This window comes from Pseudomonas sp. efr-133-TYG-23 (assembly GCF_030209215.1).
GTDB lineage: Bacteria > Pseudomonadota > Gammaproteobacteria > Pseudomonadales > Pseudomonadaceae > Aquipseudomonas > Aquipseudomonas rhodesiae.
The window spans coordinates 343,559-397,290 of record NZ_JARVSL010000027.1; the positions used below are offsets into that span (position 1 = coordinate 343,559).

Sequence of the window (53,732 nt, forward strand, 5' to 3'; positions counted from 1 at the left end):
GTTTGCCGCACGGCTGATGGCAGAATTTGGCGCCGATGTGATCAAGATCGAATCCATGGGGCAGGGCGATCCGCTTCGCAAATGGCGAAAGCTGCACGAGGGCACTTCGCTGTGGTGGTACCTGCAATCGCGCAACAAGAAGTCTCTGGCCCTGGACCTCAAGTCCAGTGAAGGCCTGGACCTGATCATGCAACTGCTCGGCGATGCCGACGTCCTGATCGAAAACCTGCGCCCCGGCGGCCTGGAAAAACTCGGCCTGGGCTGGGAGGTGCTGCACGCGCTGAACCCTAAGCTGACCCTGGTGCGCATCTCCGGCTACGGCCAGACCGGGCCGTACCGTGATCGTCCGGGCTTTGGTGCCATCGGCGAGGCCATGGGCGGCATTCGCTACACCACCGGCAACCCGGAATCGCCTCCGGCGCGGGTCGGGGTAAGCCTCGGCGATTCCCTGGCCTCGTTGCATGGAGTGATTGGCGCGTTGATGTCGTTGCTGCGGGTCAAGACCGGCCAGGGCGAGGGGCAGATCGTCGATGTGTCCCTGGCTGAAAGCGTGTTCAACGTGATGGAAAGCCTGGTGCCGGAATACGACATGCTCGGCCATGTGCGCGAGCGCAGCGGCGGTGCGTTGCCTGGCATCGCGCCATCTAATACCTACCCGACCGCCGACGGTGCCTACGTGGTGATCGCCGGCAACAGCGACCCGATCTACAGGCGTCTGATGCACGCCATCGGCCGCGCCGACCTGGCCGACGCGCCCGAACTTGCTCACAACGACGGCCGCGCCGCCCAAAGCGCCGTGCTGGACGCGGCCATCACCCACTGGACCAGCAGCCAGCCCATCGACCGCGTGCTCAGCGCCCTGGAGGCTGCCGAAGTGCCGGCCGGTCGCATTTATTCAGTGGCGGATATCGTCAGTGACCCGCACTACCAGGCCCGCGACATGCTGCTCGATGCCCAGTTGCCCGGCGGTGTGTCGGTGAAGATGCCAGGCATCGTGCCCAAGCTCTCGCAAACCCCCGGCGGCGTGAATTGGCAGGGGCCCGCGCTGGGTCAGCACACCGACGAAATCCTCGGCAACCTGGGCTTGGGTGGTCCTGATATCCAACGCTTGAGAGCTTCGGGGGTGGTGCAATGATCCAGCGTTATGACGACCCGTTGATCGTGCAGGAGGTGTCGCCGCGCGATGGCCTGCAGATCGAGCCGACTTGGGTCGAGACCGCCGATAAGATTGCCTTGATCGATCAGTTGTCCCTCGCCGGTTTTTCCCGCATCGAAGCCGGCTCGTTCGTGTCGCCCAAGGCCATCCCGGCGCTGCGCGACGGCGAGCAGGTGTTCCAGGGCATCGAACGTCGGCCGGGGGTGATCTACGTGGCGCTGATCCCCAACCTCAAGGGGGCTCAGCGTGCTATCGAATCCCGCGCCGATGAATTGAACCTGGTGATGTCCGCCAGCCAAACCCACAACCTGGCCAATATGCGCATGCGCTGCGAAGCGTCCTTGGCAGCGTTCGCCGATGTCGCGCGGTTCGCCGCCGAGCATCCGGTACGTCTAAACGGCAGCATCGCCACCACCTTTGGATGCCCGTTCGAAGGCAAGATCGACGAAGACCGGGTGCTGCAGATTGTCGAGGCGTACCAGGCGCTGGGTATCCAGGGCATCAGCCTGGCCGACACCACCGGCATGGCCAACCCGCGTCAGGTGACGCGCCTGGTCAAACGCGTGTTGCAGCGGGTTTCTGCGCGGGATCTGACCCTGCATTTTCATAACACCCGCGGCCTGGGCCTGTGCAATGTGCTGGCGGCCTATGACGCTGGCGCGCGTCGCTTCGATGCGGCGCTCGGCGGCTTGGGCGGCTGCCCGTTTGCGCCGGGGGCGTCGGGCAATATCTGCACTGAAGATTTGGTCAACCTGTGTGATGAAGTGGGCATTCACACCGGTATCGACCTGCCGCACCTGTTGCAGTTGTCCCGGCGCTTGCCGGCGCTGCTGGGTCACGAATTGCCCGGCCAGGTGGTCAAGGCTGGGCGTAATTGCGACCTGCATCCACCACCGGCGTACACCGCCGCGTTGTAACGCAACACCAGACAACAAAAACAATCGGACGCCGTAGAGCGATCCGCTGGGAGAAAACAATGAGCACCAATACAGTAGAGACCGGCGCGCGCCCGGTCGGTGATGTCGATCCGGTCAAAGCGGTGGTTCACAAGGTTGCGTGGCGCCTGATGCCGCTGATCATGGTGTGCTACCTGTTCGCCTTTTTCGATCGCATCAATATCAGCTTCGCCAAGTTCCAGCTGCAGGCCGACCTGGGCCTGAGTAACACCGCCTACGGTCTGGGCGCGGGGCTGTTCGTGATCGGCTACGTGATCTTCGAGGTGCCGAGCAACATGATGCTGTACCGGGTCGGCGCGCGCCGCTGGATCGCGCGGATCATGGTGTCCTGGGGCCTGGCCACGGCGGCCATGGTGTTCGTCACGGCCGAGTGGCAGTTCTACGCCCTGCGCTTTCTGATCGGGGCGATGGAGGCCGGGTTTGCCCCTGGCGTGCTGTATTACCTGACCTTGTGGTTTCCCCAGGACTTCCGTGGGCGTATCACCTCGATGCTGTTTCTCGCCTCGGCGTTTTCCGGGCTGGTAGGCGCGCCGTTCTCCGGCCTGGTGCTGGAGCATATGGACGGCGTGCTGCAAATGCGCGGCTGGCACTGGCTGTTCCTGCTCGGCGGTCTGCCGTGCGTGGGGCTGGCGTGGATGGTACTCACCCAATTCAAGGACCGCATTGAGGATGCGCCCTGGCTCAGCGCCGAAGAGAAAACCCTGCTGGCCAGCCGCATCGCGGTGCACGAAGTGCACAAGAAAGGCTCGCTGCTGCAAGCCTTGCGGATTCCCGGGTTCCTGATGTTGGGACTGATCTACTTCCTGATCCAGGTGGCGTCCTACGGCCTCAACTTCTGGGCGCCGCAATTGATCCGCAGCGCGGGTATCGAAAGCGCTGTGGTGATCGGTCTGCTGACCGCCATTCCGTATATCTGCGGGGCTATCACCATGGTGGTGGTGGGGCGTTGGTCGGATGCCACCGGCGAGCGGCGCAAGTTCGTTAGCGGCTTGGTGGTCATGGGCGCGGTCGGGTTTTTCTGCGCGGGCATCTTCGATGATCAGCAGGTGTTTCTGATTATTGCGTTGGGCCTTTTGGGCGCCGGCATCATTGCCTCGATCCCGACGTTCTGGACCTTACCGCCCAAATTGTTGGCCGGTGCCGGGGCGGGCGCGGCGGGCGGGATTGCGCTGATCAACACGCTGGGGCAACTGGGTGGGATCGTCAGCCCGGTGATGGTGGGACGCATCAAGGACATCACCGGCAGCACCACGCCGGCGCTGTATGTGATCGGCGTGTGTGCGTTGATCGCCGCTGCGTTGCTGATGTGGGGCCTGCCGCAGAAAATGCGCACGTCCGACAAGCGCTGACGCGGGTTCACGCGGACGCCAGCGCTTTGGCTGGCGCGCCGCCGAACTGAATCAACGCCACACCCCCCATCAGCAACAACGCCCCGACCACCCGGGGCGTTGTCAGCTGACGCTCTGCCAGACCGAACAGGCCGAAGTGGTCGAGCATCAGCGAGGCCAGCATCTGCCCGGCCAACGCCAGCGCGACAAACCCCGACGCGCCCAATTTGGGCAGCAGCATCAGCGCCAGGGAAATAAAACACACGCCAAAGGCACCACCGGCCCACATCCACAGGGGCGCCTGGGTGATAAAGGCCAGGCTGGGCAACGGTAGGCGCAGCGCCAATATCACCGGCAGCAGCACCCCAATGCTCACCAGCAGCGAGGCCAGCGTGGCCCACAGCGGGTGGCCGAGGCCGCGCCCGAGGTTGGCGTTGATCGCGCTCTGAAATGGCACCACCGCGCCGGCGATCACGGCCAGCACTATCAGCCCAAGCCAATGCAAAGGGGTCATCTCGAATCTCCTGAATGGTTTCGCTGGACTCTAGGCTATTCGTCACGCAAATTTAAATTCCAAGTTCTTATGATGAGCATGCAGCTGATGAATGATCTGCGTCGCATCGACCTCAATCTGCTGGTGATCCTCGACGCGTTGCTCACTGAGCAGCACGTCACCCGCGCCGCCGAGCGCCTGCACCTGAGCCAGCCGGCGGTCAGCCATGCGCTGGCGCGTTTGCGCGATGTACTGGATGACCCGTTGCTGGTGCGCCAAGGCGGCACACTGGTGCCCACGGCCCGGGCCCTTGAGCTGGCTACGCCGCTGGCCGAAGCCTTGGCACAGGTGCAGGCGCTGCTGGCACCGAATCAATTTGACCCAGCATCGGCCAAGCGCCGGTTTCGCGTGGCGATGTCGGACTACAGCGCGGCGATTTTCCTACCGAGCCTGGTGCGTACTTTGCGCCGCGAAGCGCCCGGTATCGACCTGCAAATCGTGCAAACCAGCCGCGAAGGCATGGTCGACGGCATACTCAACGGCGACCTCGACCTGGCTGCCGGTGTGTTCCCCGACATCCCTGGCGAACTGCGCACCACGGCGCTGTTCGATGAGCACTACACCTGCCTGATCGATCGCGACAGCCTGTCGGATAACGCCACGCTCGACCTGCCCACTTACCTGGCACGCCCCCACGTGCTGCTGGAAATGCGCGGCAGCGGCACCCCGGAAATCGAGCGGGCGCTGAGGGCGATCCGCCAGCGCCGACATGTGGCGATCAGCCTGCCGCACTGGGGCGTGGCGCCCCAGTTGATCCTGGGCACGGACCTGATCCTGACGGTGTCCGCCCGTGGCGTGCAGAACGTTGATCATCGGCAATTGCTCACTCTGCCACCGCCGTTCGCTATTCCATCGTTTGCCTTCGAACTGGCCTGGCATGCGCGGCGGGGTGGGGATACGGGGCTGCAATGGCTGATTGGGCGTATACAAGCGGTGGTGGGTCGAGATCCGCTCGTTTCATAATCTGCGCTCGCACTGTTGGATCTTGCTCAAGCTATTGCGCCGAGGAAATATCATGCTTTCTGGCTTCAACCACCTGACTCTGGCCGTCACCGACGTGCCGCGCAGCGTCAATTTCTACCATGATGTGCTGGGGCTTGAGCTTGACGCCACGTGGGATAATGGCGCGTATTTATCATTGCCGGGGTTGTGGTTGTGCCTGTCCCTCGACAGCTCATGCGGGTCGGAGCCGGCTGCGGACTACACGCATTACGCGTTCTCGGCTGAGCCTCAGGGGTTCACCACGCTGGTTGAACGTCTGCGTACCGCCGGTGTGCAGGAATGGCGCGATAACCGCAGCGAGGGCGCCTCGTTCTATTTTCTCGACCCTGACGGCCATAAGCTCGAAGTCCACGTCGGCGATCTGGCGTCGCGCCTGCGAGCCTGTCGCACGCGGCCTTATACCGGCATGACGTTTTACCCGTAAGGCCGGAACGTGCAAAATCCTTGCACCCTTCACTGATCAGAGTCGCGCCATGACCCCTTCCTTGCTGCTCGCTGTGCTTGCTTCGGGTTTTATCTACGGGATTACCCCTGGCCCCGGTGTACTGGCCGTGTTCGGCATCGGTGCCGCCCGTGGTCGGCGGGCCGGGGCGGGGTTTTTGTGCGGGCATTTGCTGGGTGACGTGGTGTGGTGCAGCACTGCGTTGATTGCCATCGTCGGTGCGCGGGAGGTGGGCAGCAGCGCCTTCGATGTGCTGGGCGTGCTCAGCGGTGCGTATCTGTTCTGGCTGGGCTGGCGCGCGATTCGCACCCAGCGTCGCAGCAGCGATGCTCCCGAGGGCGCGGCGCGGCATCCGTTCTGGCACGGCATTCTGTTCGGCTTGACCAACCCCAAGGCCTACCCGGTGGCGGTGGCCACCTTTACTGCGTTGTTGTCCAGCCGTGCCGAGCTGCTGACCTGGTCGATGCTGCCGTGGTTGATCGTGTTGAGTTTTATCGGCGGGTTGCTGGCTTATGGGATTCTGGTCGGCGTGGTCGGCGCTCACGGGGTGCGCACCCTGTACCAACGCCATGAAATCCTTATCACCCGTCTCTGTGGCGTGATGTTTATCGGCTTTGCCATTAATGCACTGGCCCATGCCTTGCCCGGCTTGTTTGGCAGCAAAACGGCCTGACGAGCCGATGACCGTTCGTCGCACTGGTAAGTTTTTTCTAAACCTTTACTCCTGTGAAAATTCGAATTCAGGGCAGGGCCTGTGCCCCGCCCTAATTTTTGCTCTGGAGGAACCCATCATGAGCCGCATGGCTATCCGGTTACGCACCGCCAGTTTCGCGATGCTGCTGGGCCTCGGCGCCAGCAGTGCTTTCGCCCAGTCGCCTGCCGAATTCATCGAGAAGGCGTCGGCCAAGGGCATGGCCGATATCGAAACCAGTCGCATGGCCCACGCCAAAACCTCGTCCCAGGAAATCAAGGACTACACCATCGAAGTCATCAACGAGCGCACCCTGGCCAATCAGCACCTGGCGGCGATTGCCAAGAAGCTCGATCTGCCTGTGGCCCCGCGTGAACAGATCGTGGATAAAGCCGAGACCTTGATGCCCGAACTCAAGGACGGCGACTCTTTCGATGCCGCCTACACGGCCCAGCAGGTCAAGGAGAACGAAGAGGCCATCGCGCTGTTCAAGCAAGAAGGTGCCGCCTCGGATGTACCGGAAATAAAAGCGCTGGTGGATGAAACGTTGCCACGCTTGGAAGAGCGTCTGCAAAAGGCCCGCGCGCTGGCCTCGACCTATGGCAAAGGTCATCAAGGCGATGGTTGAAATATAAGCCTGAACCGAAAAACGGCGGCTGGATCACATCCGGCCGCCGTTTTTTTACGCCTGATTCAGGTCGGTTTTACTCGGCGCCGCATCATCTGCGGCGTGCCCGCAGCTGCTGTTGAGATTCATCGAGGCCGTTTTGCCGATGCTGCGGTATTCCTGGCGCAGTTTTTCCAGCTCTTTGCGGTCAAGGCCGTCCAGGCTCAGTACGGCATTCTGTGCATCCTTGGTCACCCGCAGCAGTTCGTCGATCTTGATGTGCAGGATGTCGTTATCGCGGTTTTGCGTGTTCTGAATCAGGAACACCATCAGGAACGTGATGATGGTGGTCGATGTGTTGATGATCAGTTGCCAGGTGTCGTTGTAATGAAAATACGGCCCGCTCAGGCTCCATAGGCCGATCAACGCGACCGCCGCGTAGAACGTGCGCGCGCTGCCCGCCCAGCGAGACAGAGATTGGGAGACTGCAGAGAATTTCATGACCGGTTTCCTTAAAAAATACAGATGATGAAATTCAGACCGCAGCTGCGCTCTAAAATTTATTTTTACAATTTTGCGATTGAATGCAGCGGAATACTTGTCCGACACGTTTTCGGAGTGGGCCTACGGTTCCCCGCTGCCAGGCACTCAAGACTGGGCTTTTCCACCGGATATGTCCCATGCACCTCGATGCCCCTTGTGACCTGCACACACTCTATCGCCGCACCGAAGATTATTTTTTTGCGCTGTTATGCCTGCTGCATCGGCGCTTCAGTGCCGATACCTGCGCCTATTTCACCGCGCAAAAATCAAGCCCGTTTAACGTCATGTTTATCCGTGTCGGTAGCCACACGCCGGATGACGCAATGGAGGCCGTCCTGGACCTGATGCGCCATACCTCGCTGGAAATCCGTGCGGTGCTTCACGAGCAAAAGGTTGCGGCTCTTTACGAGGTGCTTACGAGCCTGGGTTTTCATGCGGCTGAAACGACGACCGCGATGGTTTTGCGACTGTCGGACTTTGTATCGTTGCCAAGTGAGCGCGCAGAGCAAGTGGGGCTGACCCGGGATTTGAATGAATGGATCGTTCCGGTGGGCAATGCGTTTTCGCTGGCGCCCGAGGTGGCGGCGCATTATCAGGCGCGGCATCAGCAAGCTCTGGATACGGAGCAAGCCCTTTATCACTTCAGCTTGTCCACCGAAGGGCAGATCCGCTGTTCGTTGACGTTATCCATGTGCGAAGGCGAGGCTCGGCTTAGCGATGTGGCCACCCTGGCGGATGTTCGGGGAAAAGGGTATGGCACTCGATTGATTCAGGCGGCCCTGCTTCACGCCGCGAGTCTGGGGGCTCAACGATGCTTTCTGGAGGCTACAGCGAGTGGCATTTCGGTCTATCGAAAGCTGGGGTTCAAACCGTTATACAACTGCCAGGCCTTTGTCCGAGGGCCCATCTTGCCCGCTTGATCAGAAGCTCATTGTTGTCTGGCCGCGATCCTCAAGGGCCAACAGATACTGCTTGGCCTCCAGCCCGCCGGCAAACCCGGTCAAACCGCCTGACGCACCGATGACGCGATGGCAGGGGGCGATGATCGAAATGGGGTTTCGGCCGTTGGCCGCGCCCACTGCGCGTACCGCGCTTGGGTTGCCGATTTGCTGGGCGATCTGGCTGTAGCTGCGGGTTTCGCCGAAAGGGATGGTCAACAGCGCCCGCCACACCTGCTTCTGGAAGTCGGTGCCGGTGAACTCCAGTTCCAGCTCGAACCTATCGCGCTGGCCCGCGAAGTATTCCGTCAACTGGCGCTCGGTTTCCAACAGCACCGGGTTGTCGTCAGCAGCGCGTAACTCGCCGAGTCGAACCCGATTGGCGCGTTCGGTTTCCCACAAAATGGCACTGAGCTTGTCGTGGCGGGCCACCAGGGTGAGCTGGCCGACGGGGGAGGGCATGAACATGTAGTCGTAGGACATAGGCGAACTCCTGGGAGGGCGACAGTTTAACGGCGCATCCCAACAGTAGCGCCAGCAGACTAAGCAGGCACTACGTTTCTTGCGCTCGAATTTGCGCCACTCTAGAAATTCCAATACACCCAGTTGGAGTAATAGGGGGCTACGTACCACCAGGCGATCAGAAACGGCACCTTCACTATCGTCGGTTGCCCTACGGCAAACAGCGAGAGGGTATTAAGCACAGTGACGACCAGCGCAAACAGGCTGACGCGCCGGCTGGCGTGGCGTCTGGCAAATCCTACGCCGTACATCGACCCCGCAAGGGAGGCCAACACCAGTAGCAGCCCAAATGGCACCGGCAACCTCAGGAACGATACCAGCAAGGGCAGCACCACCACCCAGCCCACCACCTGATGCAGGATGGGCCTGGGCGTGGTTTGTGGGTATTCAGGCATGGCGGTCATCTTGCTTCCGGGGGCATGGGTCGCATCATCCTTACCGGAATCTTTCAGCGCATCCAGATTTTTCCGAATGTGAGTGACCGCTGCTAGAAGGTCGCCTCCAGGGAAAACGGCACGCGCAACGCTTCGATGGGCCCATCGCGTACCCCGCACATTTCGTCATGGGCGCACTGTTGCACCAGCACGCAGGGGAAGGGTGCCACGCCTTGCAGCAGGTCGCGCAAGTGTGTGGTGGAGCGGATACGCAAAGGCTGGCCGTCCTCGCCCAACAACGTCATTTCGCCGTGAACCAACCTGATGCGTGCCACATAGAAACCGCCCTCCAGCGACAGCAATTCCAGTTCGCGGACTTCGCCTTTTGCAGCCACATCCGCCAGCATTTGCATATTCATCATTCATCCCCACGCCTGTCAGGCAGGCTGAAAAACCCGTTTATTGGCGACGGAAAAACAGCGTGACCTGGCCCCATTCCACCCCGAACTTGGACATGCTGGAGCGGTTGATCAGGGTGTCTTCGTCCATCAGGTACATCCAGTCGTCGAAGCTGACTTCATACACCGAACCGTCCACCGACAAGTTGAGCCGATAGCGCCAGCGCAACGCGTTGCCCGCCACCTCACCGATCGCCTCGCCGACCACATCGCCGGCGCGCCCACGCCAGCGCCCGGGGCCGTCCGGGGTAAGTGTCCATACGCGACGCTGGCGGGTGCCATCGCTGTACACGAAGCGCTCATCGAGAATCAGCTGGTTGCCCTCGCGCCGGCTGTCGATCTGCACTTCAAAGCGCTTGGCTACTTCGCCGGAACGTTTCTCGAAAATGCCCCAGGCCTTGACCGGCTTGCTGAAAAAACGCTCCAGATCCAGCTTGGGTTGCTGATCGGCATAGTGATCCACCCCCACGCCCGTGCAACTGCACAGACTTGCGACCAGCAATAGAGAAACCAGTAGACGCACCATGGCGGGGCTCCGTGATCGTGCGAGGCGAAGTGCCCCTATCGCCATTGATACTTGTACAAAATAATTGATTTGTACAGGTTTGCGCTGCGTCGTGATGCGCAAAGGTCGCAAGATCGGGTGGTATCACTGAATTTCGCCCATAAAAAAACCGGCCACCAAGGGCCGGTTTTCTTATGCACCCCCGTCAGCAACGGCGTGACGGGGAGCGAATCTGAGTGGAGCGGGTGAAGGGAATCGAACCCTCGTTATCAGCTTGGGAAGCTGGAGTAATGCCATTATACGACACCCGCTCAGAGCGGCTGACTTTGTACCAGATGTGCGCTGGGATTTGAAGTTTTTCTTTGGAAAATGTGCAGGTTGCGTGCATCTGTCGAGGTGACGAACGGGCTTCTTGCCGGCTTACCATGGCGAACACGTGCGGTCGCCATGGTAAGCCGGCAAGGCTTCTGCGGTTCAGAGTGCGAACGCATGTTGCGTTTGGCCTCGGTCGTAACGCGGCCGGTTGATGCGCTGCTCCGGTTTCAAGAAACCCACCACGGCGTCACGGCTGTCCCGACACGCGGCTTTGTGTTCCATGTCCAGAAAGTGACCGGTGGCCTGGATGCTGCTGAAGCTGCTGTTCTTCACGTATTGACCGAACAGCCTGGCATCGTCGGCGCTGGTGTATTCGTCCCATTCGCCGTTGACGAACAGCACCGGAATGTCGATCTGCTTGGCCGCCTTGAGGTAGCACAACCGGTCGCTGTCGAGCACTTGGCTGATGTGGAAATGCATCTGCCCGTATTCATGCTCGGCCAGGCTGCTCACATGCTTGTGGTTGAACCGTTTGAACAGCGAGGGCAGGTGTTTGCCGATGGTGCTATTGACCAAGTGGCCGACGCGGTCGCGGTCGAGGTTGCTCAGGTAATCGACGCCGCGTTCCAGGTAGTCGCGCATGGGCGCATTGATCACCGGTGAGAATGAGCTGATCACGGCTTTTTCCACCCGGCGCGGGCGCTGGGAGAGGGCGACCAGGGTGGCGGCGCCGCCCCAGGAAAACGACAACACATGTTCGGCGGCGAAGTGCTCGATCAGCTCCAGCAGAATCTGGCCTTCGACGTCCTTTGTGAGCATATGCTCATGGCGGTTATGGAGTTTGGAACGGCCGGCGTAGGGTTGGTCGTATAACACCACATTGAATTGCGGGTGCAGGCTTTTCACGGTTTGGGCGAAGGATGCCGTGGTGGCCATCGAGCCGTTGACCAGAATGATGGTCTTTGCAGCGGCATCCGCGCGATAGAACTCCGTGTAAACCCGATACTGACCCTGTATATCCAACACAGCGATTTCTGGCCTCATGTCGTAAGACTCCTGGCAAGCGGGTAGGGCGCGCAGAACACTCTGCACGAGCTTTGTGACAGGTAGGCATACGCCTGGAAAAGTAAGGCCCATGTCGGTCCGATAACGGCTGGCCGGCGGCTGTTGTTATGGCGGGCAGTTTGCCTGGAGGGCCCGTGGATCAAGCGCGGGCAGGGCAAGGTGGGTCTTGGAGGTTATAGGCGACTCGTCAGTCATATTGCGGCTGACGGTTTGATTCAAGCAGCAGACTTCGAATGCCGCAAGGCACGCAAATAGGTTTTTGCAGTCGCCGGCTGAATGGTCGTCAGACCTGTCTGATTTCTGCGTCGGTCAATGCCCGGTACTCGCCCGGCGCAAGGGTCGCGTCCAGTACCAGCGGGCCCATGCGCTCACGATGCAGGTCGATCACTTTATTGTCGAAATGCCCGAACATGCGTTTGATCTGGTGGTAGCGGCCCTCGACGATGCTCAACCGCGCGGTCCTCGGCCCCAGCAGCGTCAGTTCGGCGGGTTGGGTGGTGAGGTCTTCGAAGGCAAAGTACAAGCCTGCGGCGAACGTAGGCGCGTACTCGGGGCCGATGTCCTGTTGCGTCTCGACCCGGTACACCTTGGGCAACTTGGTCTGCGGTTGGGTCAGCCGGCGCGACCATTGGCCGTCATTGGTGATCACCAGCAAGCCCGTGGTGTTGAAGTCCAGCCGCCCGGCAATATGCAGCTCGCCCTTATCCGGCTCATCGAGCCAATCGAGTACGGTCGGGTGTTCAGGATCCGACGTCGCGCTCACACAGCCCCTGGGTTTGTGGAGCATGAAATAACGCGCCGGTTTGCCCGCCTGCAGCACCTCATCGTCCAGGCATACCCGGCTGAATTCGCGCACTTCATGGTGAGGATCGCTGACGGCAACGCCATCGACCCGGATCCGCCGCTCCACCAGTAACAGGCGTACCTGTTTTCGATTGAAGCGCGGCAGGTTGCTGAGGAAACGATCGACACGCATCAGGATCGCTCGGCGTCGCGCAACTGTTGGTCGACCTGGGCACAGCGCGGGCACAGGCAGGCTTGGTTACGCAGGGCGTCCGGCAGGGCTTGCAGCACCGCCGGATCGATGGTGACGCTGTAGCACCAGCAGGCTTGGTCGACGCGGCGAGGGTCGGCCAGGGCGCAGTCGTTGCGAGCGCCGCAGGCGGGGCAGAGGGTGGGCGTGGTCATCGGTCGGTTCGGGCGGTATCGGGCAAGGAGCCGGTCCATTCCGGCGTGCCTTGCACGATACAGGGCCGACCTTGCCTCGGCTACTCAGAGCTGGAACTTGCTGACCAGCACATTGAACGAGGTAGCCAGGCGCGACAGGTCCTGGCTGGAGGCGTTGGTCTGGTGCGCACCGGCGGCTGTCTGAGTGGACAGGTCCTGAATGTTAAGCAGGTTGCGATCCACTTCACGGGCCACCTGGGCCTGTTCTTCCGATGCGGACGCGATGACCAGGTTGCGTTCGTTGATCTTGGCCACGCTGGCGGTAATGCGTTGCAGCGCTTCACCGGCACTTTGCGCCAGGGTCTGGGTATTGTTGGCCCAGGTCAGGCTCTTGTTCATTGCCGCCACCGCGCCGTCGGCGCCCACCTGCACTTCGCCGATCATTTTTTCGATGTCGACCGTGGAGGTCTGGGTGCGATGGGCCAATGCCCGCACCTCATCGGCAACCACCGCAAAACCGCGACCCTGCTCACCGGCCCGCGCCGCCTCGATGGCAGCATTGAGTGCCAGCAGGTTGGTCTGGTCGGCGATGCTGCGGATCACATCGATCACCTTGCCGATCTCGCGCACCTGGTTGGCCAGGTCAACGACCGATTGCGTCGAGTCGTTGATCTCCACCACCATCGACGACATGCCGGATACCGCCTGCTCCACCTGCTGGCGGCCGTCTTCGGCTTCGGCGGTGGCCTGGCGCGAGGCTTCGGAGGTGGACACGGCATTGCCGGCCACTTCGTCCACCGCGGCGGTCATCTGGTTGACGGCGGTGGCGGCCTGTTGGATCTCGTCATTCTGACGGGTCAGGCCACGGGTGCTTTCATCAGTGACCGCACTCAGTTCTTCGGCGGCCGAGGCCAGTTGATCCGAAGCATTGGCAATTTCCATCAGGGTGCTTTTCAGGCCGCCCTGCATGTCCGACAGTGCCATCAACAGTTGCCCGGCTTCGTCGGTACGTTCGGTGAGGATGGCGCGGGTCAGGTCACCGCTGGCAATGCGTTGGGCGCTCTGCACCGCTTGTGCAATGGGGCGGGTGATCAGACGGGTGATCAGCACGCCCACGGTGATGGCGATGATGAACGCCAGTACGATGCCGCTGATCATCCACGTCAAGGCGCTGTTGCGCAGCTCGTCGGCGGCGATGGCGCCTTCTTTGATCTGGCGGTTGTTGGACTCGATGATCACGCGGATCAACTCGCGGGCCTGGCGGAACAGTTCGTTGTTGGTGGTGTTGAGTTCAGCCCGAGCCTGATCGATCTTGCCGCTGTCGAGCATCGCTGTAATGCGTTCGGCACTGCTGATATAGCTCGGCAGCACTTTATCCAGTTTGTCACCCGCTGCCCGTTCGTCATCTGCCAGTGGCGTTGCGCGGTAGGTGGCGTAGGCATCCTGGCTGCGCTTGAGTTCGTTGGCGATGTCTTGGCGTACGCGGTCGCGGTCTTGCTGGGACACATCGCCCTGGCTGGCGTCCATCAGGCGGTACAAGCCTCGGTTGTGCGCGACGATCCCATTGAGGGTGGCGGCCGTGGTGCTCACAGATACAAGGTTGTTGGAAAACGTGAGTTCCAATGCCGTGGAGAGCCTGACCACGCCCTTGATACCCAGCAAGCCAACCCCGAGGGTGACCAGCGCACACAGTAAAAACGAAAGCAGCAGCTTGGTTGAAATTTTCATGGTTCGAATCCGAGGATGTTAGCGAAGGATGCACGCTAGAGCCTCCCTGGCTGTGCGCGACATCATAGTGACATCATGGTAAAGCGAAGAGTTTCAACATCCAAAAATTAACTGAAACGTTAAAGCTCAACATTGGATTCGAGCTGCGGAAGGGCAGCGTCCATAGGCAGTTAACAGAGGCGGCCTAGGTGTATCAAGTTGTTACAGGAACGCACCAGATTCCGTTTTTGATGTCAGATATTTCGTCATTCAGTGAAAGCTGAATGCCGCCCTTCAGCGTCGCTGAAGGTGCTCTTTCGCGGTCCAGGAGGCCGCCATGTATCGACGAATGCTGCTCAGCGCTTTACTCGGTCTGACCCTTTCCGCTTGCGTGCCCTATTACGAGGGAGGCCAGAGCTACTACCGTTCCGAGGTCTATACCTCACCCGCGCCGACGTACTACTACGGGGGTGGCTCGGTGTATCAATACCGGCGTGATTACTACCCTGCGCCCCGTTACTACACACCGGTACCGCGTTATTACTCTGCACCGCGCTACTACCAGCCGGCACCGCGCTATTACTCGGCGCCGCGTTACTACCCGTCTGGGCCGCGCGCCGGCTACCGGCCTTATCCCAATCAGGGCTGGGGGGATCGCGGTGGGCATGACCGTCGAGGCGACCGTGGCGATCGTGGTGGCGGACGCGGCGGTCATTGGTAAGTTTCCCACTATCGAGCGGCGCATATAGCGCCGCTTTTTTTCGCCTGCCGTTTGTCGGAACTGTCATATTTGACAGGTATCCTCCGCGCTCCAGATGTATTTCACTCACAGGGATCAGAGTGCCGGTCAGGCATGGAGCGTCCAGTGATTAAGCGATCGATCTGCCTGCTTGTGGTGATGACCTGCGGCGTTATGCACGCGAACGCGAAGCAGGGGTGTCCGTACGCGTCCTCCGTTCAATTAAAAGAGGGGCGTTTCCAGGTGCGCGATGGGCAGCTCCTGTGGCAAAGCCCGAAAGTTAAACAACTGGATTTCGTCAGCGGATTCGTCGGCGCATTGTTCATCCCTGCCCAGGGACAGGCGCGGGAAAACGGCTACGTTGAAAAGTGCATCTACCGAACCAACGGCGATCAAGTAATTGCACTGCGTTATGGCGGCTCGGAGGAGGTCGACAGCGTGTCGCTGACCAGCAGTCTGCATTGGCGCCTGGCCAAGGATCCCTTCGGCCAGGACGTGTATATCTGCGATGACAGCCAGCCCGATAACTGCTCCTTCACCATCGACCGCTCCAAGCGCTGAGCTGTCAAAAATCGGAAAGGTCTGCCAGAGGATGCCTACCTTCCCACGCCTTGTTGAAGTGCGCCTGCACCACGGCGTCCGGGATCGCATTGATATCCGGCCAGTGCCAATGAGGCGTCTGGTCCTTGTCAATCAACCGCGCACGCACGCCTTCGGCGAATTCCGGGTGACGGCAGCAATTGAGGCTGAGGGTGTATTCCATCTGGAACACCTGGGCCAGGGACAAATGCCGCGCGCGCTGGATCTGCTCCCACACCAGGTGCGCCGTCAGCGGGCAACCTTCACTCAATGTTTTGCCCGCGCGGTGGAACAGCGGGTCGGCATGCTCGCGCAATGCACTGAGGGCCCGCCACGCACAGCGCACATCGCCCACGTCCAGCCAAGCGTCGATCTGCGCGCGCCGCGGCAGCCATTGTGCGTCGGGTTGCTGGTCGTGCGCCTCCTGGGCCAGGGCCTTGAGCAGGCTGTTGAGCTGCATCGCGGTCTGTTCCTGCCAATTCAATTGCAATAGGCCCTGGAGCAACTGATCTTGCTGGTCGTCCCGTAGGAAACGGTCGGCCAAACCCAGGTCCAGCGCATCACGCCCATTGATATGCGCTCCGGTCAGGCCCAGAAACAAACCGAGTTTGCCCGGCAGGCGCGACAGGAACCAACTGGCCCCCACGTCGGGGTACAGGCCGATGCTGATTTCCGGCATGGCCAGCCGGCTGCTGGGCGTGACGATGCGCACCGTCGCGCTTTGCAGCAGGCCCATGCCGCCGCCCAGCACATAACCGTGACCCCAGCAGATCAGCGGTTTGGGGTAGGTGTGCAGGCGATAGTCGAGGCGATATTCGGCGGCAAAAAACTGCGCGCCCAGGGCGGGTACTTCGCCCGGGTGTTCAAGACACGCCTGGGCCAGGCTGCGTACCTCGCCACCGGCGCAGAACGCCTTGGCGCCGTTGCCGCGCAGCAGCACGCAGACGATTTGCGGGTCTTTGGCCCAGGCCTCCAGGCGGTCGCCGAGGGCCAGGATCATCGGCAGGGAGAGGGCGTTGAGCGACTTTTCAGCGTCCAGGCTGGCGATGCCGATACGGGCACCGCCGCTGCCGGTGAGTTCTTCGAAGTGCAGATTCATCGTGACCTCAATCGAGAAAGTGAAGGATCAGTATGATCCTTTGGTGGGAAAGTGCCGGTGGTGTGTCAGATCAATTGACAAGCGGGGGCGGCTTTCCTAGGGTTCGCCTCATTCTTTTTTTACAAGACACTTCAACGATGACCGACGGCGACCGCATCAAACTCGAACCCAGCTGGAAACATGCCCTGCGCGATGAGTTCGACAAGCCCTACATGGCCCAGCTGCGCGAATTTCTGCGTCAGGAGCATGCCGCCGGTAAAGAGATCTACCCGCCTGGCCCGCTGATTTTCAACGCCCTCAACTCCACGCCGCTGGACAAAGTGAAGGTGGTAATTCTCGGCCAAGACCCTTACCACGGCCCCGGCCAGGCCCACGGCCTGTGCTTCTCGGTGCAGCCGGGGGTGCCGGCGCCGCCGTCGCTGGTCAATATCTATAAAGAACTCAAGCGCGACCTGAACATCGACATTCCCAACCACGGCTACCTGCAGAGCTGGGCCGAGCAGGGCGTGCTGATGCTCAACACCACCATGACGGTGGAGCGTGCCAACGCCAACGCCCATGCCGGCAAGGGTTGGCAGTTCTTTACCGATCGGATTATCGAAGTGGTCAGCGAGCACCAGCCGCACTTGGTGTTTCTGCTGTGGGGCGCCCACGCCCAGAGCAAGCAGAAACTGATCGATGCCACCAAGCATCTGGTGCTGACATCGGTGCATCCGTCGCCGCTGTCGGCGTATCGCGGGTTTATCGGTTGTGGGCATTTCAGCCGCGCTAACAAGTTTCTTGAGCAGAGCGGCGAAACACCGATTGAGTGGCGATTGCCGCCACTCTAAGGCCAAGCCTATTCAAAAGGTGGGAAGGTTTAGAGGGTTTCTGGCTGACGATTCCAATACCTGAACAACGGCTCCGCCAGAAACAGCACAAACAACAAGCGCATCACCTGCATCGCCGTTACTAGCGGCACTGACAGTTGCAGGGTTTCGGCCGTAAGACTCATCTCGGCGATGCCACCCGGCATCATGCCCAGGGTCAGCGAGCGCAGGTCCAAGTGGGTGAGGGCGCTCAGGCCCACGGCGGCCAGGGTCGCCAGCGCCATGGTTAGAGCGGTGCCGACTAAAGTACGAGCCATGAACGACGGCGCGCGGCGGAAGAACTGACGGTTGAAATGGCAACCCAGTCCGCTGCCGATCAGCCATTGGCCGATCTGGCTACCGCCGTCGGGCAGGCCGATATGCAAATCCCAGACAACGCTGGCGGTCGCGCTGACCAATAACGGGCCGAACAACCATGGGTTTGGCTGACGCAGGCGCTGCCAACCCCAGGCCACCAGGGCTCCCAGCGCAAACAGCATCGCCAGCCAGGCCCAACTCACGGGTGCCGGATGAAACTGCGGCGCGCCGCCCCCCAGCACATACTTGAAGATCGCCGGTACGCACAGCACCACTGCCAGCACGCGTAGGCTCTGCCCCGCCGCGACACGGCTGAGCACCGCGCCGTTGCGTGCGCCGAGGTTGACCATCTCACCGGACCCGCCCGGCATGCTGGAGAAAAACGCGGTGGCGCGATCTTCACCGCTGCGGCGCATCAGCCACACGCCCACCACGCTCGACAGGCTGGTGACCAGCGCGCCGAAGAAGATCAGGCCGAAGTGGCTCATCACCTGCTCGATCACCACTGGGGTGAAGTGCAGGCCGATGCCGATCCCCACCACCCATTGGCCGCATTTACGCCCGCCGGGAATCTCCGCCAACTGCCAGGGCGTGAGGCAACGCACCAGAATGATCGCCAGCAACGAGCCGACCATGTACGGCAATGGCCAGCCGATCAGGCTGGCCAGGTAACCGCCGGCCAGGCCGACCAGCGGTGTTCCCCACCAATGTTTAAGGGTGACCTCAGACATTGGCCACAGCGCGCCGCTGTTGGGCGCGCTTACGCCAGATCCGCAGTAGCGGCACGAACAACATGATCGCGGTCAGTACCCAGACGCCAAAGGTGATCGGGCTCGACCACAGAATCTCCAGTGCACCGTTGGAGATCGACAGCGCACGGCGCAGGTTCTGCTCCATCAGGCCGCCGAGGATAAAGCCCAGCAGCACCGGCGACAGCGGGAAGTCCAGCTTGCGCAGGATGTACCCGAAGATGCCGATCCCGACCATCAGGAACAGGTCGAAAGTGGTGGCATGCACCGCGTACACACCGATCGCGGTGATGATGGCGATCACCGGCACCAGCGCCCAGTTCGGCACGGCGAGGATGCGCGTGAAGATCCGGATCATCGGGATGTTGAGGATCACCAGCATGATGTTGGCGATAAACAACGAAGCGATCAGGCCCCAGACAATGTCCGGTTGCTGTTGGAACAGCAGCGGGCCGGGGGTGATGTTGTACAGCGACAGCGCGCCGATCATCACCGCAGTGGTGCCCGAGCCGGGTACGCCCAGGGTCAGCATCGGCACCAGAGCGCCGCAGGCGGATGCGCCGATCGCGGTTTCCGGGGCGGCGAGGCCGCGCATGTCGCCCTGGCCGAACTTGCCGCTGGCACCAGCCATGCGTTTCTCGGTCATGTAGGCCACGGCCGATGCCAGCGTTGCACCGGCGCCCGGCAACACGCCCATGATGAAGCCCAGCAGGCCGCAACGGATATTCACCACGAATACCGACGCCGCTTCCTTGATGTTGAACATCATGCGCCCGGTGGCCTTGACCGCTTCCTGGCCACGGTGGGTTTTTTCCAGCAGCAACAGGATCTCGCTGATGGAGAACAGGCCCAACACCAATACGACGAATTGGATGCCGTCGGTGAGGTGGATGTTATCGCCGGTAAAACGGTACACGCCGCTGTTGGCATCGATGCCGACCGCCGATAGGAACAGGCCGATCAACGCCGCAACGAAGGTCTTCAACGGCTTGTCACCGGCCATGCCGCCCAGGCAGACAATCGCGAACACCATCAGCACGAAATATTCCGCCGGGCCGAAGGCAATCGCCCACTTGGCCAGCAGCGGCGCAAACAGCACCATGCCGCAGGTGGCGATGAACGCACCGATGAACGAACTCCATGCCGACAACGACAGCGCCACACCGGCCAGGCCTTTGCGGGCCATCGGGTAGCCGTCCAGGGTGGTCATTACGGTGGAAGCTTCGCCCGGGATGTTAAGCAGGATCGAACTGATCCGGCCGCCGTATTCGCAGCCCAGGTACACCGCCGCCAGCAGGATCAGCGCCGATTCCGGCGGCAGGCCCAGGGCGAACGCGATGGGGATCAACAGCGCCACACCGTTGATCGGGCCCAGGCCCGGCAGCAGGCCGACCACGGTGCCGATCAACGTGCCGCACAGCGCGGTCACCAGGTTGTAAGGGGACAGCGCCACGCCAAAGCCCTGGCCCAAGTAGCCAAAAGTATCCATATCAGTTCTCCAGAACGTCGAGCAGGCCAAGGGGCAACGGCACATCCATGACCTTATCGAACAGCAGGTACAAACCGATGGCCATCAGGGAGACGATCACCACGCTGGGCATCCAGCGGCCGCCGTACAGGCGCGCCATCGGGATGCCGATCAGCATGCTGCTGAGGATGAAACCCAGCGGTTCGAAAGTGGCGGCGAACACAATCAGCAGGACCACGCAGAGGCTGATCTTGATCAGGGTTTCGCGATCCAGCGCCGGTTCTTCTTCGGTGTGCTTGGTGGCCTGCGGGCGAATCAGCATGTAGATCAGCGCCAGGCTCATCAGCCCGAGGATCAGCAGCGGGTAGGCGCGGGGCCCTACCGGCTCGTAGGAAAACGACGCCTGATAGGGCCAGGCCATCAGCGCCAGACCGGCACAGGCCAGCAGCAGCGCGGCCGCGAATATGCGTTGTAAGAGCATGTTGAACTCCTGGGCCATGCCTGGGGTTTTGCCAGGCATGGCCGCGCGACAGAGGGGGCGATTACTGGATCAGGCCGAACTCTTTGGCCAGCACTTTGTAGTCAGCCACCTGTTTCTTCACATAGGTGTCCAGCTCCGGGCCGGTCATGGCAAACGGGAACAGCTCGCGCTGGTCACGCAGCTTGGCGAACTCTTCGGAGGCCAGCAGTTTGTCGAATGCGTCTTTCCACCAGGCGTACTCGGCATCGCTGACTTTTGGCCCGAGGTAGAAGCCGCGCACCACTGGCCACACGATGTCGTAGCCTTGCTCTTTGGCGGTCGGAATATCCTTCATTTCCGGCTCGTTCAGGCGCTGCTCGGAGAACACCGCCAGCAGACGCATGTCGCCGCTGAGGATGTGCGGCATGGAGTCGGAGATGTCGGTACTGCCCACTTGAATATGACCACCAAGCAGGGCCGTGGCGATTTCACCGCCGCCTTCGAGGGCCACATAGCGCAGCTCGCGCGGGTTGATCCCGGCGGCTTTGGCGATCAGGGCGGTTTGCATCCAGTCCTGGCTACCGACGGTGCCGCCGGAACCGATCACCACGCTGCCCGGATCTTTCTTCAGGGCTTTGACCAAATCATCGAGGGTCTTGTAGGGCGAATCGCTTTTTACCGCGATGGCGCCGTAACTGGTGCCGACCGCGGCCAGCCAACGTACGGCGCTTTCATCGAAACGCCCGAACTTGCCTTGCGCCAGGTTCAGCAGCGAACCGCTGGACCAGGCCACCAGCGTACCGGCATCCGCCGGACGCTGGGCGACCACGGCGTTGTAGGCCACCGCGCCTACGCCGCCGGGCATGTAGGTCACGCGCATCGGTTTGCTCAGCAATTTTTCGTTGACCAGTGCGCTTTGCGCCAGTTTGCAGGTCAGGTCGAAACCACCGCCGGGGGAGGCCGGGGCGATGCATTCCGGGCGCTTGGGCTCGTCAGCGGCCAGCAATTGACCGGCGAACAACATGCAGCCGGCGGTGAGGGCCAATTTACGCAATGAAAGGGTCATGGGTGTCTCCGTCGTTTTTGTTATGAGGTTCTACTGCCAGGCACTGCTTACCAGAGCGCGACGCTGTAGCTGACCAGCAGGCGCATTTCATCCGCATCGCGGGCTGAATAGTTGGAGCGGTAAGTGGCGTTACGCAGGCGCACGGCCACGTCCTTGAACGTGCCGGTCTGCACCACATACTTGATCTCGCTGTTACGCTCCCATTCTTTGCCGGTGTCGCCGTTCCTGAGCTTGATGTTGTCACCGGACAGGTAACGGCTCATGAAACTCAGGCCTGGGATGCCCAGCTTGGCGAAGTCATAGTCGTAGCGCGCTTGCCAGGAACGTTCCTCGGCACCGGCGAAATCGTTGATCTGTACAAAGTTGACCAGGTACGGGTCGCTGCCATCCACATACGGAAAGGCACTGTCGCCGGACATGTGCTGGTAACCGGCGCTGAGCTTGTGGCCGTTGAGGGCATAGCTGAACAGACCGTTGAGGGAGGTGTTGTCGATCTTGCCGCCACGGGCGCTGCCGGTGTCGTCGCTGATGGCCAGGCGCAGGTCGGCGCCGAAGGTGCCCGGGCCCATCGGGCGCGCGGCCACCAGGCCAAGGAAGTGTTGACGGTAGACATCATCGAGTTGGGCGAAGTGGTAGCTGCCGGTGATCTTGTCGGCGAATTTGTAGTCCACGCCGCCGAAGTTGAAGTGCTTACCGGTAGCCCCGCTGAGGAAGCGGCTGTTCTTGTTATTGAGGGCGATATCTTCGTAGTTGGTATCGTCGCGGTCCTTGGCTTTATCCAGGCGGCCGCCGGTGAATACCAGATTCTTGAATTCCTTGGACGTCAGCAACCCACCATTGAAGGTCTGCGGCAGAATGCGCCCGTCGTTGGGTTTGAGGATCGGCAGCTCGGGCATCAGCGAACCGATTTTCAACTCGGTGGCGGAGATTTTTACTTTGCCGGTCAGGCCCAACTTGGAGTATTCGTCGGCGGCGCGGCCGTCATCATGGGTCGGCAGCAGTCCGGTGCCGGTGCGGTCGGGGCTGGAGTCGAGCTTGATCCCGAGCATGCCCAACGCATCCACGCCAAAGCCCACGGTGCCATCGGTGTAACCCGACTGCAGGTTGAGCATAAAGCCCTGGGCCCACTCGTCGCGCTTGGATTGCTGGGCACTGGTGCCGTCGCGAAAGTCGCGATTGAAGTACATGTTGCGGGTTTCCAGGGTCGCGCTGCTGTCTTCGAAGAAGGCGGCTTGGCTGAGCGGCGTGAAGCCGGCAAGGGCGGCGGCGCTGGCAAGGGTGGTTTGGGTCAGGCGGGAAAAACGAACAGACGGACGAGCCTGGGGCTGTGTCGACAGCATGGTGATGCACTCCGATATTGTTTTTATTGTGACGAAAACGCATCGAGGCGTTTTTCGGGCACTGCGGATCAGGCAGCTGGGTGGGCAAGGCTCACCGTGAGCTGGATGCTAAAGCGCGAAGCTTTCACTAACCTTTCAGTCACCTTTCAATGTTTTCGGGCTTCACAGGGCACCGGGCGCCTGTAAACTCCCCGCCAAAGCGTGGCATCGACCACTCCTGAATGAGGCAGAAAACCATGCGTGTCCTTCTGGTTGAAGACCATTTGCAACTCGCCGACAGTGTGGCCCAGGCGCTCAAGAGCACGGGTTTGACCGTCGACGTGCTGCACGACGGCGTTGCCGCCGACCTGGCCTTGAGCAGCGAGGACTACGCGGTGGCCATCCTCGATGTGGGGCTGCCGCGCATGGATGGTTTCGAGGTGCTCGCACGTTTGCGAGCCCGTGGGAAAAATCTGCCGGTGCTGATGCTGACCGCGCGAAGTGACGTCAAAGACCGTGTGCATGGCCTGAACCTGGGCGCCGACGACTATCTGGCCAAGCCTTTCGAACTGACGGAACTGGAAGCACGGGTCAAGGCTCTGTTGCGTCGCAGCGTGCTGGGCGGCGAGCGCCAGCAAACCTGCGGCGTGCTGGTGTACGACTTGGACACCCGGCGCTTCACGTTGGGTGGCGAACTGCTGACATTGACCTCTCGGGAGCAGGCGGTGCTTGAAGCGCTGATCGCGCGTCCGGGCCGGGTGATGAGCAAAGAGCAACTGGCCTCCCATGTGTTTGGCCTGGACGAGGAGGCCAGCCCCGATGCGATCGAAATCTACGTGCATCGCCTGCGCAAAAAACTCGATGGGCAACCGATCGCCATCGTGACGTTCCGCGGCCTTGGCTACTTGCTGGAAGCCCGCGATGCATAAGCCCAGCAGCCTGCGCTGGCGACTGCTGTGGAACCTGGCGCTGTTGCTGGTGCTGTTGATGTTGGCCAGCGGCATGAGCGCCTACTGGAACGGTCGTGAAGCAGCCGATACCGCCTACGACCGTACGCTGCTGGCGTCGGCACGTACCATCGCGGCCGGCCTGACCCAGGTGGACGGCACTCTCAGCGCCAATGTGCCCTATGTGGCCCTGGACACCTTCGCCTACGACAGCGCCGGGCGCATTTACTACCAGGTCAACGACATCGATCAGAAGCTGATCTCCGGCTATGAGAACCTGCCCGGTCCACCTCCCGGCACTCCGCGTACCGATGATTACCCGGCCCTGGCGCGTTTCTACAACGCCAAGTATCAGGGCCAGGAAGTGCGGGTGGTCAGCCTGCTTAAAGCGGTTTCCGAGCCGAACATGAACGGTATGGCGGAAATCCGCGTGGCCGAGACCGACGAAGCAAGGGTCAGCATGGCCCGTAGCCTGATGGCCGATACCCTGCTGCGCCTGGGCATGCTCTCGGTCGGTGCGTTGCTGCTGGTGTGGTTTGCCGTGAGCGCCGCGCTACGCCCGCTGGATCGTCTGCGTAAAGCCGTGGAGGAGCGTCAGCCCGACGATCTGCGGCCGTTGCCATTGGTGGAGGTGCAACATGAATTCGGCCCGTTGGTCAGCTCACTCAATCACTTCACCGAGCGCCTGCGCGGGCAATTCCAACGCCAGGCGCAGTTTATCGCCGATGCGTCCCACGAACTGCGCACTCCACTGGCAGCACTCAAGGCCCGCCTGGAGTTGGGGTTGCGCGCCGAAGACCCGGCGACCTGGCGCAGCACCTTGGAAACCGCGGCTCAGGGCACTGATCGCCTGACCCATCTGGCCAATCAGTTGCTGTCCCTGGCGCGCATCGAGAACGGCGCCCGGGCGATTGCCGAAGGCGGCGCGCAGTTATTGGATCTGAGTCAGTTGGCCCGCGAACTGGGCATGGCCATGGCGCCTCTGGCCCATGCGCGCGGCGTGGCCCTGGCGCTGGAAGCCGACGAGCCGGTGTGGCTGCGCGGCGAACCGACACTGTTGAACGAACTGCTGAGTAACCTGGTGGACAATGCCCTGGCGCACACGCCGCCTGGTGGCAACGTGATCCTACGGGTGATGGCGCCGGCGGTGCTGGAAGTGGAAGACGATGGCCCGGGCATCCCGCTGGATGAGCGGGATCGGGTGTTCGAGCGGTTCTATCGGCGTAGTCAACAGGGCATGGGCTCGGGCCTGGGCTTGGCGATTGTCGGGGAAATATGCCGGGCGCATCTGGCGCAGATCAGTCTGCATGACGGCGAGCGCGCTGGGTTGAAAGTTCGGGTGAGTTTTATCGCCGGTTGATCAGTAGAACATCGAACGCGCTTCATCCAGCTCTGCGCGCAGGCTGTCGCTATAGGGGTCTACGCGCAGCTTTTTCATCGCGGGGATCTCGGAAACCACCACGTTTGCCAGAGGGTGATGGGTGCCGCGATGGCAGTACAGCACGGCAATTTGCACCAGATCGATATAGTCGAGACGGTCGGAGTCGCGCTCGAAGTTCAGGTATTGCCCCGGTAGTTTCGCCAGCATCTCGGGAAAGTCCCAGCCGCTGAGTAACTTGTCGCCCAGCTTAGGGTGGATGCTGTCGATCACATGATTGAGGCTGACCGGGTCTGCCAGCAGCTCGTAGTGGTCTTCGGCGTAGGTGAGAATCGGCAGTACGCCGATCTGGTGCACCAGGCCACCGAGGGCCGCTTGGTCCGGCTTGAGCTGGCTGTGGCTGCGGCACAAGGCATAGCTCACGCCCGCCACTTCCAGGCTGCGGCGCCAGACGTCGCGCATTTTCTGTTCGACGACTTCGGAGCGGGCGTGAAAGATCTGCTCCATCACCAGGCCAATCGCCAGGTTGCTGCTGTAATTGGTGCCCAGCCGCGTGATGGCGGTGTGCAGGTCGGTGACTTCCTGCGTGGCGCGCAGCAGCGGGCTGTTGACCACTTTGATCAGGCGCGCGGACAGCGCGGTATCGCGACCGATCACTTTGCTCAAGTGGCTGATGCTGATTTCCGGGTCTTCGGCGGCCTGACGAATCCCCAGGGCCACTTCCGGTAATGTCGGCAGAACCAGGTCATCGTTATCGATGGCCTTGACCAAAGCCTGTTGGACTTTTTCCGCCAGCTTGTTCATTCATGATCTCTAGGGTGTTGCAAAAAAGTACGGCGACTAACGCTGGATCTCTCGATCACGGTCGAGGGTATAAGGCAGGTCAAGCAGTTGCAGACCCGGGCCTTCAAGCATGCCTAGATGCACATCGCCACTATCGGCAGCTTCGGCTTGCAATACGGCCAGAAGTTCAATGACCTGGTCAGCTTTTGCTGCGATTACCACTTCACCGATCGAGCTGTTGTGGCTCGGCGAAAACAGAGGAGTGCCTGGCTCGGGCATTTGCGCCGAATCAAGGCTTAAGCGGTACAAGCGGCGCTTGAGTTTGCCCAAGTACTGCATACGCGCGACGATTTCCTGGCCGGTGTAGCAGCCTTTCTTGAAACTCACACCGCCCACGGCTTGCAAGTTGAGCATCTGCGGGATGAACAGCTCGCGGGTTTGCGCCATGACTTGGCCGATACCGGCGCGAATCTGGCCCAGCAGCCATTCATTCAGATCGGCAGAGTCAAGGGTTGAACTCAATTGGGCTTTGACGGCGTCGGCTCGATCCGAAGGTACCCAGAGTTCGCTGCGGCCGGGTGAGACCCGAATGGCGATCAAGTGCTCATTGCGGGCTACGCTGTCGGTCTCGGCCGGTAGCTCAAGCCCGAGGCTGGCCAGGGCCGAATCCGCATTCACCAGACCGAAGCGGACCCAAGCGGCACTTTCGTCGGTCAGCTTGGACTTGGAGAACACCGCGTATTTTTTCAGGTCGGCCAGTTGCGGTTCCAGCAGCTCGGCCGCCATCGCCAGCAACACCCCATCACCTTGCAACAAGATGCGAAAGCTCGACTGCATGCGCCCTTTTTGCGTGCAGCGCGCGCCGAGGCTGGCCTGGGTATCGCTCAGGTAATTGAGGTTGCAGGTCAATTGGCCCTGCAGGAATTTGGCAGCATCGGCACCGCGGACGGCGAGGACACCTTCGTGGATCAGGGGGCAGAAGAAAGCAGAGTCAGCCATGGTTCATCGCAGGTCAAAAAGTCATGGGTGCATCATAGAGGGGCGCCCGGCAAATGGATAGTTTCCGTAGGGGCGACCAAAGCCGACTGTTCCACTGCTGTCGGGCCTGTATACTTGCGCTCTATTTGAGGAGCGCTCCATGGTCGAAGATGTAGAACTCAATCGCCTCTACTGGCACAGCCGTCGCGGCATGCTTGAGCTGGATGTATTGCTGGTGCCTTTCGTCAAAGAGGTTTATTCCACCCTTAATGAAGTGGACCGCAAGGTGTATGTGCGTCTGCTGGAGTGCGAAGACCAGGATATGTTCGGCTGGTTCATGGAGCGCGCCGAGTCGGACGATCCGGAACTGCAGCGGATGGTTCGGATGATTCTGGATCGTGTCCAGCCTAAGTAATCGCTTCGAATGCCGCTGGCAGCCGTCACGGCGGCTGCTGGCGGCGTATCTGTTCGCCCAACTGTTCGCGTTGGGTGCGTTGGCATTGATTGATCTCGCTTTCTCAACTCTGGCGATAGTGCTGTGTCTGGGGCATGCCGCCTGGGTGTTGCCGCGACACATTCTGTTGTCACACCGTTCGTCGATTCGTGGCCTGCGACGCGATGAGGACGGCTGGCAATTGTTAAGTGAGCAGCGTGGCTGGCACGCCGTGCAGTTGTGTCCGGACAGTCTGGCGTTGCCCCTGATTGTGGTGCTGCGATATCGGGTCAAGGGGCAGTGGTGGGCGCGTTCGATCTGTGTGCCCAAGGACGCGCAGGCGGCGGATACACACCGGCGCCTGCGGGTACGCTTGAAGTTCAGCCGGCGTAGGTGGCTGGCACCAGGATAGTGTCGCGGGCTTCGGGGAGCATCTGCGGGTAGTCGAGGGTGTAATGCAGGCCTCGGCTTTCCTTGCGTTCCATGGCAGACCTGATCATCAGTTCCGCTACCTGAGCAAGGTTCCTCAGTTCAATCAGGTCTCTGCTCACTTTATAGTTGCTGTAGAACTCGTCGATTTCATCCAGTAGCAGCCGCACCCGATGTTGTGCCCGTTGCAGGCGCTTGTTGGTGCGCACGATGCCCACGTAGTCCCACATGAAGCGCCGCAGCTCATCCCAGTTGTGGGCGATGATCACGTCCTCGTCCGAGTCGGTGACTTGGCTGGCGTCCCAGCGGGGCAGGGCGGCCGGCACCGGAATTCGCGGCAGTTGCTCAAGGATATCCGCCGCCGCTGAGCGGGCATATACGAAGCACTCAAGCAGCGAGTTGCTAGCCATGCGATTGGCACCATGCAGGCCGGTGAAGCTGGTTTCACCAATGGCATAAAGGCCGGGTACGTCAGTGCGGCCATGCTGGTCAACCATTACGCCGCCGCAGGTGTAGTGCGCGGCCGGTACGACGGGTATCGGGCCTTTGGTGATATCGATATTGAAGGCTAGGCAGCGCTCGTAGACGGTGGGGAAGTGCGTCTTGATGAATGCTTCGGGTTGATGGCTGATGTCCAAGTAGACACAGTCGATGCCCAGGCGCTTCATTTCATGGTCGATGGCGCGGGCGACGATATCGCGCGGGGCCAGTTCGGCTCGGGGGTCGAAGCGCTGCATGAAGCGTTCGCCGTTCGGCAGTTTCAAATGCGCGCCTTCGCCGCGCAGCGCTTCGGTGATCAGGAAACTCTTGGCCTGCGGGTGATACAGGCAGGTCGGGTGGAACTGATTGAACTCCAGGTTGGCCACTCGGCACCCCGAGCGCCAGGCCATGGCGATGCCATCGCCGCAGGCGCCGTCAGGGTTGCTGGTATAGAGATAGACCTTAGCCGCGCCGCCCGACGCGAGAATGGTGAAGCGCGCGCCGTAGGTGTCGACCTCGCCGCTGCCGCGGTTGAGCACGTAGGCGCCGAGACAGCGCTCGCCTTCCAGTCCCAAGCGCTTTTCGGTGATCAGATCGACGGCGACGCGTTGCTCCAGCAGTTCGATGTTGGGGCGTTGACGGGCCTGATCCAGCAACGTCCTGAAAATAGCCGCGCCGGTAGCATCGGCGGCATGGATGATGCGGCGATGGCTGTGGCCGCCTTCACGGGTCAGATGGAACTCGAAGCCGCCGTCGTCGGCGCTGGCGTGTTCGTCACGGGTGAAGGGTACGCCTTGATCGATCAGCCATTGGATCGCTTCGCGGCTGTGTTCAACGGTGAAACGCACCGCTTCTTCATTACACAGCCCGCCACCGGCGTTGAGGGTGTCCTCGACGTGGGACTGCACCGTGTCGGTGTCATCCAGCACGGCGGCAACACCGCCCTGGGCCCAGAATGTCGAGCCGTTGGCCAGGTCGCCCTTGCTCAGTACGGCGATGCGCAGGTGGCTGGGGAGGGTCAGGGCAAGACTCAATCCGGCTGCGCCGCTGCCAATCACCAGAACATCGTGTTGAAACTGTTGGCTCATTTGAAGGATTCCGCAAAAAGCGATCCAAGGGCTAGTGGCGCTGACGGGACGCCTGGATCGGCGAATCAAAGGGTCACACGGCCCACTAGTATATAGAGGGGGGGAGCGGCACAATAGCCAGGCATTCGTGGCAATGTGAGATTACGGTGCGCGGCTTGGGTATAATCCGTCGGTTATTGGATTGGGAACTTTTTGCATAAGCCCCGACTCAATAGCAGGTTGCCCGAAAGCTGGGAAAACGTTGAGTTTATTGGCCCGTCGGGAGCATTGGACGCGTCAGGAAACCGACGACAAGATTATTCGCGCAGCCGGCGTTGCCCGCGCTGCGTTTTTCGTGTGTGCCAAATCAGTGCATGCCGGAAACTTGCTTGGAGGGGGAGAACTTTTGCGAAAAGTCCGAGTCTATGTTTGCAAGCCTGATCGTTTAGTTATGCAAGCCTCCTTCAAGTACAACGAGGAGTGTTCATGCTAACCCAGGAAGAGGATCAGCAGCTGGTCGAGCGCGTACAACGCGGCGACAAGCGCGCATTTGATCTGCTAGTGCTGAAATACCAGCACAAAATTCTCGGGTTGATCGTGCGGTTTGTGCACGACACCCATGAAGCGCAGGACGTTGCACAGGAGGCCTTTATCAAGGCGTACCGTGCACTCGGTAATTTCCGCGGTGACAGTGCGTTTTATACGTGGCTGTACCGCATCGCCATCAACACGGCGAAGAACTATCTGGTGTCTCGCGGACGCCGCCCACCAGATAGTGATGTAAGTTCAGAAGATGCAGAATTTTACGATGGTGATCACGGCCTCAAAGATCTCGAGTCGCCGGAGCGTGCATTGCTGCGCGACGAGATCGAAGGAACCGTTCATCGCACAATTCAGCAACTGCCAGAAGATTTGCGTACGGCGTTAACTTTACGTGAATTCGACGGTCTGAGTTATGAAGACATTGCGAGCGTCATGCAATGTCCGGTGGGGACTGTAAGGTCACGGATTTTCCGGGCCCGGGAAGCCATCGACAAAGCCTTGCAACCGTTGTTGCAGGAAAACTAAAGACAGCGGCGACAGCCAAGAGAGGAACCGCCATGAGTCGTGATGCCCTGCAGGAATCGCTGTCCGCAGTGATGGATAACGAAGCGGATGAACTGGAACTTCGTCGAGTGCTCAACGCGTTCGATGATGCCGAAACCCGTGATACCTGGTCTCGTTACCAAGTCGCTCGGGCGGTGATGCACAAGGATCTTCTAATCCCTCGTCTGGATATTGCTGCGGCCGTTTCTGCCGCGTTGGCTGATGAAGCCGTTCCAGCAAAAGCTGTTCGCGGTCCGTGGCGTAGCCTGGGTCGCCTTGCGGTTGCTGCCTCGGTGACTGTTGCCGTGCTGGCGGGTGTTCGTCTTTACAATCAGGACGAAATTGCCGGTGCCGAACTGGCCCAGCAGACTCAGCAACCGGTCATGGCCGGTCCTCAAGTCAAAGGTCCGGCAGTATTGGCCGGCTACAAGGAAAGCTCCGACGCCGCCGGCCCTATGGCCAACGGTGTATTGCAGGGGCAATCCGGTTGGCAGGATCAGCGTCTCCCAGGTTACCTGCGCCAACATGCACAGGAATCGGCCTTGAAAGGCACTGAAAGCGCTTTGCCGTACGCTCGCGCCGCTAGTCTGGAAAACCGTTGAACCGCTAAGGAGCTATATGCGCGCCATACCGCTCCTTACGCTTTTGCTCAGTGGTTGGTTGGTACTTCCCGCCCATGCCGATGAAGCCCAAGAGTGGCTGAGTCGACTTGGGCGCGCAGAGCAGCAGCAAAGCTTTGAAGGTACGTTCGTGTATGAACGTAACGGCAGCTTTTCCACCCATGACATCTGGCACCGTGTCCAGAATGGGCAAGTCCATGAGCGGCTTTTGCAGCTCGATGGCTCTGCTCAGGAAGTCCTACGGGTGGACGGCCGCACGCAATGCGTGAGTGGCACATTAGTCGCCGGCCTTGGCAATTCTCGAGAAGCCCCTTCCCGCGCGCTCGATCCCTCGAAACTCAATCAATTCTATGAACTGGCCGTGATCGGAAAATCCCGTGTTGCTGGCCGTGACGCTGTGATTGTGTCCATTACCCCCCGTGACCAATACCGCTACGGATTTGAGCTGCATCTGGATCGTGAAACGGCCTTGCCGCTCAAATCGTTATTGCTCAACGATCAAGGGCAGTTGCTGGAGCGCTTCCAGTTCACCCGCTTGAATACATCGACTCTGCCTGACGATCGCAATTTGCGGCCGAGCAAGGATTGCACGCCTATCGGAGCGGTAAATGACAGCCAGTCAGAGGTACAGCCGACCCAAGCTTGGCACTTGGAGTGGTTGCCACCGGGGTTTGAACTCACGAGTGCCACTGCGCGAGCGGACACCCGCACCAAGACCACCATCGACAGTTTGATGTATGAAGATGGTCTGGCGCGATTTTCGGTATTCCTTGAACCCATCAGTGAGGGGGGCGTGACGGAAAACCGTACGCAGCTAGGCCCCACTGTTGCGGTCTCCCGTCGCTTGAATACGGTTGACGGTGAAATGATGGTGACGGTTGTTGGGGAAATCCCTATCGGTACTGCCGAGCGTATTGCGCTTTCGGTGCGCGGTGAAAAAAAGGCAACCACTAAGCCCTTGCCGTGAGTTGTTAATCCTATGTTCATCCTGACCTTTCAATTTACAACCACTCACGCTTGGCTGCTGAAAGTATGAAATGTCTGGATCAGGATTTTCACTTGCAAAAATCGTCCATCTTTTTTATAGGTCAGAGCTTGTCGGCTCTGGCCTTGTTTTGTTCGCGGAACAAAAACGGCGGTCGCAGTTTCCGGCGTTTCTTGAACCCTGTCGCTCAACCCTGCTCGTCGTAACGGGAGCTGTATGTCGATACCTCGTTTGAAATCCTACCTATCCATAGTCGCCACGGTACTGGTGCTGGGTCAGGCTGTGACCGCGCAAGCGGCTGAGTTGCCTGACTTCACCCAATTGGTTGAGCAAGCCTCGCCGGCCGTGGTGAACATCAGTACCACGCAAAAGCTGCCTGATCGCAAAGTGTCGAACCAGCAGATGCCGGACCTTGAGGGCCTGCCGCCGATGTTGCGTGAGTTCTTCGAGCGTGGCATGCCACAGCCGCGTGCGCCCCGGGGGGGCGGCGGTGGTCAACGTGAAGCTCAATCTCTGGGTTCGGGCTTCATTATTTCGCCGGACGGCTACATTCTCACCAATAACCATGTCATCGCCGACGCAGATGAAATTCTCGTCCGCCTGGCCGATCGCAGTGAGCTCAAGGCCAAGTTGGTCGGTACCGACCCACGCTCCGATGTGGCCTTGCTGAAAATCGACGGCAAGGACCTGCCTGTGCTGAAGCTGGGCAAATCCCAGGATCTGAAGGCCGGCCAGTGGGTCGTCGCCATCGGTTCTCCATTTGGCTTTGACCATACGGTCACCCAAGGCATCGTCAGCGCCATCGGTCGTAGCCTGCCTAATGAAAACTATGTGCCGTTCATCCAGACCGACGTGCCGATCAACCCGGGTAACTCCGGCGGCCCGCTGTTCAACCTGGCTGGCGAAGTCGTGGGGATCAACTCGCAGATCTATACCCGCTCCGGTGGGTTTATGGGCGTATCGTTCGCTATCCCGATCGATGTGGCCATGGACGTATCCAATCAGTTGAAAAGCGGCGGCAAGGTCAGCCGTGGTTGGTTGGGCGTAGTGATCCAGGAAGTGAACAAGGATTTGGCTGAATCCTTCGGCCTCGATAAGCCGGCGGGTGCGCTGGTGGCGCAGATCCAAGACGGTGGCCCCGCCGCCAAGGGTGGTCTGCAAGTTGGTGACGTGATCCTGAGCATGAATGGCCAGCCAATCATTATGTCCGCCGACCTGCCGCATTTGGTCGGCGCACTCAAGGCTGGCAGCAAAGCCAAGTTGGAAGTGATTCGTGGCGGCAAGCGCCAGAACGTTGAGCTGACTGTCGGTGCGATTCCTGAAGAAGGCGCCACCCTCGATGCCCTGGGCAACACCAAGCCAGGCGCCGAGCGCAGCAGCAACCGTCTGGGGATTGCCGTAGCCGAGCTGACGGACGAGCAGAAAAAAGCCTTCGACCTCAAGAGCGGCGTGGTAATCAAAGAAGTGCAGGATGGGCCCGCTGCGTTGATTGGTCTGCAGCCGGGTGATGTGATCACTCACTTGAACAACCAGGCGATCGATAGCACCAAGCAATTCACCGATATCGCCAAGGCGTTGCCGAAGAATCGTTCGGTATCGATGCGTGTCTTGCGTCAGGGCCGTGCGAGCTTTATCACCTTCAAACTGGCCGAATAACCCGCCAGCTCAATAAAAAAGCCCCGCTTTCGTTTAACGAAGGCGGGGCTTTTTTGTGGGTGATGGGTTTAGCTCATCATGCCTTTGACCAGTCTTTCCTGCTCGATCAACTCACGCTGGCGTGCGTCGATACGTGACGACAGTGGGAAGTTGTTGCCGGCGCGACGCTTGGCAAAGTCCAGTTGCTGAATGGCCTGCTGGAAATCGCCGACTAGTGCGAAGTATTCGGCACGAGCCTGGTGCAGGCCGATGATGTTGCCGGACAACCCGCGGGTCTCCGCGACCTGATACCACACATCCGGGTCATCCGGGCGCGATTTGAGCAGCCCATCCAGCGCCTTTTCCGCATCGGCGGTGCGATTCTGCTTGAGCAGCAGGTCGACCCGAACTTGATTCAGCGGGTAATTGCTGGGGTATTGGGTCAACATCCTATCCGTGCGTTGCTGGGCGTCGGGCAGGCGGTTGTTGATGATGTCCAGCTCGATCTGCGCCAGGTTGTAGGTGATGTCGTTGGGTGCCTTGGCCAGCAGCGGTGCCAGGTTTTCACGTGCTTCCTTGAGTTTGGTGCCCTTGATCTGCGCGATGGCCAGGCCGTAGCGCGCTACATCGTTCTTTGGGTTCTCGTCGAGTTGCGCCTGGAAGCGTTTGGCGGCGAGGCCAGGGGTGTCTTCGTATTTCAATTGCACCCGTGCACGTATCAATTGGTAGCGCAGGCTGTCTTCCTTGCCGCCTGGTTTGGCCTGTTCGGCACGGTTACGGGTGTCGGCGATCCGTGACTCAGTTACCGGGTGGGTTAGCAGGAATTCCGGCGGTTTGGCATCGAAGCGGTATTGGCGCATCAAGCGCTCGAACATGGTCGGCATGGAGCGTGGGTCATAACCGGCTTTTTCGAGATTGACGATACCGATGCGGTCCGCCTCTTGTTCGTTCTGCCGGGAGAAACGACGCTGCTCTTGGATCGCGGCGGCCTGGGTGCCAGCGATCGCTGCGATGCCAGCATCGCCTGCGCCCGCTGCGGCAGCAATAATGCCGCCCAATAGCGCAGCCATCATCGGCACCTGCATGCGCTGTTGCGCTTCAACGCCTCGTGCGAAGTGGCGTTGGGACAAGTGCGCCAATTCGTGGGCCAGCACCGAGGCGTATTCTCCTTCGGTCTGGGCGTTGAGAAACAGCCCGCCGTTGACCCCAATGATCCCACCCGGTGCGGCAAAGGCGTTCAGTTGCGGGCTGTTGATCAGGATGAACTCCAGGCGCCGGTCGTTGACCTGGCTGGTCTCCACCAGTTTGTAGACACTGGTCTCGACATAATCCTTGAGTTGCGGGTCGTTGAGTTGCGACACCTGGCCCCGCAAGTACGCCAGCCAGGCGCGGCCCAGTTGGTACTCCTGCCGCGGCGAGACAATGGCAGAACTGGCGTCGCCCAGCGACGGCAGGTCATCGGCGAAGCCTGGGGAGGCCAGCAGGCAAGCCAGCGTCAGCAGGGTAGGGCGCAAAAAATTCATGCACAGGGCCTTTCGACAAAGAGCTTACTGTAGCCGGACACTGAGCTTCGGACCAGATATTCTAAGCACCCCCGAACGCTTGACCCGGAGTAAACCTATGACCGACACCGTCGCTTTTGACGCCGAACTTGATGCCAGTGGGCTCAATTGCCCGTTGCCCTTGCTCAAGGCCAAGTTGGAGCTCAACCGAATGGCCAGCGGTGCGGTGCTCAAAGTGATTGCCACCGACGCGGGCTCTCAGCGTGATTTCCGCACATTTGCCAAACTGGCTGGGCACACCCTGTTGCACGAAGAAGACGCCGCCGGTGTGTACCGTTACTGGTTGCGCAAGGCCTGAACCGTTTGTTCCCACAGCCCGAGGTTGATTGATGTTCAAAGTGTTACGTGACTGGATTCAGCGCTACTTCTCCGATGAAGAAGCGGTGGTGCTGGCGGTCTTGTTATTCCTGGCCTTTACGGCGGTGTTGACCTTGGGTGGCATGCTGGCCCCGGTGCTAGCGGGCATGGTGTTGGCGTATCTGATGCAGGGATTGGTGACGACGTTGGAGCGCCTGCGCGTACCCGGCGGGGTAGCGGTTGGGTTGGTGTTCGCGTTGTTCATGGGCCTGCTGGTGGTGTTTATCGTGGTGGTGTTGCCATTGCTCTGGCATCAGCTGATCACGCTGTTCAACGAATTACCGGGGATGCTCGCCAAGTGGCAATCGCTGTTGCTCCTGTTGCCGGAGCGTTATCCCCATCTGGTATCGGATGAGCAAGTGCTGCAGGCCATCGAAGTGGCGCGCGGTGAAATCGGGAAATTCGGGCAATGGGCGCTGACGTTCTCCCTATCCAGCCTGCCGTTGCTGGTCAACATCATGATCTATTTGGTACTGGTGCCGATCCTGGTGTTTTTCTTTCTCAAGGATCGCGTAATGATCAGTCGCTGGGTACGCAGCTATCTGCCGCGGGAGCGGGCGTTGATTACCCGTGTGGCGCAGGAAATGAACCGGCAGATCGCCAACTACATCCGTGGCAAGGTGATCGAGATCTTTATTTGTGGCGGTGTGACCTACATCGCCTTCATCGCCCTGGATCTCAACTATGCCGCGTTGCTGGCATTGCTGGTCGGCGTGTCAGTGGTGGTGCCGTATGTGGGCGCGGTGGTGGTGACGGTGCCGGTGACGTTGATCGCACTGTTCCAGTGGGGCTGGAGTGATCAATTCATCTACCTGATGGCGGTGTACGGGATCATCCAGACCCTGGACGGCAACGTACTGGTGCCGCTGCTGTTTTCCGAAGCGGTCAACCTTCATCCGGTCGCGATTATCTGCGCGGTGCTGCTATTTGGTGGGCTGTGGGGGTTCTGGGGGGTGTTCTTTGCAATACCCCTGGCCACGCTGTTCAAGGCCGTGCTGGATGCCTGGCCGCGACAGGAGCCGGTGGTGGCGCCGCTGTTGTAGGGGCGAGCAAGCCCGCCCCGCAGCGTTTGCTCAGGCCTTGTTCAAGGCTTGGGCGGCGGCCAGGACGGCATCTACATGGCCTGGCACTTTGACGCCCCGCCATTCCTGGCGTAGCACGCCATCCTTGTCGATCAGGAAGGTGCTGCGATCTACACCCAGGTATTCCTTGCCGTACAGCTTTTTCAGCTTGATCACATCAAACAGCTGGCAGACTGCCTCATCTTTGTCGCTGATCAGCTCAAAGGGGAACTGCTGCTTGGCCTTGAAGTTCTCGTGGGACTTCACGCTGTCGCGCGACACGCCGAAGACTTCCGTATTGGCTGCCTGAAACGCCGCGTGCTGGTCACGAAAACCCTGGCCCTCGGTGGTGCAGCCTGGTGTGCTGTCCTTCGGATAGAAGTAGATCACCACTTGCTTGCCCTTGAGGGCGGCCAAGCTGAAGGTCTGGCCACTGGTGGCCTGGGCTTGGAAGTCGGCTACGGGTTGGTCGATGACTACCGCCATGGGTACTTCCTTACATTGGGTTCTGTGGGCGCCACGGTTCGATCAGGGCGTCGAGGTTCAACGCATCGGCGAAATCCAAGAACTGATCGCGCAGCCAGCTGATCTGCACTCCAGCCGGCAAAGTGACGGTAAAGGTGGCGTTGAGCATGGTGCCGCCGGTCTGGGGCGCCTGGTAGGTGTCACAGGTCAGGTTCTCCAACTCGACGTTATGGTCGATGAAGAACTGGCACAGTTCATTGACGATGTCCGAGCGGTAGGCCGAACTGACGTAGGCAACGTATGGCAGGGCCTGTGGGCGATTCTCCAGAGCGGCGCTGCGTACCACATTAACGGTGAAATCATGCTTCTTGGCCAGGCCCGGCAGGCCAGTCTCCAGGCGCGCCAGAGCGTCCCAGCTCCCGGAGATCTGCAGCACCAGGGCGCTGCACTCGCCGTGGCGGGTCAGGCGAGAGGTCACTACGGCGCAGCGGTTCTCATGGCTGGCGCGGCACAGGACGTTGGTCAGCTCCATGGGGTTGGCGCCGAGGGCACTGATAACAAGGAATTGTTCGCGAACTGTGGGGGTGGACATGCAGCCTTCCTAAAGCGATGAGCGGTCGATACCGAGAGGGCCGTATCGATCAAAGGATCAAGGGTAGCGAAAAGCGTCGCCAAGGGCTAGGAGGTGGCGTTTTCATTGCGTCGTTCAGCGGTTTTCAATGCTCGTCAAACCGTGCTCAGGCCCGATGATGGCGTTGATCGATGTTTAGTTGCGTCAGAACGCATCCTCACGCGGTACTTCGCTTGTGCAAGCATCTTGGCGCCAGTACCATTACGGCTCTCTTTTTCCGGCAGGAGCGGTTGCATGATTGCGGGCAGTATGGTGGCACTGGTCACACCCATGGATGCACAAGGTCATCTCGACTGGGACAGCCTGGGCAAACTGGTGGACTTCCACCTGCAAGAAGGCACCAACGCGATCGTTGCGGTCGGCACCACGGGTGAATCGGCCACGCTCGATGTGGAAGAGCACATCCAGGTCATCGAGTTCGTGGTCAAGCGCGTTGCCGGTCGTATCGCGGTCATCGCCGGTACGGGCGCCAATTCGACGCGTGAGGCGATCGAACTGACCAAAAACGCCAAGAAAGCCGGTGCCGATGCCTGCTTGCTGGTGACCCCGTACTACAACAAGCCGACCCAGGAAGGCCTTTACCAGCACTTCCGCACCATTGCCGAAGCCGTCGACATTCCGCAGATCCTCTATAACGTGCCGGGCCGTACCGCCTGCGACATGAAGGCCGAGACTGTGATCCGCCTGTCCACCGTGCCGAACATCGTCGGCATCAAGGAAGCCACTGGTGACCTGCAGCGCGCCAAGGACATCCTGGCCGGCGTGAGCAGTGACTTCCTGCTGTATTCCGGTGACGACGCCACCGCGGTCGAGCTGATTCTACTGGGCGGCAAAGGCAATATCTCGGTGACCGCCAACGTGGCCCCCCGCGCCATGAGCGACATGTGCGCCGCCGCACTCGCCGGCGATGCCGACAAAGCCCGCGCGATCCACGAGAAGCTGATGCCGCTCAACAAAGAACTGTTTATCGAATCCAACCCTATTCCCGTGAAATGGGCTCTGTACGAGATGGGCATGATGCCGGACGGTATCCGTCTGCCGCTCACTCGCCTCAGCGAAGCCTGTCACGAACCGCTGCGACAGGCCCTGCGCCAGTCCGGCGTCCTGGTTTAATTGAGGAAGCACTACGCATGAAGCGATTGGCCGGACTTTCCGCACTTGCCTTGATTATCTCCAGCACCAGTGGCTGCGGTTGGATCTGGGGCCCGGAAGGCTACTTCCGTGACCGCGGCAGCGATTATCTGGAAGCACAAGCAACCAAACCGATGCAATTGCCGCCGGACGTCAATGTCGCCAAGCGCCTTGACCCGTTGCTGCCGATTCCACGCAACGTTGCCGATGACACCGCCAAAGGTGAGTTCGTGGTACCACGTCCACAGCCGATCACGGCCGTGGCCGATGCCAGCGACTACAGCCTGCAAAAAAGCGGCGACTCGCGCTGGATCGTGGCGCAGCGCCCACCTGCCGAAGTCTGGCCGGTGGCGGTGCAGTTCTTCCAGGACAACGGTTTCCGCATTGACGAACAGCGCCCGCAGACCGGTGAATTCACCACTGCCTGGCAGCAGGGCAATGAGTTGTCCGCCAGTATGGCTAAGCGCCTGCAGGCCGGCGGTGTCGCCTCCGACAGCGAAACGCGCGTCCGTGTGCGCATTGAGCCAGGCGTGCAGCGCAATACCAGTGAAGTCTATGTGGTGAGCGCCGAGCGTCCTGCCGGCAGCACAGCGGACGTCGACTTCACCAACCGCTCGGTCAACACCGGTGTCGACTCGGCATTGGTCGATGAAATGCTGGCCAGTATGAGCCGTATTTCCGAGAAGGGCGGTTCGGTTTCCCTGCTCGCTGCACGAGATTACGACACCCCGAGCCGCGTCAGCCTCACCGAGGACGGCAGCGGTAACGTGGTGCTGAACCTGGGTGAAGACCTGGATCGTGCCTGGGCCAGCGTAGGCCGCGCGTTGGAGCAAGGCCCGTGGCGTGTTGAGGACATCAACCGGAGCCTGGGTCTGTACTACATCAACGTGGCGGAAAAGGCCGAACGTAAAGACGACGAGCCGGGCTTCTTCGGCAAGCTGTTCGGCAGCAAGCCGACCAAGGAAGAAGTCGAGACCCGCGCCGAGCGTTATCAGGTGCGTTTGAGCAAGGTTGGCGACGCGGTGCAAGTCACGGTCGAAAAGAACATCAATACCGTAGCGCCAGCTGAAACAGCGCGCAAAGTGTTGGGCGTGATTCAGGACAACCTGGGCTGATCCGATGCGTTTTGCCGTTCTCGGCAGCGGAAGCCAAGGGAACGGCACGCTCGTCGCCCATGACGACACCTATGTGCTGGTCGATTGTGGTTTCTCGTTAAGAGAAACCGAGCGGCGCTTGCTGCGCCTGGGGGTTCACCCTACGCAGCTGAGCGCGATTCTGGTGACCCACGAACATGCCGACCATGTGCATGGCGTGGGTTTGCTGTCTCGGCGCTACAATCTTCCGGTGTATCTGAGTCGCGGTACCTTGCGCGGGATGCGCAAACCCATTGAGCCTGCGGGTTTCCTGGCCGGCGGCGAGACCTTTCGGATCGGTGCCTTGAGCATTGATGTGGTCGCCGTAGCGCATGACGCCCAGGAACCCACGCAGTATGTGTTCAGTGATGGCGAGCGACGTTTTGGCGTGCTCACTGACCTGGGTTCGTATTGCGCCAGGGTGCTGGACGGCTACCGGAATCTCGATGCCTTGATGATCGAGTCCAATCACTGCCGTGACCTGCTGGCTCGTGGTCACTACCCGTACTTTCTCAAGCAGCGGGTGGGCGGCGAACTGGGGCATTTGAACAACCACCAGGCGGCGTACCTGGTGTATGAGTTGGGCTGGCAAGACCTGCAACACCTGGTCCTGGCCCACTTGAGCAGCAAGAACAACCTGCCGACGCTTGCCCGGCAATGTTTTGTCGACACCCTTGGGTGCGACCCGGACTGGCTGCAACTGGCCGATCAAGATTCAGGGCTCGACTGGCGACATATCGCCTAGCCCACCTCACTCAAAGCGGAGCCCATCATGGAAAAACGTGAAGAACTCTACCGCGGCAAAGCCAAGTCGGTGTACAAGACCGACGACGCCAACCGCCTGATCCTGCTGTTTCGCAACGACACCTCGGCGTTCGACGGCAAGCGCATCGAACAGCTCGATCGCAAGGGCATGGTGAACAATAAGTTCAACGCCTTCATCATGCAGAAGCTCGAAGCGGCCGGTATTCCGACCCAGTTCGACAAGCTGCTGAGCGACAACGAGTGCCTGGTCAAGAAACTGGACATGATCCCGGTCGAGTGCGTTGTGCGTAACTACGCCGCCGGCAGCCTGGTCAAGCGCCTGGGTGTGGAAGAGGGCATGAAGCTCAATCCGTACACCTTCGAGCTGTTCCTGAAGGACGATGCCAAAGGCGATCCCTTCATCAACGAATCCCACGTCGTGGCCTTCGGCTGGGGCACCGCTGAGCAACTGGCGCGCATGAAGGAGTTGTCCCTCAAGGTCAACGACGTGCTGAGCAAGCTGTTCGACGACGCTGGCCTGTTGCTTGTGGACTTCAAGCTGGAATTCGGTGTGTTCCACGACGGTTCCATCGTCTTGGGCGACGAATTCAGCCCGGACGGCTGCCGCCTGTGGGACAAGGCCACCAAGAAGAAGATGGACAAAGACCGCTTCCGCCAGGGCCTCGGTGACGTGATCGAAGCCTACGAAGAAGTCGCCAACCGTCTTGGCGTACCGCTGTAATCGACGCAAGCATCTGATAGCACGGAAAAAAATCTCGTAAGAGCTTTGCTTCCATGAAACAGGCTGTTATGATGCGCGCCGTTGGAGAGATGCCAGAGTGGCCGAATGGGACGGATTCGAAATCCGTTGTACCTTCACCGGTACCTAGGGTTCGAATCCCTATCTCTCCGCCATCATTGAATAACCAAAAGCCCCTGAAAGGTTTAATCCTTTCAGGGGCTTTTGCGTTTCCTAGGGCTTCTTCGTAGAGGTCGGTTGTGCCCAGTGCTGGTAACAGTGCTCTTCACTCAAACACGTGCCCCTGCGTCGAGGTTCCACTGGTCGAAGCCCTAGCGCGCCAGTGCGGTCGACAACGTTTCGAGGGCCAGGTCGGAAACGCGTGGGGGTAGGCAATCGATTTGCTCCAGTGGATTTAAAGCCCGCCGTTATCAAACCTGCCTCTCGCTGGGATTCTGTATTAGCGCATCTTAGAGCAAGCATCACATCCGCCAGGGCTTTTGCGTTCGGCTGTGCTCAAGTCCTTACCGGCGCAGCCGAAACCCTCTCATATGACGTCATACCCCTGCCTAATAAGAGAGCTCCTGCCAATGTCCCTTCGCAGCCTGTCCATTGCCCGCCGTGCGGGTCTGGGTTTTGCCTTGATTGCTTTACTCGTGGCCCTGCTGGGGTTTTTCGCGCTGTCCAATATGGCGAGCATCCGCGCCAGCGCTGTAAAGGTGGAGGCCGGACTGGTGCCCAAGATGCGGCTGGTGGCGGATATCCGTGAAATCATGCTGCGTATTCGTACGATCTCTTTGCGCATGGCTCTGGATCCGAATCCGACGAGTATCCCGCAGTACCGCAGCCAGATGGACACTCGCAGCCAGGACCTGACCAAACGGCTCGCGGAGCTCGACGCGGTCATTGATACGCCGGAGGTGCGTGCGCTTTACGAGCAGTTCCAAAGCTCGCTGCGCCAGTACGAACAGGGCTTGGCCCAATCCTTTGTCCTCGCCGACAAGCAGCAGGGGGCCGAGCTAAACAAGTTGCTGCTGGTGGACATGAAAACCGTGGTCGACGGCTCCGGTGCGCAGCTCAATGCCTTGGCCGATTACTACAACGCCCAGGTCAACCAGCAAGGTCAAGCGGCCGAGGCCCAGTACAGCCGCTCGCGCACCATGGTGTTCGGGTTTGTGCTTCTGGCCGGTTTGAGCACCGTGGCGCTGGCCTGGTTGTTGACGCGCAGTATTGTCGGTCCGCTGGGCCAAGCGATGCGCGCAGCGGAAAACGTTGCTCGGGGCGATCTGACCCAGACTTTGCAGGTCAGCGGCAACGATGAAGTGACCCGCCTGCTCGTGGCGCTGCACGCCATGCAAGGCAACCTGCGCAATACCTTGCAGTTGATCCGCCAGTCGGCCGCGCAAATGGCAGCCTCCGCCACGGATCTGAACGGCATCACCGACCAGAGCAGCCGCAGCCTGCAACAGCAGACGGCGGAAATCGAGCAAGCGGCCACGGCGGTCAACGAGATGACCTCGGCCGCCGAAGACGTGGCGCGCAATGCAGTGTCCACCTCCGAATCCACCCGGCTCTCCAATGAAACCGCGCGCGAAGGTCAGTACCGCGTCGGTGAAACCGTCAGCGCGATCCAGGCCCTGAGCAGCAACATCGGCGAAACTTCGACCTTGGTGCAGAACCTGGCCGAGCAATCGCGGGATATCGGCAAGGTGCTCGATGTGATCCGTTCGATCGCCGAGCAGACCAACCTGCTGGCGCTCAACGCGGCCATCGAGGCTGCCCGCGCGGGCGAGTCAGGGCGTGGCTTTGCCGTGGTGGCCGACGAAGTACGGGCCTTGGCTCATCGCACCCAGCAATCGACCCTGGAGATCGATCAGATGGTCACGGTCATGCGCACCGGTTCCAATGACGCGCTGACGTCGATGCAGTCCAGTACCCAACGCGCCACCGACACCTTGACCCTGGCCGAAGGGGCAGGCGGCGCCCTGAGCCAGATCACCGACTCCATTGACCAGATCCATCAGCGCAACCTGGTTATCGCCAGCGCCGCCGAAGAACAGGCACAAGTGGCTAAGGAAGTGGATCGCAATATCGTCAATATTCGTGATTTGTCGGCACAGTCGTCATCCGGCGCCGGGCAGATCAACGCTGCCAGCCAGGAACTGGCCCGCCTGGCCGTCGCCCTCAATGAGGCGGTGGCGCGTTTCCAGTTGTGATCAAGCGCGCGCCGCGAACAGCCGTTTCATGGCGCGCATCCGTGCTAGTTCACGGCTACGTCCTTCACGATCTCGATATTGATCGCCTGCCACTCACCGCCCGGACCTCTGACCCGTTCGTAAGTCACGATTTGTCCAGGGCGCAACGCCGGCCCACCGTCATAGCTGAAGAAAATCTCTTGCTCACCGTAGGGATTTGTCTCGTTGCTGGTGGGAATTGCAGTCTGTGGAGTTTCAATGGGCATGGCCGTTCTCCTTTTTCAGTGCAATACGTGGCCGGTTGTGGCCGGTAAGGGTGTGGGGGTTATTTTTCGATTTGGACTTTGTCCGCCTGCAGGCCTTTTTGTCCTTGCACGGTCTCGAACGTGACCTTTTGCCCTTCGGTCAGCGTTTTGAAGCCGGTGCCCATAATCGCTCTGAAATGCACGAACAGGTCAGGCCCACTCTCCGGGCTAATAAAGCCGAAGCCCTTGGTTTCGTTGAACCACTTCACAGTGCCGTGTTGTCTGTCGCTCATTGCTCATATCCTCGAAACCCTGGTGTCCACCGTCAGTCGAGTCGACCTGACGACGGTATCCATAATCAAAGTTCCGATGAGGCTGGGCGTCAACGCGCCACAAGACCAGCGGTACTGTCATTCTTGACAGGTTCGCCGCCCTTGGAAATGCGCCAGACTACGCAGTTATGGCCTTGAAAATCAGGTTGAGGACCCAGGTTTGGACGGTTCCAGCCCCTGGCGAATTTTTTCCAGCAATTGATCGATATGAAATGGCTTGGTGATCAGGTCCATGCGTTCGCCGAGAAAATCCTGTCGGTTCGCCGCATTCTCGGCGTAACCGGTCATGAACAGGATGGGTAACTCCTGGCGCAGAGCCCGCGCGTGATCGGCCAGTTCGCGGCCGGTCATGTATGGCAGACCGAAATCGGTGAGCAGCAAGTTAATCGTCGGGTCGGCTCGTAGCATGGCGATGGCTTCGTCGCCGTCCGCCGCCAGGCTGCAACGGTAACCGGCATCCACCAGCACTTCGGCCACGAAACCGCGCACTGACGGCATGTCTTCGACCACCAGGATATGTTCGCCGTGACTCACGCCCGGCATCGCCTCGACCTTGGTGGCCAGGGCTGGGGGGCCGTCGGCAGCGGGCAGCATGATGGTCACTTCGGTGCCCTGGCGGGTCACGCTGCGGATCTGTGCGTCGCCGCCGGACTGGCGCGCGAACCCGTAGATAGTCGACAGGCCCAGGCCGGTGCCTTGGCCCACCGGTTTGGTGGTGAAGAACGGGTCGAACACCTTGTCGATGACGCTGGGTTCGATGCCCACACCGTTATCCCGTACCGATAGGGCAATGTACGGGCCGTTTTCCAGTTTGGGGTTACCGGTGGAATACGCCGGGTAGGTGGTGACCCAGATGATTCCACCTTGTGGCAGGGCGTCCCGGGCGTTGATCACCAGGTTGAGCACGGCGCTTTCCAGTTGGATCGGGTCCACCATCGCCACAGCCGGGTTGTTGGTCAGCTCCAGATTCAGCGCGATGTGCTCGCCGATGGTGCGCATCAGCAACTCTTCCAGGGAACGGATATGCGCGTTGATATCGGTAGGCCGCGTATCCAGTGGCTGCTGGCGCGCGAATGCGAGCAGGCGGTTGGTCAGCCCGGCCGCGCTCAGGGCGGAGTTCAGCGCGGCGTCGGCGTAGCCCAGTACTTTGTCGGTGCGCTGGCTCTGGATGCGTTTTTTGATCAGTTCCAGGCTGGTGATGATCCCGGTCAGCAGGTTGTTGAAGTCGTGGGCGATACCCCCAGTGAGCTTGCCCAGCGCATCCATCTTCTGCGCCTGCAGCAATTGGGCTTCGGTGCGCGCCAGTTGGCTCGCAGCGTTGGCCAGTTCGGCCTGTTGATGCCGCTCGCGATGGCGATGCTCGGTCACGTCTTCAACAAACACCAGGCTCAGGCCGGCGCGGCGGTAGGGCGAAATCTGCCACTCGGTCTCGCGCAACTGGTCGTCGACCTTCATCAGCAAGGTACCTTTCCAGCGTTCACCAGCGGCCAGACGCAGGCACAGCTCCTGGATCACGGCCAATTGATCGGCGGCGAAGCATTCCAGCAGAGCGTCCGGGTTGAGGTTGTCGTGAATCAGTTGAGCGAAGGCGTGGTTGCACTCGTGGACTTTGAGCTGCGCGTCCATCACTGCGATAGGCGCACTGATGTTGAAGAAAATCTCACGAAAGCGTGCCTCGCTCTCGCGCAAGGCGTACTCGGTATCGCGGACCCGCAACAAGGTGCGCAGGGTGGCCAGCAGTACTTCAGGGTCCACCGGGTGGATCAGGTACGCGTCGGCGCCGGCGTCCAGGCCGGTGATGATATCGCCGGTCTCGATCGAGGCCGCCGACACATGCACCACCGGCAGCAACGCGGTGGCGGGGTCAGCGCGCAGGCCGCGCACGATATCGAAGCCGCTCATGTCCGGCAGGTTGACGTCCAGGATCAGCGCATCGATGGTGCGGCTGGCGATCAGGTCCAGGCCGTCCTGACCGGTGCCGGCCTCCAGCACTTGGTAGTGATGGTTCTCCAGGCGCCGGCGCAGGGCGTAACGCGTGGCGGCGTTGTCGTCGACGATCAGCAGTTGGATGTCACGTTTCATCGACGGTCTCGTTGGCGATGGAAAGGGGAATGACCACAAAGAACAACGAACCCACGCCGGGCGTGCTTTCTACCCCAACCCGGCCGCCCAGCAGCTCGGCGAAGCGCTTGCACAGCGACAGCCCCAGCCCGGTGCCGCGCAGGCGCTTTTGCAGCGGCGAGTCGATCTGCGAGAAATCCTCGAACAGGTTGCTATGCAGTTCGATGGGGATGCCAAGGCCAGTGTCCTGCACCGCGAAGCGGATCTCCCGCTCGTTCTCCATGCGCGCCGACACCCGCACCTCGCCCTGCAGCGTGAACTTCAGCGCGTTGGAGATAAAGTTGCGCAGGATCTGCGCGAGCTTTTTGTCATCGGTATAAAGCTTGGGCAGGCCGGCGGGCTCTTCGAAGATCAGGTCCACCGACGACGCATCCACAATCGGCCGGAACATGCCACGCAGGGCCGAGAATAGGTCGAACATATCGAACCAGGCCGGGGAGATGCTGATGCGCCCGGCCTCGATCTTGGCCAGGTCCAGCAGGTCGTCGACCATCTCGCGCAGTTCTCGCGCCGAGCTGCGGATAAAGCCCACCTGGGTGTGTTGCTCGGGGCTGAGTGGGCCGTCGAGTTCATCGTCCAGCAGGCTGGTGATACTCAGGATCGAGCCCAATGGCGTGCGAAACTCGTGGCTCATATATGACAGGAAGCGGCTCTTGAGGTCCGAGGCCTGGCGCAGTTGATCGGCTTGGGTATCCAGCTCGGCATACAGCGCCAGCACGCCTTGGTTGGTCTCGTCCAATTCGGCGCGCAGCGCATCGGCCTCTTGACGCAAGCGCTGGACTTCTGCGGCGAGCGAGGCAGTGGTATCAGCCATCGATGGCCTCCAGGGCAATCACGAAAACGGTGACGTCATCCCGGCCGCGACAGAAGTCACGGTGCAGGATGGCGGCGATCAAAGCCGGGTGGCGGTGCGTCAGCCCGGGATAGTCGGCCAGGTTCCAGCGTGACTGCAGGCCGTCGCTGAACAGGATCAGCAACTGGCCGCTGACCTCAGCGTAGTCGAATGGCTGCGCCTTGCGAAACTGCACGCCGACAATGCCTGGATGAGACGCCAGACCGCGGGACTTGCCAGGGCCGATCAGGCTGGCGCCGATATTGCCCACGCCGGTAAAGCGCAGGCTGCCGGTCGCCGCGTTGTATTGCGCCACGGCCACGGCGCCGCCACGGGTACCGCTCATGCCGGCGTGCATATCTGCCATCAGCAGCGTCGCTTCGTCAAAGGCGCCCCGTGCGAACACCTTCTCACCGTCCCGCGCGGCGCGTTCGGCTTCGCTGCCATGGCCCAGCCCATCGGCCACCATCACACTGAAACGGCCGGGTTCGATTGCCAGGTGCCAGGCATCGCCGCAGGCCGGGTCGTCATGCAGGGAGTGTTGGCTGACCCCGTAGCGTATGTCCTTGGCCGTCGAGGCTCTCGGATACAGGCGCGCGAGCATCGCCGTACCGCGTGGGTCGGCGTACACATCGAACACCTGGGCCACCCGTGAAATGGCGCCCATGCCGATGCCCTGGGTGCCGCCGGTGGAAAACCCGTCCACCAGGCAGCTGTCCAGGTCAAAGCCCTGGCCGCGATCCACGGCGATCATCTCCACACCGCCGTTGCCGGTGGCGCGCAGGTGCAATTGGCCGTGGGCGGCATGCTTGAGGATATTGCTGCTCAGCTCGGTGGCCACCAGGGCCACGCGACCGGCGTCGGTTTCGTCGAAGCCCAAGTGTTCGGCGAGTTTCTGTGCGGTACGTCGGGCGTGACCAATCTGGCTCACATCCTCGATCAACAACACCTGCGTGAGGGCGCTGGGAATATTCAGGACCATCGAGTGATCGTCACGCGGGTGCCCTGGCCGGGTGCGGTGTCCAGTTCGAATTCGTCCACCAGGCGCTTGGCGCCGGTCAGCCCCAGGCCGAGCCCGCCGCCGGAGGTCCAGCCGTCGGTCATCGCCAGTTTGATATCGGGAATGCCCGGGCCTTCGTCGCGAAACGTCAGACGAACGCCGGAGCGCAGGTCTCTCTCGACTATTTCCCAATCCATATACCCGCCGCCGCCGTAGACCACCGTGTTACGCGCCAGCTCACTGACGGCCGTGACCAATTTGGTCAGGTCGATCAGGCGCATGCCGCAATCCTGGGCCAGTTTGCGGACCAGTTGTCGAGCCAGCACAACGTCCTGTTCGATCAGCACGGGATGAGTGCCATTGCTGGCCAGGGTCATGAGTTTTCTACCCGCTCGCGCAACAGCTTCATGCCGCGTTCGACATTGAGTGCGGTGGCGACTCCAGGCAAGGTCATGCCCAGTTCCACCAGGGTAATGGCCACTGCCGGCTGCATACCCACCAGCACGGTCTGTGCATCCATGATCCGCGAGAGCCCGGAGATGGTGCCGATCATGCGGCCGATAAAGGAGTCGACCATGTCCAGCGCCGAGATATCGATCAATACCCCGCGCGCCGAGGTGCGGTTGATGCGTTCGGACAGGTCGTCTTGCAGCGTCAACGCGAGCTGGTCGTGCATATCCACCTGAATGGTCACGAGCAGAAACTCGCCCATCTGCAAAATCGGGATGCGTTCCATGGTCAGACGGCCTTGGTCACGGTCACGCCCAGACGCTTGAGGGACAGGGCCAGGGCGTCGGCGAGATTGGCCTTGGTGACGACGCCTTGCAGGTCAAGGCCCAGGTGAACGATGGTCTGGGCGATTTGCGGACGCACACCGCTGATGATGCAATCGGCGCCCATCAGGCGAATGGCGGTCACGGTCTTGAGCAGGTGCTGGGCCACCAGGGTATCGACTGTCGGCACGCCGGTGATGTCGATGATCGCAATTTCCGCGCCGGTGTCGACGATGCGCTGCAGCAGCGATTCCATCACCACCTGGGTGCGCTGGGAATCCAGGGTGCCGATCATCGGCAGGGCCAGCACGCCGTCCCACAACTTGACCACCGGCGTGGACAGTTCCAGCAGTTCTTCCTGCTGGCGTTTGATCACCAGCTCGCGGGACTTCTGGAAGGTACGGATAGTGTGCATGCCCAAGGCATCCAGCAGCTCGGAGATTTCCCATAGCTGTTCGGCCAGTTGCGCTGGCTGCTCGGCATATTCGCGTTGCAGCAGGGCGAACAGCGGGCCTTTGAGGGCGAAGATGAAACTGGCGGTTTGTTGCGAGTCCTGGCCGACCAGTGCGCGGCTGTGGGACAGCTTTTCCAGGAGTACGCGGGTTTCGGCCCAGTTCTCGTGGTTAACATTCTGCGAACCGCCCTGTTCCAGGGCTGCAATCAGTGTGTTCAGGAAGTCGTTGGCCTGTTGTTTCAGGTCGGCTTCCTTGACGTTGCGGGTGGCACCCGAGGCTTCGAGGCTTTCGATCCATGTGGTCAACAAGCTGAGTTTGTTGCTTTGCAGCGCCTGAACGGTAGTCGCGTGAAGTGTCGCCATGGGAAAGCTCCTGGATGCCTGTTATATGCTGCGCGCAATCTATACCAAAATGTGTGGTTTGAAACGGTTTACGCTAATTATTCCGGGGGATGTCTACAAAGTGCATCGCGCCACGTTCATGGCCCTCGGGTACTATAGATCGCCCCCCCTAGTCGGCCAGTGTTTCCCGTGATTATCAATTTCGATCTCAATGACCTTCAGGCCTTTCGTGCCGTGGTGGACAAAGGCAGTTTCCGCGGCGCTGCCGAGGCGATCCGCATCTCCCAACCGGCCTTGAGCCGCCGCATCGAAAAGCTCGAATCGGCGCTGGACGTGAAGCTGTTCGAGCGCACCACCCGGCGTGTCAGCCTGACCATGGTGGGACGCGCTTTTCTCCCGCAGGTCGAACGCATGCTCGACGACCTGGACCTCGCCCTGATGGGCATCAGCAACGTGGCGTCGACGCGCATGGGCAACGTCACCATCGCCTGCGTGCCTTCCACCGCGTACTACTTCATGCCTCACGTGATCTCCGAATTCCACAAGCTCTACCCGAAGATTCGTCTGCGGGTGCTCGATGCCAGTGCCGGCGAGGTGTGCAGTGCGGTAGAAAGCGGTGAGGCGGATTTCGGCGTGAGTTTCAGCGGCAGCCTGGCCGATGAGGTGGAGTTCGAACTGTTGTTGCAAGAGCGCTACGTGTTGGCGTGCCGGCGTGACCATCCGCTGGCCGGACGCGCCAGCGTGACGTGGGCCGAAGCCTATGAGCACGACTACATCAGCGTGGACAAGACCTCGGGCAACCGTTTTCTGCTCGACCAGGCCTTGCGTGGCGTGCGCGTTAAGAAGCTGAGTATTTGCGAGACCCACCACGTGACCACCATGATCGGGCTGGTAGAAGCGGGGCTGGGGGTGGCGATGGTGCCGTCGATTGCGATGCCGGCGTGCGAACACCCGATTCTGGTGAGCGTGCCGCTGGTGGAGCCGCAGGTGATGCGCAATGTGGGCTTGATCAAACGCCGCGGGCGGACTTTGCCGCCAGCGGCGCTGGAGTTGGAGCGCTTGGTGCGCGAGATGCCGTTTCGGTCAGCGTGACACCGAGTCCAGGCCGGTGGCCTGCACCGCCGGTTGCACCTCGGGAGAGGCGAGGAACTGCAGCAGCGCCTTGGCCTGCTTAGGGTGTTCGGCGTTCACCGGAATGCCCGCGGCGAAGCGCGTCACCGATTGCACGTCTTCAGGGATCTTGCCCACAAAGGTCACGCCCGGTACCGGCAACAGTTCCGCCACCTGCTGCAAGCCCACATCGTAATCACCCTTGGCCACCTGCTCGGCCACCGGCAGGCGTTCGATCATGGTGCCCTTGGCCGGCATACCGAGTTTCTTGAACAACTCTTTTTCCACATACACGCCGCTGGCACTGTCGGAATACGCCACGGACTTGGCGTTGCTGAGCACCGCCTTTAGCTCGGCGTCGGTGCCAATCGCCGGTTTCGGCTGCCCTTGCTTGACCACCAGGCCAATGCGCGAGTCGGCCAGTTCCACCCGTGAAGCGGGGTCCACCTTACCTTGCTTGATCAACTCATCCAGGGCATAGCCGACCATGATCACCACGTCGGCAGGTTCGCCGCGGGCCAGGCGGTTGGGAATCGCTTCCGGCGCCTTGCCCATGGACGGGCCGAGAATGGTGTCGAGGGTGTCGCCGCTGCGCTGGGCATATTGCGGGCCCAGCACTTTATAAGCTGCGGTGAAGCCGCCGGACGTCATCACCTTGAGCTGTTCGGCCTGGGCCGTCAGTGCCAGGGCGCCGAGGGCGAGGGCGGTCAGGGTTTTGAACATTGACTTCATCACACAGCCCCCTGCATCACTTGACCACGGGCGTTGGCGCGGCGGTACAGCGCCAGGGTCGAGCACAGCGCACACAGCGCGGCGAACATCATCCAATAGGCCGGCGAGGCTTTGTCTTCGGTGATGTGAATAAACCAGGTGGAGATCGCCGGGGTGAAGCCGCCGAAGATCGCGGTCGCCAGGCTGTAGGCCAGAGAGAAACCCGCCACGCGCACTTCCACTGGCATGATTTCGGTCAGGGCCGGGATCATGGCGCCGTTGTACATGCCGTACAGGAAGGAGAACCACAGCAGGGTTTCCAGCATATGCGCAAAGCTCGGCGCGTTGACCACGTAGGACAACGCCGGATAGGCCGTGAGCACGGTCAGCGCAGTCATGGCGATCAGCACCGGTTTACGACCGAAACGGTCACTGAGAGTGCCGCCGATGGGCAGCCAGACAAAGTTGGAAATGGCCACCAGCAAGGTCACCAGCAGTGCGTCGGAAGTGCTCAGTTGCAGCACGGTCTTGCCGAAGGTCGGCGCGTACACGGTGATCAGATAGAACGCAGTGGTGGTCATGGCCACCATCAGCATGCCGCCGATGACTACGGTCCAGTTCTTTACCAGGGTTCCCAGCACTTCGCGCATGGTCGGGCGATGCTTGCGGTTGGCGAATTCTTCGGTTTCCTGCAAGTTGCGACGCAGTACAAAGATAAACGGGATGATGACGCAACCCACCGCAAACGGAATGCGCCAGCCCCAGTCGGCCACCACCGACGGTTCCATCCACACGTTCAAGCCATAACCGAGCGCGGCCGCGACCACGATGGAGATCTGCTGGCTGCCCGATTGCCAGCTGGTATAGAAACCTTTGCGGCCCGGCGTGGCCATCTCGGCCAGGTACACCGACACACCGCCCAGTTCCGCGCCGGCCGAGAAGCCTTGCAGCAGGCGACCGAGCAGCACCAGCAGCGGCGCCCACAGACCAATGCTGTGATAGCCCGGCACCAGCACGATCAACAGCGTACCGCTGGCCATGATCGATAGCGTCACGATCAGGCCTTTGCGGCGACCCACGTCATCGATATAGGCACCCAAAACGATTGCACCCAGGGGTCGCATCAGGAAGCCTGCGCCGAACACGGCGAAGGTCATCATTAATGACGCAAACTCATTAGCGGCGGGGAAGAACGCGGCAGCAATGTAAGTGGCATAGAAGCCGAACAGAAAGAAGTCGAACTGTTCGAGGAAGTTACCCGAAGTAACGCGCAATACCGCGCCCACTTTGGAGTGGGCAGAGTCAGGCCGGGTTGAGCTAGTCATGGTGTTGTGTCTCCAGCGTTCTTTTTAAAGTGCTTGTTTCGCTTAAGACTTGGGATAGTGGCTGACACATTTAGAAATGATAAGTGAAAATTTTGGATTTATTGATGCGTCATAGCTATCAATCAAGCCGGCGGCCAAACCCTTTGTCCTGATCTATGCTTGTAGCTGTGTCCAATTCTTTGGGAGGGGAGGTGACAATGGGCAATGAACCGAAGCACCACGATGAACCGGAGCAGGAGCAGCCCCGGCAGCGCTACGAAGAGGAAAAACCGCAGACTTGGAAACATCCCGATGACGGCACGGAGCTGTCCGAGCGAGATCAGGAAATACCGCTCAAACCCTGATGACCCGGCCTGACCAGCACCGGCGGGTACCGACCTGCCGGTGTGTTTGGCGGCAATGCGCATAGACGCCCGCCGCGGCGCTTTCTACACTGCGGCTCGTCTAGGGCAGAGGGCAGGCGCCGATGAATCGCAATGAATTACGCAAGGCCGACATCAATCTGATGGTGGTTTTCGAAGCACTGATGCTTGAGCGCAACGTCACGCGCGTGGCGGAGAAGCTGTTTCTGGGCCAACCCACCATCAGTTCGGCGCTCAACCGTTTGCGTACGCTGTTCAATGATCCCTTGTTTATCCGCGTCGGCCATCGCATGGAGCCAACTGCGCGGGCCG

61 protein-coding genes, 2 tRNA genes and 1 pseudogene (2 of these 64 running past the window's edge) are annotated in these 53,732 nt (G+C 60.6%); 31 read left to right on the top strand and 33 right to left on the bottom strand.

All coding sequences use genetic code 11. The annotated features are described in order from the left end of the window. The 3 genes in view from QRN41_RS19435 to QRN41_RS19445 are tightly spaced (at most 59 nt apart) and all read left to right on the top strand, a layout consistent with a single transcriptional unit that may run on beyond the window. On the top strand, positions 1-1,135 hold the 3' portion of the coding sequence (locus tag QRN41_RS19435) for a CaiB/BaiF CoA transferase family protein (RefSeq protein ID WP_094064684.1). The gene continues 59 nt to the left of window position 1, outside the view; 1,135 of the gene's 1,194 nt are visible here — the last part of the coding sequence; the start codon falls outside the window, past its left edge; its stop codon occupies positions 1,133-1,135. Then, the gene (locus QRN41_RS19440) at positions 1,132-2,073 is read left to right on the top strand and encodes a hydroxymethylglutaryl-CoA lyase (protein ID WP_034112370.1); all 942 of its coding nucleotides are present in this window, start codon (positions 1,132-1,134) and stop codon (positions 2,071-2,073) included. Before QRN41_RS19435 ends, QRN41_RS19440 begins: the two co-directional genes overlap by 4 nt. Before the next feature lie 59 nt (positions 2,074-2,132). After that, positions 2,133-3,461, top strand: coding sequence for an MFS transporter (locus QRN41_RS19445; protein WP_034137328.1), 1,329 nt, complete (start codon positions 2,133-2,135; stop codon positions 3,459-3,461). A gap of 7 nt (positions 3,462-3,468) precedes the next feature. Here the strand turns inward: QRN41_RS19445 and QRN41_RS19450 are convergent, their stop codons facing one another. Next, positions 3,469-3,954 (bottom strand): DMT family transporter, encoded by a 486-nt coding sequence (locus QRN41_RS19450; protein ID WP_034137329.1) that lies wholly within the window; start codon positions 3,952-3,954, stop codon positions 3,469-3,471. Between the two features lie 78 nt (positions 3,955-4,032). Between QRN41_RS19450 and QRN41_RS19455 the strand changes: the two genes are divergently transcribed. From QRN41_RS19455 to QRN41_RS19470, 4 genes are all read left to right on the top strand, one after another. Beyond that, entirely contained in the window at positions 4,033-4,956 is a 924-nt protein-coding gene (locus tag QRN41_RS19455) for a LysR substrate-binding domain-containing protein (protein ID WP_502941904.1), read from the top strand. Positions 4,957-5,008: 52 nt separating this feature from the next. Further along, positions 5,009-5,419 carry a fosfomycin resistance glutathione transferase gene (gene fos / locus QRN41_RS19460; RefSeq protein ID WP_285422016.1) on the top strand — a complete coding sequence of 137 codons (411 nt, stop codon included), beginning with the start codon at positions 5,009-5,011 and terminating at the stop codon, positions 5,417-5,419. A gap of 49 nt (positions 5,420-5,468) precedes the next feature. Next, positions 5,469-6,110 carry a LysE family translocator gene (locus QRN41_RS19465; RefSeq protein ID WP_285422017.1) on the top strand — a complete coding sequence of 214 codons (642 nt, stop codon included), beginning with the start codon at positions 5,469-5,471 and terminating at the stop codon, positions 6,108-6,110. A 118-nt stretch (positions 6,111-6,228) separates the two neighbouring features. Then, positions 6,229-6,756, top strand: a complete 528-nt coding sequence (locus QRN41_RS19470; RefSeq protein WP_034137333.1) for a DUF4142 domain-containing protein — start codon at positions 6,229-6,231, stop codon at positions 6,754-6,756. A gap of 54 nt (positions 6,757-6,810) precedes the next feature. Here the strand turns inward: QRN41_RS19470 and QRN41_RS19475 are convergent, their stop codons facing one another. Next, the gene (locus QRN41_RS19475; RefSeq protein WP_034096366.1) at positions 6,811-7,236 is read right to left on the bottom strand and encodes a low affinity iron permease family protein; all 426 of its coding nucleotides are present in this window, start codon (positions 7,234-7,236) and stop codon (positions 6,811-6,813) included. A gap of 179 nt (positions 7,237-7,415) precedes the next feature. Here QRN41_RS19475 and QRN41_RS19480 point away from each other — a divergent pair, with 179 nt between their 5' ends. Next, complete coding sequence (locus QRN41_RS19480; protein ID WP_285422018.1) at positions 7,416-8,198, top strand: GNAT family N-acetyltransferase; 783 nt, start codon at positions 7,416-7,418, stop codon at positions 8,196-8,198. Here the strand turns inward: QRN41_RS19480 and QRN41_RS19485 are convergent, their stop codons facing one another. The 9 genes from QRN41_RS19485 to QRN41_RS19525 form a co-directional block, all read right to left on the bottom strand. Next, positions 8,199-8,699, bottom strand: a complete 501-nt coding sequence (locus QRN41_RS19485) for a methylated-DNA--[protein]-cysteine S-methyltransferase (RefSeq protein WP_285422019.1) — start codon at positions 8,697-8,699, stop codon at positions 8,199-8,201. Positions 8,700-8,800: 101 nt separating this feature from the next. Next, positions 8,801-9,142, bottom strand: coding sequence for a hypothetical protein (locus QRN41_RS19490; RefSeq protein WP_342356310.1), 342 nt, complete (start codon positions 9,140-9,142; stop codon positions 8,801-8,803). A gap of 83 nt (positions 9,143-9,225) precedes the next feature. Continuing rightward, positions 9,226-9,531: a DUF6482 family protein gene (locus QRN41_RS19495; protein WP_167416576.1), complete on the bottom strand. Its 306-nt coding sequence runs from the start codon at positions 9,529-9,531 to the stop codon at positions 9,226-9,228. 40 nt (positions 9,532-9,571) lie between these two features. Next, positions 9,572-10,096, bottom strand: a complete 525-nt coding sequence (locus QRN41_RS19500; protein ID WP_285422020.1) for a DUF3833 domain-containing protein — start codon at positions 10,094-10,096, stop codon at positions 9,572-9,574. 216 nt (positions 10,097-10,312) lie between these two features. Then, positions 10,313-10,386, bottom strand: a tRNA-Gly gene (locus QRN41_RS19505). Positions 10,387-10,549: 163 nt separating this feature from the next. Further along, a complete protein-coding gene (locus tag QRN41_RS19510) occupies positions 10,550-11,434 on the bottom strand; it encodes an alpha/beta fold hydrolase (RefSeq protein ID WP_034137337.1) in 885 nt (294 codons plus the stop codon). 304 nt (positions 11,435-11,738) lie between these two features. Beyond that, positions 11,739-12,431, bottom strand: a complete 693-nt coding sequence (locus QRN41_RS19515) for a pseudouridine synthase (RefSeq protein WP_285422021.1) — start codon at positions 12,429-12,431, stop codon at positions 11,739-11,741. Beyond that, positions 12,431-12,643 carry a cysteine-rich CWC family protein gene (locus QRN41_RS19520; RefSeq protein ID WP_034096371.1) on the bottom strand — a complete coding sequence of 71 codons (213 nt, stop codon included), beginning with the start codon at positions 12,641-12,643 and terminating at the stop codon, positions 12,431-12,433. The genes QRN41_RS19515 and QRN41_RS19520 overlap by 1 nt, the downstream gene beginning before the upstream one ends. An 84-nt stretch (positions 12,644-12,727) precedes the next feature. Next, positions 12,728-14,350 (bottom strand): methyl-accepting chemotaxis protein, encoded by a 1,623-nt coding sequence (locus QRN41_RS19525; RefSeq protein WP_034137339.1) that lies wholly within the window; start codon positions 14,348-14,350, stop codon positions 12,728-12,730. Between the two features lie 316 nt (positions 14,351-14,666). Here QRN41_RS19525 and QRN41_RS19530 point away from each other — a divergent pair, with 316 nt between their 5' ends. Continuing rightward, positions 14,667-15,050, top strand: a complete 384-nt coding sequence (locus tag QRN41_RS19530; protein ID WP_285422022.1) for a hypothetical protein — start codon at positions 14,667-14,669, stop codon at positions 15,048-15,050. A gap of 144 nt (positions 15,051-15,194) precedes the next feature. Then, positions 15,195-15,629: a DUF3757 domain-containing protein gene (locus QRN41_RS19535; protein ID WP_034137341.1), complete on the top strand. Its 435-nt coding sequence runs from the start codon at positions 15,195-15,197 to the stop codon at positions 15,627-15,629. Between the two features lie 4 nt (positions 15,630-15,633). Here QRN41_RS19535 and dspII read toward each other — a convergent pair whose 3' ends face one another. Further along, positions 15,634-16,746 carry an enoyl-CoA hydratase/isomerase DspII gene (dspII, locus tag QRN41_RS19540; RefSeq protein WP_034137342.1) on the bottom strand — a complete coding sequence of 371 codons (1,113 nt, stop codon included), beginning with the start codon at positions 16,744-16,746 and terminating at the stop codon, positions 15,634-15,636. A gap of 137 nt (positions 16,747-16,883) precedes the next feature. Between dspII and ung the strand changes: the two genes are divergently transcribed. Then, entirely contained in the window at positions 16,884-17,576 is a 693-nt protein-coding gene (gene ung / locus QRN41_RS19545; RefSeq protein ID WP_094064671.1) for a uracil-DNA glycosylase, read from the top strand. A 29-nt stretch (positions 17,577-17,605) separates the two neighbouring features. Here the strand turns inward: ung and QRN41_RS19550 are convergent, their stop codons facing one another. The 5 genes from QRN41_RS19550 to QRN41_RS19570 all read right to left on the bottom strand — a co-directional run bounded on the left by QRN41_RS19550 (position 17,606) and on the right by QRN41_RS19570 (position 22,995). After that, positions 17,606-18,643 (bottom strand): AbrB family transcriptional regulator, encoded by a 1,038-nt coding sequence (locus QRN41_RS19550; protein WP_123480479.1) that lies wholly within the window; start codon positions 18,641-18,643, stop codon positions 17,606-17,608. Then, positions 18,636-20,150: a tripartite tricarboxylate transporter permease gene (locus QRN41_RS19555; protein ID WP_040267581.1), complete on the bottom strand. Its 1,515-nt coding sequence runs from the start codon at positions 20,148-20,150 to the stop codon at positions 18,636-18,638. Before QRN41_RS19555 ends, QRN41_RS19550 begins: the two co-directional genes overlap by 8 nt. 1 nt (position 20,151) lies before the next feature. Continuing rightward, positions 20,152-20,610: a tripartite tricarboxylate transporter TctB family protein gene (locus tag QRN41_RS19560; protein WP_034096384.1), complete on the bottom strand. Its 459-nt coding sequence runs from the start codon at positions 20,608-20,610 to the stop codon at positions 20,152-20,154. Positions 20,611-20,671: 61 nt separating this feature from the next. After that, positions 20,672-21,655 carry a Bug family tripartite tricarboxylate transporter substrate binding protein gene (locus tag QRN41_RS19565; protein ID WP_034096385.1) on the bottom strand — a complete coding sequence of 328 codons (984 nt, stop codon included), beginning with the start codon at positions 21,653-21,655 and terminating at the stop codon, positions 20,672-20,674. A gap of 47 nt (positions 21,656-21,702) precedes the next feature. Beyond that, entirely contained in the window at positions 21,703-22,995 is a 1,293-nt protein-coding gene (locus tag QRN41_RS19570) for an OprD family porin (RefSeq protein ID WP_285422023.1), read from the bottom strand. Between the two features lie 236 nt (positions 22,996-23,231). Between QRN41_RS19570 and tctD the strand changes: the two genes are divergently transcribed. Further along, the gene (tctD, locus tag QRN41_RS19575; protein WP_034096386.1) at positions 23,232-23,903 is read left to right on the top strand and encodes a two-component system response regulator TctD; all 672 of its coding nucleotides are present in this window, start codon (positions 23,232-23,234) and stop codon (positions 23,901-23,903) included. Beyond that, a complete protein-coding gene (gene tctE, locus QRN41_RS19580; RefSeq protein WP_285422024.1) occupies positions 23,896-25,281 on the top strand; it encodes a two-component system sensor histidine kinase TctE in 1,386 nt (461 codons plus the stop codon). Before tctD ends, tctE begins: the two co-directional genes overlap by 8 nt. Here the strand turns inward: tctE and QRN41_RS19585 are convergent, their stop codons facing one another. Further along, positions 25,282-26,103, bottom strand: a complete 822-nt coding sequence (locus QRN41_RS19585; protein ID WP_034137348.1) for an HDOD domain-containing protein — start codon at positions 26,101-26,103, stop codon at positions 25,282-25,284. Positions 26,104-26,139: 36 nt separating this feature from the next. Further along, the gene (gene ygfZ, locus QRN41_RS19590; protein ID WP_123480476.1) at positions 26,140-27,081 is read right to left on the bottom strand and encodes a CAF17-like 4Fe-4S cluster assembly/insertion protein YgfZ; all 942 of its coding nucleotides are present in this window, start codon (positions 27,079-27,081) and stop codon (positions 26,140-26,142) included. Positions 27,082-27,220: 139 nt separating this feature from the next. On the opposite strand from ygfZ, the gene QRN41_RS19595 reads away from it, so the two are divergent. Further along, complete coding sequence (locus QRN41_RS19595; protein WP_034096390.1) at positions 27,221-27,475, top strand: FAD assembly factor SdhE; 255 nt, start codon at positions 27,221-27,223, stop codon at positions 27,473-27,475. Then, the gene (locus QRN41_RS19600) at positions 27,459-27,905 is read left to right on the top strand and encodes a protein YgfX (protein ID WP_285422025.1); all 447 of its coding nucleotides are present in this window, start codon (positions 27,459-27,461) and stop codon (positions 27,903-27,905) included. The genes QRN41_RS19595 and QRN41_RS19600 overlap by 17 nt, the downstream gene beginning before the upstream one ends. Here the strand turns inward: QRN41_RS19600 and nadB are convergent. Beyond that, positions 27,874-29,490 carry an L-aspartate oxidase gene (nadB, locus tag QRN41_RS19605; RefSeq protein WP_034137350.1) on the bottom strand — a complete coding sequence of 539 codons (1,617 nt, stop codon included), beginning with the start codon at positions 29,488-29,490 and terminating at the stop codon, positions 27,874-27,876. The genes QRN41_RS19600 and nadB overlap by 32 nt on opposite strands. Positions 29,491-29,955: 465 nt before the next feature. On the opposite strand from nadB, the gene rpoE reads away from it, so the two are divergent. From rpoE to QRN41_RS19625, 4 genes are all read left to right on the top strand, one after another. After that, positions 29,956-30,537 (top strand): RNA polymerase sigma factor RpoE/AlgU, encoded by a 582-nt coding sequence (gene rpoE, locus QRN41_RS19610; RefSeq protein ID WP_003172477.1) that lies wholly within the window; start codon positions 29,956-29,958, stop codon positions 30,535-30,537. A 32-nt stretch (positions 30,538-30,569) separates the two neighbouring features. Next, positions 30,570-31,157: a sigma-E factor negative regulatory protein gene (locus QRN41_RS19615; RefSeq protein WP_034137351.1), complete on the top strand. Its 588-nt coding sequence runs from the start codon at positions 30,570-30,572 to the stop codon at positions 31,155-31,157. A gap of 16 nt (positions 31,158-31,173) precedes the next feature. Further along, complete coding sequence (locus tag QRN41_RS19620) at positions 31,174-32,142, top strand: MucB/RseB C-terminal domain-containing protein (RefSeq protein WP_285422026.1); 969 nt, start codon at positions 31,174-31,176, stop codon at positions 32,140-32,142. A 234-nt stretch (positions 32,143-32,376) separates the two neighbouring features. Continuing rightward, positions 32,377-33,816, top strand: coding sequence for a DegQ family serine endoprotease (locus tag QRN41_RS19625; RefSeq protein WP_167416496.1), 1,440 nt, complete (start codon positions 32,377-32,379; stop codon positions 33,814-33,816). Positions 33,817-33,884: 68 nt separating this feature from the next. Here the strand turns inward: QRN41_RS19625 and QRN41_RS19630 are convergent, their stop codons facing one another. Further along, positions 33,885-35,318, bottom strand: a complete 1,434-nt coding sequence (locus QRN41_RS19630; RefSeq protein WP_285422027.1) for a M48 family metalloprotease — start codon at positions 35,316-35,318, stop codon at positions 33,885-33,887. 97 nt (positions 35,319-35,415) lie between these two features. On the opposite strand from QRN41_RS19630, the gene QRN41_RS19635 reads away from it, so the two are divergent. Both QRN41_RS19635 and QRN41_RS19640 read left to right on the top strand, forming a co-directional pair. Beyond that, complete coding sequence (locus QRN41_RS19635) at positions 35,416-35,655, top strand: sulfurtransferase TusA family protein (protein WP_034137355.1); 240 nt, start codon at positions 35,416-35,418, stop codon at positions 35,653-35,655. Positions 35,656-35,686: 31 nt separating this feature from the next. Then, complete coding sequence (locus QRN41_RS19640; protein WP_034137356.1) at positions 35,687-36,757, top strand: AI-2E family transporter; 1,071 nt, start codon at positions 35,687-35,689, stop codon at positions 36,755-36,757. Between the two features lie 30 nt (positions 36,758-36,787). On the opposite strand, the gene QRN41_RS19645 is transcribed toward QRN41_RS19640, so the two are convergent. Both QRN41_RS19645 and QRN41_RS19650 read right to left on the bottom strand, forming a co-directional pair. Beyond that, entirely contained in the window at positions 36,788-37,261 is a 474-nt protein-coding gene (locus tag QRN41_RS19645) for a peroxiredoxin (protein ID WP_285422028.1), read from the bottom strand. A 10-nt stretch (positions 37,262-37,271) separates the two neighbouring features. Then, positions 37,272-37,832, bottom strand: a complete 561-nt coding sequence (locus tag QRN41_RS19650; protein ID WP_003189463.1) for a glycine cleavage system transcriptional repressor — start codon at positions 37,830-37,832, stop codon at positions 37,272-37,274. 273 nt (positions 37,833-38,105) lie between these two features. On the opposite strand from QRN41_RS19650, the gene dapA reads away from it, so the two are divergent. From dapA to QRN41_RS26375, 7 genes and pseudogenes are all read left to right on the top strand, one after another. Next, entirely contained in the window at positions 38,106-38,984 is an 879-nt protein-coding gene (gene dapA, locus QRN41_RS19655; RefSeq protein ID WP_034137358.1) for a 4-hydroxy-tetrahydrodipicolinate synthase, read from the top strand. A 17-nt stretch (positions 38,985-39,001) separates the two neighbouring features. Continuing rightward, entirely contained in the window at positions 39,002-40,117 is a 1,116-nt protein-coding gene (bamC, locus tag QRN41_RS19660; protein ID WP_285422029.1) for an NlpB/DapX family lipoprotein, read from the top strand. 4 nt (positions 40,118-40,121) lie between these two features. Beyond that, positions 40,122-40,880: an MBL fold metallo-hydrolase gene (locus QRN41_RS19665; protein WP_034137360.1), complete on the top strand. Its 759-nt coding sequence runs from the start codon at positions 40,122-40,124 to the stop codon at positions 40,878-40,880. Between the two features lie 27 nt (positions 40,881-40,907). Continuing rightward, positions 40,908-41,621 (top strand): phosphoribosylaminoimidazolesuccinocarboxamide synthase, encoded by a 714-nt coding sequence (purC, locus tag QRN41_RS19670; RefSeq protein WP_034096403.1) that lies wholly within the window; start codon positions 40,908-40,910, stop codon positions 41,619-41,621. Positions 41,622-41,704: 83 nt separating this feature from the next. Continuing rightward, positions 41,705-41,794 (top strand) — tRNA-Ser (locus tag QRN41_RS19675). 414 nt (positions 41,795-42,208) lie between these two features. Then, positions 42,209-42,976: pseudogene (locus tag QRN41_RS26370) on the top strand (MCP four helix bundle domain-containing protein); the annotation flags it as partial. A gap of 48 nt (positions 42,977-43,024) precedes the next feature. Continuing rightward, complete coding sequence (locus QRN41_RS26375; protein WP_502941905.1) at positions 43,025-43,834, top strand: methyl-accepting chemotaxis protein; 810 nt, start codon at positions 43,025-43,027, stop codon at positions 43,832-43,834. Between the two features lie 44 nt (positions 43,835-43,878). Here QRN41_RS26375 and QRN41_RS19685 read toward each other — a convergent pair whose 3' ends face one another. From QRN41_RS19685 to QRN41_RS19720, 8 genes are all read right to left on the bottom strand, one after another. Continuing rightward, entirely contained in the window at positions 43,879-44,079 is a 201-nt protein-coding gene (locus QRN41_RS19685; protein ID WP_167416500.1) for a cold-shock protein, read from the bottom strand. 59 nt (positions 44,080-44,138) lie between these two features. Then, positions 44,139-44,351 carry a cold-shock protein gene (locus tag QRN41_RS19690; protein WP_034137363.1) on the bottom strand — a complete coding sequence of 71 codons (213 nt, stop codon included), beginning with the start codon at positions 44,349-44,351 and terminating at the stop codon, positions 44,139-44,141. Positions 44,352-44,531: 180 nt separating this feature from the next. Continuing rightward, on the bottom strand, positions 44,532-46,472 hold the full coding sequence (locus QRN41_RS19695) for a PAS domain-containing hybrid sensor histidine kinase/response regulator (RefSeq protein ID WP_167416501.1): 1,941 nt from the start codon (positions 46,470-46,472) through the stop codon (positions 44,532-44,534). Further along, positions 46,462-47,325, bottom strand: a complete 864-nt coding sequence (locus QRN41_RS19700; RefSeq protein ID WP_034096414.1) for a sensor histidine kinase — start codon at positions 47,323-47,325, stop codon at positions 46,462-46,464. Before QRN41_RS19700 ends, QRN41_RS19695 begins: the two co-directional genes overlap by 11 nt. Beyond that, positions 47,318-48,325: an ATP-binding protein gene (locus tag QRN41_RS19705; RefSeq protein WP_173603381.1), complete on the bottom strand. Its 1,008-nt coding sequence runs from the start codon at positions 48,323-48,325 to the stop codon at positions 47,318-47,320. Before QRN41_RS19705 ends, QRN41_RS19700 begins: the two co-directional genes overlap by 8 nt. Beyond that, entirely contained in the window at positions 48,316-48,720 is a 405-nt protein-coding gene (locus tag QRN41_RS19710) for an anti-sigma regulatory factor (RefSeq protein ID WP_034137365.1), read from the bottom strand. The genes QRN41_RS19705 and QRN41_RS19710 overlap by 10 nt, the downstream gene beginning before the upstream one ends. Continuing rightward, complete coding sequence (locus tag QRN41_RS19715) at positions 48,717-49,079, bottom strand: STAS domain-containing protein (protein WP_034096416.1); 363 nt, start codon at positions 49,077-49,079, stop codon at positions 48,717-48,719. Before QRN41_RS19715 ends, QRN41_RS19710 begins: the two co-directional genes overlap by 4 nt. Positions 49,080-49,081: 2 nt before the next feature. Beyond that, positions 49,082-49,933: an STAS domain-containing protein gene (locus tag QRN41_RS19720; RefSeq protein WP_034137366.1), complete on the bottom strand. Its 852-nt coding sequence runs from the start codon at positions 49,931-49,933 to the stop codon at positions 49,082-49,084. 168 nt (positions 49,934-50,101) lie between these two features. On the opposite strand from QRN41_RS19720, the gene QRN41_RS19725 reads away from it, so the two are divergent. Further along, entirely contained in the window at positions 50,102-51,004 is a 903-nt protein-coding gene (locus tag QRN41_RS19725) for a LysR family transcriptional regulator (protein WP_034137367.1), read from the top strand. Here the strand turns inward: QRN41_RS19725 and QRN41_RS19730 are convergent. Continuing rightward, the gene (locus QRN41_RS19730) at positions 50,996-51,754 is read right to left on the bottom strand and encodes a substrate-binding domain-containing protein (protein ID WP_285422031.1); all 759 of its coding nucleotides are present in this window, start codon (positions 51,752-51,754) and stop codon (positions 50,996-50,998) included. The two genes, QRN41_RS19725 and QRN41_RS19730, sit on opposite strands and share 9 nt — an antisense overlap. After that, positions 51,754-53,058 carry an MFS transporter gene (locus QRN41_RS19735; protein ID WP_285422032.1) on the bottom strand — a complete coding sequence of 435 codons (1,305 nt, stop codon included), beginning with the start codon at positions 53,056-53,058 and terminating at the stop codon, positions 51,754-51,756. Before QRN41_RS19735 ends, QRN41_RS19730 begins: the two co-directional genes overlap by 1 nt. 197 nt (positions 53,059-53,255) lie before the next feature. Between QRN41_RS19735 and QRN41_RS19740 the strand changes: the two genes are divergently transcribed. Beyond that, positions 53,256-53,402, top strand: a complete 147-nt coding sequence (locus QRN41_RS19740) for a hypothetical protein (protein WP_167416504.1) — start codon at positions 53,256-53,258, stop codon at positions 53,400-53,402. A 122-nt stretch (positions 53,403-53,524) separates the two neighbouring features. Further along, on the top strand, positions 53,525-53,732 hold the start of the coding sequence (locus QRN41_RS19745) for a LysR substrate-binding domain-containing protein (RefSeq protein ID WP_034096422.1). It continues 716 nt past the right edge of the window; the window shows 208 of its 924 coding nt (coding positions 1-208); it begins with the start codon at positions 53,525-53,527; its stop codon lies beyond the right edge, outside the window.

Excerpts from the sequence above, each read along its gene's own strand:
- QRN41_RS19700 (WP_034096414.1), bottom strand. The coding sequence starts at position 47,325 with ATGGCTGATACCACTGCCTCGCTCGCCGCAGAAGTCCAGCGCTTGCGT.
- QRN41_RS19690 (WP_034137363.1), bottom strand. The coding sequence starts at position 44,351 with ATGAGCGACAGACAACACGGCACTGTGAAGTGGTTCAACGAAACCAAG.
- QRN41_RS19620 (WP_285422026.1), top strand. The coding sequence starts at position 31,174 with ATGCGCGCCATACCGCTCCTTACGCTTTTGCTCAGTGGTTGGTTGGTA.
- QRN41_RS19635 (WP_034137355.1), top strand. The coding sequence starts at position 35,416 with ATGACCGACACCGTCGCTTTTGACGCCGAACTTGATGCCAGTGGGCTC.
- QRN41_RS19705 (WP_173603381.1), bottom strand. The coding sequence starts at position 48,325 with ATGGTCCTGAATATTCCCAGCGCCCTCACGCAGGTGTTGTTGATCGAG.
- QRN41_RS19640 (WP_034137356.1), top strand. The coding sequence starts at position 35,687 with ATGTTCAAAGTGTTACGTGACTGGATTCAGCGCTACTTCTCCGATGAA.
- nadB (WP_034137350.1), bottom strand. The coding sequence starts at position 29,490 with ATGAGCCAACAGTTTCAACACGATGTTCTGGTGATTGGCAGCGGCGCA.
- QRN41_RS19615 (WP_034137351.1), top strand. The coding sequence starts at position 30,570 with ATGAGTCGTGATGCCCTGCAGGAATCGCTGTCCGCAGTGATGGATAAC.
- QRN41_RS19630 (WP_285422027.1), bottom strand. The coding sequence starts at position 35,318 with ATGAATTTTTTGCGCCCTACCCTGCTGACGCTGGCTTGCCTGCTGGCC.
- QRN41_RS19740 (WP_167416504.1), top strand. The coding sequence starts at position 53,256 with ATGGGCAATGAACCGAAGCACCACGATGAACCGGAGCAGGAGCAGCCC.
- QRN41_RS19465 (WP_285422017.1), top strand. The coding sequence starts at position 5,469 with ATGACCCCTTCCTTGCTGCTCGCTGTGCTTGCTTCGGGTTTTATCTAC.
- QRN41_RS19565 (WP_034096385.1), bottom strand. The coding sequence starts at position 21,655 with ATGACCCTTTCATTGCGTAAATTGGCCCTCACCGCCGGCTGCATGTTG.
- purC (WP_034096403.1), top strand. The coding sequence starts at position 40,908 with ATGGAAAAACGTGAAGAACTCTACCGCGGCAAAGCCAAGTCGGTGTAC.
- QRN41_RS19455 (WP_502941904.1), top strand. The coding sequence starts at position 4,033 with ATGCAGCTGATGAATGATCTGCGTCGCATCGACCTCAATCTGCTGGTG.
- QRN41_RS19500 (WP_285422020.1), bottom strand. The coding sequence starts at position 10,096 with ATGGTGCGTCTACTGGTTTCTCTATTGCTGGTCGCAAGTCTGTGCAGT.
- ygfZ (WP_123480476.1), bottom strand. The coding sequence starts at position 27,081 with ATGGCTGACTCTGCTTTCTTCTGCCCCCTGATCCACGAAGGTGTCCTC.
- QRN41_RS19555 (WP_040267581.1), bottom strand. The coding sequence starts at position 20,150 with ATGGATACTTTTGGCTACTTGGGCCAGGGCTTTGGCGTGGCGCTGTCC.
- QRN41_RS19530 (WP_285422022.1), top strand. The coding sequence starts at position 14,667 with ATGTATCGACGAATGCTGCTCAGCGCTTTACTCGGTCTGACCCTTTCC.
- QRN41_RS19470 (WP_034137333.1), top strand. The coding sequence starts at position 6,229 with ATGAGCCGCATGGCTATCCGGTTACGCACCGCCAGTTTCGCGATGCTG.
- QRN41_RS19440 (WP_034112370.1), top strand. The coding sequence starts at position 1,132 with ATGATCCAGCGTTATGACGACCCGTTGATCGTGCAGGAGGTGTCGCCG.
- QRN41_RS19650 (WP_003189463.1), bottom strand. The coding sequence starts at position 37,832 with ATGTCCACCCCCACAGTTCGCGAACAATTCCTTGTTATCAGTGCCCTC.
- QRN41_RS19695 (WP_167416501.1), bottom strand. The coding sequence starts at position 46,472 with ATGAAACGTGACATCCAACTGCTGATCGTCGACGACAACGCCGCCACG.
- QRN41_RS19560 (WP_034096384.1), bottom strand. The coding sequence starts at position 20,610 with ATGCTCTTACAACGCATATTCGCGGCCGCGCTGCTGCTGGCCTGTGCC.
- QRN41_RS19480 (WP_285422018.1), top strand. The coding sequence starts at position 7,416 with ATGCACCTCGATGCCCCTTGTGACCTGCACACACTCTATCGCCGCACC.
- QRN41_RS19625 (WP_167416496.1), top strand. The coding sequence starts at position 32,377 with ATGTCGATACCTCGTTTGAAATCCTACCTATCCATAGTCGCCACGGTA.
- QRN41_RS19735 (WP_285422032.1), bottom strand. The coding sequence starts at position 53,058 with ATGACTAGCTCAACCCGGCCTGACTCTGCCCACTCCAAAGTGGGCGCG.
- QRN41_RS19485 (WP_285422019.1), bottom strand. The coding sequence starts at position 8,699 with ATGTCCTACGACTACATGTTCATGCCCTCCCCCGTCGGCCAGCTCACC.
- QRN41_RS19525 (WP_034137339.1), bottom strand. The coding sequence starts at position 14,350 with ATGAAAATTTCAACCAAGCTGCTGCTTTCGTTTTTACTGTGTGCGCTG.
- QRN41_RS19570 (WP_285422023.1), bottom strand. The coding sequence starts at position 22,995 with ATGCTGTCGACACAGCCCCAGGCTCGTCCGTCTGTTCGTTTTTCCCGC.
- QRN41_RS19720 (WP_034137366.1), bottom strand. The coding sequence starts at position 49,933 with ATGGCGACACTTCACGCGACTACCGTTCAGGCGCTGCAAAGCAACAAA.
- QRN41_RS19475 (WP_034096366.1), bottom strand. The coding sequence starts at position 7,236 with ATGAAATTCTCTGCAGTCTCCCAATCTCTGTCTCGCTGGGCGGGCAGC.
- QRN41_RS19730 (WP_285422031.1), bottom strand. The coding sequence starts at position 51,754 with ATGAAGTCAATGTTCAAAACCCTGACCGCCCTCGCCCTCGGCGCCCTG.
- QRN41_RS19495 (WP_167416576.1), bottom strand. The coding sequence starts at position 9,531 with ATGAATATGCAAATGCTGGCGGATGTGGCTGCAAAAGGCGAAGTCCGC.
- dspII (WP_034137342.1), bottom strand. The coding sequence starts at position 16,746 with ATGAATCTGCACTTCGAAGAACTCACCGGCAGCGGCGGTGCCCGTATC.
- QRN41_RS19585 (WP_034137348.1), bottom strand. The coding sequence starts at position 26,103 with ATGAACAAGCTGGCGGAAAAAGTCCAACAGGCTTTGGTCAAGGCCATC.
- dapA (WP_034137358.1), top strand. The coding sequence starts at position 38,106 with ATGATTGCGGGCAGTATGGTGGCACTGGTCACACCCATGGATGCACAA.
- QRN41_RS19685 (WP_167416500.1), bottom strand. The coding sequence starts at position 44,079 with ATGCCCATTGAAACTCCACAGACTGCAATTCCCACCAGCAACGAGACA.
- QRN41_RS19515 (WP_285422021.1), bottom strand. The coding sequence starts at position 12,431 with ATGCGTGTCGATCGTTTCCTCAGCAACCTGCCGCGCTTCAATCGAAAA.
- QRN41_RS19450 (WP_034137329.1), bottom strand. The coding sequence starts at position 3,954 with ATGACCCCTTTGCATTGGCTTGGGCTGATAGTGCTGGCCGTGATCGCC.
- QRN41_RS26375 (WP_502941905.1), top strand. The coding sequence starts at position 43,025 with ATGGCAGCCTCCGCCACGGATCTGAACGGCATCACCGACCAGAGCAGC.
- QRN41_RS19520 (WP_034096371.1), bottom strand. The coding sequence starts at position 12,643 with ATGACCACGCCCACCCTCTGCCCCGCCTGCGGCGCTCGCAACGACTGC.
- QRN41_RS19665 (WP_034137360.1), top strand. The coding sequence starts at position 40,122 with ATGCGTTTTGCCGTTCTCGGCAGCGGAAGCCAAGGGAACGGCACGCTC.
- ung (WP_094064671.1), top strand. The coding sequence starts at position 16,884 with ATGACCGACGGCGACCGCATCAAACTCGAACCCAGCTGGAAACATGCC.
- QRN41_RS19595 (WP_034096390.1), top strand. The coding sequence starts at position 27,221 with ATGGTCGAAGATGTAGAACTCAATCGCCTCTACTGGCACAGCCGTCGC.
- QRN41_RS19550 (WP_123480479.1), bottom strand. The coding sequence starts at position 18,643 with ATGTCTGAGGTCACCCTTAAACATTGGTGGGGAACACCGCTGGTCGGC.
- QRN41_RS19445 (WP_034137328.1), top strand. The coding sequence starts at position 2,133 with ATGAGCACCAATACAGTAGAGACCGGCGCGCGCCCGGTCGGTGATGTC.
- fos (WP_285422016.1), top strand. The coding sequence starts at position 5,009 with ATGCTTTCTGGCTTCAACCACCTGACTCTGGCCGTCACCGACGTGCCG.
- tctD (WP_034096386.1), top strand. The coding sequence starts at position 23,232 with ATGCGTGTCCTTCTGGTTGAAGACCATTTGCAACTCGCCGACAGTGTG.
- QRN41_RS19490 (WP_342356310.1), bottom strand. The coding sequence starts at position 9,142 with ATGACCGCCATGCCTGAATACCCACAAACCACGCCCAGGCCCATCCTG.
- rpoE (WP_003172477.1), top strand. The coding sequence starts at position 29,956 with ATGCTAACCCAGGAAGAGGATCAGCAGCTGGTCGAGCGCGTACAACGC.
- QRN41_RS19710 (WP_034137365.1), bottom strand. The coding sequence starts at position 48,720 with ATGACCCTGGCCAGCAATGGCACTCATCCCGTGCTGATCGAACAGGAC.
- QRN41_RS19510 (WP_034137337.1), bottom strand. The coding sequence starts at position 11,434 with ATGAGGCCAGAAATCGCTGTGTTGGATATACAGGGTCAGTATCGGGTT.
- QRN41_RS19645 (WP_285422028.1), bottom strand. The coding sequence starts at position 37,261 with ATGGCGGTAGTCATCGACCAACCCGTAGCCGACTTCCAAGCCCAGGCC.
- QRN41_RS19715 (WP_034096416.1), bottom strand. The coding sequence starts at position 49,079 with ATGGAACGCATCCCGATTTTGCAGATGGGCGAGTTTCTGCTCGTGACC.
- bamC (WP_285422029.1), top strand. The coding sequence starts at position 39,002 with ATGAAGCGATTGGCCGGACTTTCCGCACTTGCCTTGATTATCTCCAGC.
- tctE (WP_285422024.1), top strand. The coding sequence starts at position 23,896 with ATGCATAAGCCCAGCAGCCTGCGCTGGCGACTGCTGTGGAACCTGGCG.